The sequence below is a fragment of the Paenibacillus sp. RC21 genome, assembly GCF_044907935.1.
In the GTDB taxonomy this organism is placed as follows: Bacteria; Bacillota; Bacilli; order Paenibacillales; family Paenibacillaceae; genus Paenibacillus; species Paenibacillus terrae_A.
Genome location: NZ_JBIYCS010000011.1, coordinates 57672 through 105600, shown reverse-complemented (window position 1 = coordinate 105600; position 47929 = coordinate 57672). Strand labels below are relative to the sequence as shown.

The 47929-nt window shown below is 47.6% G+C and carries 48 protein-coding genes (1 of these 48 running past the window's edge); 10 read left to right on the top strand and 38 right to left on the bottom strand.

The window, feature by feature from the left end:
- Positions 1-142 precede the first annotated feature (142 nt).
- From ABIA61_RS24535 to nrdR, 7 genes are all read right to left on the bottom strand, one after another.
- Positions 143-475, bottom strand: a complete 333-nt coding sequence (locus ABIA61_RS24535) for a hypothetical protein (RefSeq protein WP_283655378.1) — start codon at positions 473-475, stop codon at positions 143-145.
- A gap of 23 nt (positions 476-498) precedes the next feature.
- Positions 499-1065: a hypothetical protein gene (locus tag ABIA61_RS24530; protein ID WP_283655377.1), complete on the bottom strand. Its 567-nt coding sequence runs from the start codon at positions 1063-1065 to the stop codon at positions 499-501.
- An 852-nt stretch (positions 1066-1917) separates the two neighbouring features.
- Positions 1918-2259, bottom strand: coding sequence for a hypothetical protein (locus ABIA61_RS24525; protein ID WP_283657780.1), 342 nt, complete (start codon positions 2257-2259; stop codon positions 1918-1920).
- 124 nt (positions 2260-2383) lie between these two features.
- Positions 2384-2854, bottom strand: coding sequence for a hypothetical protein (locus ABIA61_RS24520; protein WP_283655375.1), 471 nt, complete (start codon positions 2852-2854; stop codon positions 2384-2386).
- Between the two features lie 489 nt (positions 2855-3343).
- Positions 3344-3655, bottom strand: coding sequence for a hypothetical protein (locus tag ABIA61_RS24515; RefSeq protein WP_404559636.1), 312 nt, complete (start codon positions 3653-3655; stop codon positions 3344-3346).
- Between the two features lie 161 nt (positions 3656-3816).
- On the bottom strand, positions 3817-3996 hold the full coding sequence (locus tag ABIA61_RS24510) for a hypothetical protein (RefSeq protein WP_404581377.1): 180 nt from the start codon (positions 3994-3996) through the stop codon (positions 3817-3819).
- A gap of 328 nt (positions 3997-4324) precedes the next feature.
- On the bottom strand, positions 4325-4792 hold the full coding sequence (gene nrdR / locus ABIA61_RS24505) for a transcriptional regulator NrdR (protein ID WP_013309614.1): 468 nt from the start codon (positions 4790-4792) through the stop codon (positions 4325-4327).
- 105 nt (positions 4793-4897) lie between these two features.
- On the opposite strand from nrdR, the gene ABIA61_RS24500 reads away from it, so the two are divergent.
- The gene (locus ABIA61_RS24500) at positions 4898-5122 is read left to right on the top strand and encodes an alpha/beta-type small acid-soluble spore protein (protein WP_137062459.1); all 225 of its coding nucleotides are present in this window, start codon (positions 4898-4900) and stop codon (positions 5120-5122) included.
- A gap of 136 nt (positions 5123-5258) precedes the next feature.
- On the opposite strand, the gene ABIA61_RS24495 is transcribed toward ABIA61_RS24500, so the two are convergent.
- The 15 genes from ABIA61_RS24495 to citZ all read right to left on the bottom strand — a co-directional run bounded on the left by ABIA61_RS24495 (position 5259) and on the right by citZ (position 22117).
- The gene (locus tag ABIA61_RS24495) at positions 5259-5822 is read right to left on the bottom strand and encodes a lytic transglycosylase domain-containing protein (RefSeq protein ID WP_044647073.1); all 564 of its coding nucleotides are present in this window, start codon (positions 5820-5822) and stop codon (positions 5259-5261) included.
- Positions 5819-6415: a dephospho-CoA kinase gene (gene coaE / locus ABIA61_RS24490; RefSeq protein WP_283655372.1), complete on the bottom strand. Its 597-nt coding sequence runs from the start codon at positions 6413-6415 to the stop codon at positions 5819-5821. Before coaE ends, ABIA61_RS24495 begins: the two co-directional genes overlap by 4 nt.
- An 11-nt stretch (positions 6416-6426) precedes the next feature.
- A complete protein-coding gene (ytaF, locus tag ABIA61_RS24485; RefSeq protein ID WP_283655371.1) occupies positions 6427-7119 on the bottom strand; it encodes a sporulation membrane protein YtaF in 693 nt (230 codons plus the stop codon).
- Positions 7120-7231: 112 nt separating this feature from the next.
- Complete coding sequence (gene mutM / locus ABIA61_RS24480) at positions 7232-8062, bottom strand: DNA-formamidopyrimidine glycosylase (RefSeq protein WP_283655370.1); 831 nt, start codon at positions 8060-8062, stop codon at positions 7232-7234.
- Positions 8063-8133: 71 nt separating this feature from the next.
- Positions 8134-10788: a DNA polymerase I gene (polA, locus tag ABIA61_RS24475; protein ID WP_283655369.1), complete on the bottom strand. Its 2655-nt coding sequence runs from the start codon at positions 10786-10788 to the stop codon at positions 8134-8136.
- A 176-nt stretch (positions 10789-10964) separates the two neighbouring features.
- Positions 10965-11624 (bottom strand): phosphate signaling complex protein PhoU, encoded by a 660-nt coding sequence (phoU, locus tag ABIA61_RS24470; protein WP_283655368.1) that lies wholly within the window; start codon positions 11622-11624, stop codon positions 10965-10967.
- Between the two features lie 39 nt (positions 11625-11663).
- Positions 11664-12422 carry a phosphate ABC transporter ATP-binding protein PstB gene (gene pstB, locus ABIA61_RS24465; RefSeq protein ID WP_283655367.1) on the bottom strand — a complete coding sequence of 253 codons (759 nt, stop codon included), beginning with the start codon at positions 12420-12422 and terminating at the stop codon, positions 11664-11666.
- Between the two features lie 127 nt (positions 12423-12549).
- Positions 12550-13674, bottom strand: a complete 1125-nt coding sequence (locus ABIA61_RS24460) for a methyl-accepting chemotaxis protein (RefSeq protein ID WP_283655366.1) — start codon at positions 13672-13674, stop codon at positions 12550-12552.
- 160 nt (positions 13675-13834) lie between these two features.
- On the bottom strand, positions 13835-14566 hold the full coding sequence (locus tag ABIA61_RS24455) for a response regulator transcription factor (RefSeq protein WP_404581376.1): 732 nt from the start codon (positions 14564-14566) through the stop codon (positions 13835-13837).
- A gap of 128 nt (positions 14567-14694) precedes the next feature.
- A complete protein-coding gene (pnpS, locus tag ABIA61_RS24450) occupies positions 14695-16497 on the bottom strand; it encodes a two-component system histidine kinase PnpS (RefSeq protein WP_404581375.1) in 1803 nt (600 codons plus the stop codon).
- 144 nt (positions 16498-16641) lie between these two features.
- The gene (locus ABIA61_RS24445) at positions 16642-17511 is read right to left on the bottom strand and encodes an SDR family oxidoreductase (RefSeq protein ID WP_283655364.1); all 870 of its coding nucleotides are present in this window, start codon (positions 17509-17511) and stop codon (positions 16642-16644) included.
- A gap of 215 nt (positions 17512-17726) precedes the next feature.
- The gene (locus tag ABIA61_RS24440; protein ID WP_404520686.1) at positions 17727-18143 is read right to left on the bottom strand and encodes a hypothetical protein; all 417 of its coding nucleotides are present in this window, start codon (positions 18141-18143) and stop codon (positions 17727-17729) included.
- Positions 18144-18600: 457 nt separating this feature from the next.
- Positions 18601-19542, bottom strand: coding sequence for a malate dehydrogenase (gene mdh / locus ABIA61_RS24435; RefSeq protein WP_044648769.1), 942 nt, complete (start codon positions 19540-19542; stop codon positions 18601-18603).
- Between the two features lie 15 nt (positions 19543-19557).
- On the bottom strand, positions 19558-20853 hold the full coding sequence (gene icd / locus ABIA61_RS24430) for an NADP-dependent isocitrate dehydrogenase (protein WP_404581373.1): 1296 nt from the start codon (positions 20851-20853) through the stop codon (positions 19558-19560).
- A gap of 151 nt (positions 20854-21004) precedes the next feature.
- Entirely contained in the window at positions 21005-22117 is a 1113-nt protein-coding gene (gene citZ / locus ABIA61_RS24425) for a citrate synthase (RefSeq protein WP_404581372.1), read from the bottom strand.
- 345 nt (positions 22118-22462) lie between these two features.
- On the opposite strand from citZ, the gene ytvI reads away from it, so the two are divergent.
- Positions 22463-23581, top strand: a complete 1119-nt coding sequence (gene ytvI / locus ABIA61_RS24420) for a sporulation integral membrane protein YtvI (protein ID WP_404581371.1) — start codon at positions 22463-22465, stop codon at positions 23579-23581.
- Positions 23582-23613: 32 nt separating this feature from the next.
- Here ytvI and ABIA61_RS24415 read toward each other — a convergent pair whose 3' ends face one another.
- The 7 genes from ABIA61_RS24415 to ABIA61_RS24385 form a co-directional block, all read right to left on the bottom strand.
- Positions 23614-24012 carry an FxsA family protein gene (locus tag ABIA61_RS24415; protein WP_013309596.1) on the bottom strand — a complete coding sequence of 133 codons (399 nt, stop codon included), beginning with the start codon at positions 24010-24012 and terminating at the stop codon, positions 23614-23616.
- Positions 24009-24527: an acyl-CoA thioesterase gene (locus ABIA61_RS24410; RefSeq protein WP_283655359.1), complete on the bottom strand. Its 519-nt coding sequence runs from the start codon at positions 24525-24527 to the stop codon at positions 24009-24011. Before ABIA61_RS24410 ends, ABIA61_RS24415 begins: the two co-directional genes overlap by 4 nt.
- A 138-nt stretch (positions 24528-24665) precedes the next feature.
- Positions 24666-25874, bottom strand: a complete 1209-nt coding sequence (gene pelA / locus ABIA61_RS24405; RefSeq protein ID WP_404581370.1) for a pectate lyase — start codon at positions 25872-25874, stop codon at positions 24666-24668.
- A 205-nt stretch (positions 25875-26079) separates the two neighbouring features.
- Positions 26080-26913 (bottom strand): phosphate ABC transporter ATP-binding protein PstB, encoded by an 834-nt coding sequence (gene pstB, locus ABIA61_RS24400; protein WP_404581368.1) that lies wholly within the window; start codon positions 26911-26913, stop codon positions 26080-26082.
- A gap of 16 nt (positions 26914-26929) precedes the next feature.
- On the bottom strand, positions 26930-27826 hold the full coding sequence (pstA, locus tag ABIA61_RS24395) for a phosphate ABC transporter permease PstA (RefSeq protein WP_014280701.1): 897 nt from the start codon (positions 27824-27826) through the stop codon (positions 26930-26932).
- Positions 27826-28758 carry a phosphate ABC transporter permease subunit PstC gene (pstC, locus tag ABIA61_RS24390; protein ID WP_404520691.1) on the bottom strand — a complete coding sequence of 311 codons (933 nt, stop codon included), beginning with the start codon at positions 28756-28758 and terminating at the stop codon, positions 27826-27828. The genes pstA and pstC overlap by 1 nt, the downstream gene beginning before the upstream one ends.
- 111 nt (positions 28759-28869) lie before the next feature.
- Positions 28870-29793: a phosphate ABC transporter substrate-binding protein gene (locus ABIA61_RS24385; protein ID WP_404520692.1), complete on the bottom strand. Its 924-nt coding sequence runs from the start codon at positions 29791-29793 to the stop codon at positions 28870-28872.
- A gap of 207 nt (positions 29794-30000) precedes the next feature.
- Here ABIA61_RS24385 and ABIA61_RS24380 point away from each other — a divergent pair, with 207 nt between their 5' ends.
- Positions 30001-30891: a LysR family transcriptional regulator gene (locus tag ABIA61_RS24380; protein WP_404520693.1), complete on the top strand. Its 891-nt coding sequence runs from the start codon at positions 30001-30003 to the stop codon at positions 30889-30891.
- A 111-nt stretch (positions 30892-31002) separates the two neighbouring features.
- Here ABIA61_RS24380 and pyk read toward each other — a convergent pair whose 3' ends face one another.
- The 6 genes from pyk to ABIA61_RS24350 form a co-directional block, all read right to left on the bottom strand.
- A complete protein-coding gene (gene pyk, locus ABIA61_RS24375) occupies positions 31003-32433 on the bottom strand; it encodes a pyruvate kinase (protein ID WP_044648779.1) in 1431 nt (476 codons plus the stop codon).
- A 123-nt stretch (positions 32434-32556) separates the two neighbouring features.
- A complete protein-coding gene (locus ABIA61_RS24370; RefSeq protein ID WP_283655355.1) occupies positions 32557-33540 on the bottom strand; it encodes an acetyl-CoA carboxylase carboxyltransferase subunit alpha in 984 nt (327 codons plus the stop codon).
- Positions 33541-34434 (bottom strand): acetyl-CoA carboxylase, carboxyltransferase subunit beta, encoded by an 894-nt coding sequence (gene accD, locus ABIA61_RS24365; protein WP_044648781.1) that lies wholly within the window; start codon positions 34432-34434, stop codon positions 33541-33543.
- 181 nt (positions 34435-34615) lie between these two features.
- Positions 34616-34804 (bottom strand): hypothetical protein, encoded by a 189-nt coding sequence (locus ABIA61_RS24360; protein WP_013309585.1) that lies wholly within the window; start codon positions 34802-34804, stop codon positions 34616-34618.
- A 153-nt stretch (positions 34805-34957) separates the two neighbouring features.
- A complete protein-coding gene (locus ABIA61_RS24355; RefSeq protein ID WP_044648782.1) occupies positions 34958-35455 on the bottom strand; it encodes a phosphatidylglycerophosphatase A family protein in 498 nt (165 codons plus the stop codon).
- Positions 35456-35583: 128 nt separating this feature from the next.
- A complete protein-coding gene (locus ABIA61_RS24350) occupies positions 35584-39282 on the bottom strand; it encodes a DNA polymerase III subunit alpha (RefSeq protein WP_283655354.1) in 3699 nt (1232 codons plus the stop codon).
- A 139-nt stretch (positions 39283-39421) separates the two neighbouring features.
- On the opposite strand from ABIA61_RS24350, the gene ABIA61_RS24345 reads away from it, so the two are divergent.
- The gene (locus ABIA61_RS24345) at positions 39422-39751 is read left to right on the top strand and encodes a YtrH family sporulation protein (RefSeq protein ID WP_013309582.1); all 330 of its coding nucleotides are present in this window, start codon (positions 39422-39424) and stop codon (positions 39749-39751) included.
- Between the two features lie 12 nt (positions 39752-39763).
- On the top strand, positions 39764-40261 hold the full coding sequence (locus tag ABIA61_RS24340) for a sporulation membrane protein YtrI (protein ID WP_283655353.1): 498 nt from the start codon (positions 39764-39766) through the stop codon (positions 40259-40261).
- A gap of 41 nt (positions 40262-40302) precedes the next feature.
- Here ABIA61_RS24340 and ABIA61_RS24335 read toward each other — a convergent pair whose 3' ends face one another.
- From ABIA61_RS24335 to ABIA61_RS24325, 3 genes are all read right to left on the bottom strand, one after another.
- The gene (locus ABIA61_RS24335) at positions 40303-41637 is read right to left on the bottom strand and encodes a DRTGG domain-containing protein (RefSeq protein WP_283656232.1); all 1335 of its coding nucleotides are present in this window, start codon (positions 41635-41637) and stop codon (positions 40303-40305) included.
- 202 nt (positions 41638-41839) lie between these two features.
- On the bottom strand, positions 41840-42124 hold the full coding sequence (locus ABIA61_RS24330; RefSeq protein WP_014280689.1) for a hypothetical protein: 285 nt from the start codon (positions 42122-42124) through the stop codon (positions 41840-41842).
- 71 nt (positions 42125-42195) lie between these two features.
- Positions 42196-42540 (bottom strand): YlbF/YmcA family competence regulator, encoded by a 345-nt coding sequence (locus tag ABIA61_RS24325; protein WP_025685398.1) that lies wholly within the window; start codon positions 42538-42540, stop codon positions 42196-42198.
- Between the two features lie 163 nt (positions 42541-42703).
- Between ABIA61_RS24325 and ABIA61_RS24320 the strand changes: the two genes are divergently transcribed.
- The 5 genes in view from ABIA61_RS24320 to ABIA61_RS24300 are tightly spaced (at most 44 nt apart) and all read left to right on the top strand, a layout consistent with a single transcriptional unit that may run on beyond the window.
- Positions 42704-44074, top strand: a complete 1371-nt coding sequence (locus ABIA61_RS24320) for a YheC/YheD family endospore coat-associated protein (RefSeq protein WP_283655352.1) — start codon at positions 42704-42706, stop codon at positions 44072-44074.
- Positions 44075-44118: 44 nt separating this feature from the next.
- Positions 44119-45273: a YheC/YheD family endospore coat-associated protein gene (locus ABIA61_RS24315; protein ID WP_404581367.1), complete on the top strand. Its 1155-nt coding sequence runs from the start codon at positions 44119-44121 to the stop codon at positions 45271-45273.
- A 12-nt stretch (positions 45274-45285) separates the two neighbouring features.
- A complete protein-coding gene (locus ABIA61_RS24310) occupies positions 45286-46656 on the top strand; it encodes a YheC/YheD family endospore coat-associated protein (RefSeq protein ID WP_283655350.1) in 1371 nt (456 codons plus the stop codon).
- Positions 46653-47762 (top strand): YheC/YheD family endospore coat-associated protein, encoded by a 1110-nt coding sequence (locus ABIA61_RS24305; protein WP_283655349.1) that lies wholly within the window; start codon positions 46653-46655, stop codon positions 47760-47762. The genes ABIA61_RS24310 and ABIA61_RS24305 overlap by 4 nt, the downstream gene beginning before the upstream one ends.
- A 17-nt stretch (positions 47763-47779) precedes the next feature.
- Positions 47780-47929: the beginning of a GNAT family N-acetyltransferase gene (locus ABIA61_RS24300; RefSeq protein ID WP_283655348.1), read on the top strand. The gene runs 366 nt beyond the window's last position; the window shows 150 of its 516 coding nt (coding positions 1-150); it begins with the start codon at positions 47780-47782; its stop codon lies off the right edge, out of view.

The window sequence follows — 47929 nt, the reverse complement described above, 5'->3', positions numbered from 1 at the left end:
AGTTGAATCTCGTATTTTTTGTTCATGTGATCCCCTCCCAATTTTTTCTTATAGGGAGAGTTTAAAAATTAAATCAGAATTGGTCAAGGTACTAGATATTCCAATTATACAATTTAACTTTTAAATCCTTTAGTACACAAATCTATTTACTGTCTTCTTCCTTGATGTAAGTAGCGTCATATTGAATGATTGCTTTAGTTTCATCAGTAGCCTTTGAAACGTCGTAGACTACTTCATCTTGATTGAATTTATCTTCATCATGGAGAGATTGCGGTTTTTTTATAAATAATCCATCTTTAGTATAGATTTTATCAGGATGATTAAGTCCTTCTAATACACTATCAGGGACTATTGCTTTTGTAACGCCCTTCATTTCTTCAGAAGTATCATCACTAGCAAAAACATTATTACTAATAACTACAGCAAACGTAACAGTAAGGGCAGCCAACCCCAAAAATTTTAATTTAGCCTTCACTTCTTTCCTCACCCTCCATTAAATTAATTTGTATAACCATTTCCAGAAATTTTAATTTGATATCCATCTCCATCTGTTCCGGTGTGATTGCCAATTAGCAAATACACTGGATTGCTTGCTGTACCTTGAGGAACATCAGAAAACGTTATAGTTTTACCATTAACATTTCCATAGACCTTAATTACTGACGACTTTTTCTTATAGTCTTTCGTTAGGAATTGGTAATTAACTTCAGCTGGTATGCTACTAATTCCTGAGTCCTGTACAACCGTAAGGGATATGTTTCCATATCTATGAACTGGCAAAGGACTTGAAGAGAATATTTGATCACTTAGCTTTTTGAAACTATAACTGATATTTTGTCCATTTGTGTCCATTGGTGTAATTACAGAATTAGAATTATCTGTAATTGTTTGTGGTATGGATGGTAAATAAGCATCGTTGCCTGTTGTGCCTAAGTTAATAACTTGTACTTCAGATGAAGCAGCAGAGGATGTGTTGTCAATCGAGGGACTGTCAGCAGAGGCTACGGAAGCTAAAGATAACACCAAAGAAGTTGACATTAAAAGAGTAGCAATTTGTCTTTTCATTAATAAATACCTCCAATAGTATTATTTATAGAAACTTTTTTTGTGCTAGTTGTTGACAGACAAAAAAAGTAACTAACGAAGATTTCAAGCATATGAATATAAGATGTAGGGTAAAAATGGGTTTTAATTAATTATATGTAACTAAAATCTCTCTTTTTAATTAAATATGGTTTTGATTTCATATTATTAGATAAAATTTCCTAACCAATATATTCAAATTATATGTATGAATACTACAAAAGTCAAATTGATCAACTCTTTTTTCAATACATTTGTAATCATAGTTTTAAAGTAATATTTTGATGTTATCAGTAATGAGGATAGGAGGTTGGCGCTGTGTCAACCATATGAGAGTATCGCCAACTTTGGAGACACTGTAGAGGACAACTCGTATCGACACCCCGTATCGAAGCTCAATCGTAAAAATTGATCTTATATTCATAAAACACTTATTTCATATGGCTTTTTGCCGTGATCGAACCGAAATTAGTATCAAATAAAGTTTGTATCGTGCCGTATCGAAAAAACAGCTAAAACATAGATAGAATAAGGACTTTTGGTAAATTTGATCAACATCATAATGCGTATCGTGAATATCGGAGAAGAATGTTCAAAAAAGCTTGATGGATCAAGGGATATTTAAGTTTTTATAAATTTAATTGTATGAAATACAAAATTGAATTTTCCTTTATTTATCTGCATTTTGTATCGTAGCTCAATCGAATCGTAGGACTAAGGGAAGGAGCGGAGTGGAAGACATATTTTCATGTTTTTTCACTCTATCAAGTTGGTTCTGTATATAAAAAAGACTCATCCGTTGGACAAGTCTAGAATGTCATAATACTACTTTATCTACTTAGAATAACTATTGTAGATCTCTTTCCAGTTTATAACGTTATTGATCAACTGGTCTTTAGTAATATCGCCTTCACTGTAATCAAAGAACCAATTACCTGCTATGTCTCTACAGAAAGTATCTTCATGTCCAAATCCCTCTAGATCACCGTGAAGTTTGCACATTTCAACTGTATTGTCCCTTGGCATACCTACAGAATCTAAAATAATAGCTTCAATTTCTGAAATGTATGATTCGTATACATTCCATGTTATTTCTAAAGCATCTTCAACTTTTTTCTGCTTCTGTTCCATATCTGTGATCATGTCGATTAAACTGGACATTGTTGCTTTGTTCATCATTATCACCTCTATTTATAGTAGGAATATTATACCACCCAAATCCCCTTTTACGCATGTTCTCGATGCAGTCTATTTTCTAAAATTAAGATTCACGATAGCATCCAAAATGAAACAAGCCTCATCACCTCTCAACGAAATACCTATTGGTCATATACCAAGCTTTCCCTTCCACAGTATCAACCGTACCCTTCTTGCTATCCAAGAACACAATTTCACCACATTCCTTGCAGCCCCACTTACTACGCTTGTATGCTGATTCCTCTATGTACGAAGCTTCACATTTACACTCTACCTGAATCAGTGTCTTATGCTGACTGTATGCGTCTGCTAACTGCACACTGGCCTTACTTGCTGCTGTAGGTTGTATTGCTGCTACATGTTCCCTCTGCTCAGAGTATTCATTATGTACCTTAAAATCTGCTACAAGCTCAGGATTCAATCCAAAGTGTTCCTTGCCTACTGTCGTCACATACTTACTGCCTACACGATATGACTCTATCCAGTCCTGTATTTGCTTATTGGATAGATTGACTGTTCCTTTGATGCCGCTGTTCATAGTGTAGGTCATTGTGTGATGCTGATTTAGGTTCATATATAATGCTGCTCCTTTAGTCTATCTTATAACATTTATTATACTATAAATAGAAAACAAAAAAGACGTGGTTGCCCACGCCCTTACAATTAATCAATTTTACGAATGTGTCAAAGAAACAATTAAGAAGAGATGCTCACCGTCTCAAAAAACTGAAAACGCAATTTCTCCTCTTGGTTTTCAGGAGGCATTTCCTTGAACCAATCTTCTAATGTATCTTTTTCATTAAAAATACTTGATCTCCAAAATTTCATTCCTAATTTCGGAAAGGAATACATCCAGCCTAATTCTGGATGTTGTCGCTGTAAATACAGGCTCCTGCGAGCTTTTCTTCAAAAAACCTGCCGCTAATTGTGGTTTGGTTCAGCGTGATTGATTTTCAACTAACCTGCCCGTTAGCTTAATGAAGCGCCGCCAGTCTAATATTTTATTTTCTCAGTCTACAACTTTATTTCCCGAGTCTAACACTTTATTTTTCAGTCTATTACTTTATTTTCTTTGGAAAACAACATCATTACTTCGGGCAAAATTTTGTCCAATGTTGATTTCATTTTCCCCAATAGTTTCTGCCACATCTTTTAGATGGACATTTTGTCCATCTAAACTTCTCTTTCCTGCACTTCCGTCTCTTACTCCCCAATATTCCTTCAAAAAAGCAGCTTGACGACCTTTTTTAACAGGATCGGTTTCTGATTCTCCTCTGCGTTCGCTGTTTTCTGCAATAAGACGATACTCCGCTTCCCACTCGTCAATATCAAGGCACAATCCAATTTGGACAAAAAAAGTCCATATTGAGAACACGACAGGTAATAAACGTTTAGACGTTGGGACATTTGGATACAAAAAATCCAGTCACCGTCAATATGGGGCAACTGGATGGTAAAATTGATGTTTTATATTGTGAAGATGATAGATAGAGGAAAGGACTAATCAATTGTAAAATGTGACAGTGACTTGATGATTTAGTTTATTATAAAATTATAAAAATCCATTCCTTGAGTATGTATCCATCTAATCGAATTATACATTCCATCAATGAAAAAATTTGTACTTTCTACGGGATGTTTTACAACTAAAACAATTGTCAATATAACCAATGCATAATAAATGCCCTTTTTACCCATGTCCTCAAGTTTACCCATAATAGTTGTTCTCCTTTTGCAGTGTTAACTTATTTTATCATATAGCTGGAATTTCTTTCAAATACCCAAAAAGCACCTTCAAGTTATTCACTCCTGAAGGTGCTTTAATATTCATTATTAATAATGTTGTTTATAACGCTTAGTTACGAATTTTGATGGTAGTATAACTGTAGTACGTGGACTCCCAGCTGAGCTAAGGCCCCATTATATGTAATTAAAAACGTTTCAAGCGACTCCTATATCATATAAAATTTTCATCCCTGTGTCAATACTTTAATAAAAAAATTATAATTACCCTTCCACCATCAACCAAGATACAGTCAGCGATCTAGTCGCTGGCTGTATCTTTGGATAAAAGTGTTTTCAGTTCCTTCATAAACATGTTGATATCTTTGAACTGCCGATATACGGACGCAAAGCGCACGTAGGCAACCTCATCAACAGGATAGAGCTGTTCCATGACCAGTTCGCCGATCTGCTGGCTGTCCACCTCAGTAGCGGCTGTGTTGCGGATAGCGTTTTCCACCTGGGATACGATCATATCCAGTTGCTCGACAGATACAGGACGCTTCTCGCAGGCCCGAATGAGACCGCGCAGCATTTTATCACGGCTGAATTCTTCACGGCTGCCATCCTTTTTAATGACCATCAGTGGAGTCTCCTCCACCATTTCAAAGGTGGTAAAACGCCTGGCACATTGCTCGCATTCGCGGCGGCGGCGGATGGACTTGTTGTCATTCGCAGGCCGAGAGTCCAGTACCTTTGTTCCATTGTAGGCACAGTAAGGACATTTCATAAATTCACCACTTCCTTTTTCCAATAAATTCCCTATACTTTTTCGTAATAATTTTGTCAAAACGGTTCATAATATGTTTACCACGTCGCGAGGAGGTGAACAACAATGGCACAAGGAAACAATGGCAACTCCAACAACCTGGTAGTCAGCAAAGCCTCCGGCGCTCTGGAGCAAATGAAATATGAAATCGCTCAAGAGCTGGGTATCAGCATTCCTCAAGATGGATACCAAGGTAACATGACTTCCTATGAGAACGGTTCGATCGGGGGCTACATCACAAAACGCCTCGTAACGATCGCCGAACAACAATTGGCAGGTCAATACCAATAATCGCGGTAATAACGCAGAAGAAACAAGAAAAAGTGTATGGACGGGCTGCTAAAAACAGCCTGTCCTGCGCTTTTTTCATTTTAATGCCACCAGGCTCATTCTGTCATGACATATTTACACGCAGCCTCGTCATCCGTTAAAACTGATTATAAATTTTTGTGTATTGCCTGTAGTAGTAAATAACCCGCTGTACATAATGTCGTGTCTCGCCAAAAGGGATTTGCTTGATGGATTGTTCTTTCCCATCCCATACCCCCTTATCCAGCCACTCCTGCACTTTACCGGGGCCTGCGTTGTAAGCCGCAACGATAGCTACCGGATTATCCTTAAATTTCACCGACAGGTTATGCACATACCAGGTTCCCAGCTCAATGTTGGTGCCCGGCTCGTGCTTGACGCTATCCAGCGGAACCTTTTGGATCTGAGCGCTGTCCATAATCCAATTCGCCGTATCGGGCATGATCTGCATGAGTCCCAGTGCACCCTTGTGTGACTGCTTGCTGGTCTTAAAGTTCGTCTCAACACGGATAATGGACGCCACCAAAAACGGGTCCACTTCATACGTCTGCGAGTATTGCCGGATCTCATCCTTATATTGAATCGGATAGAACCACGACATCCAGTTTGAATTAAAAAACAGAATCAAGACAAACCCAACAAACAAAGTCAGCAGGACTCTTTTTTTGCGCAAAATATTCATGCCAGTCCCTTTCGCTGCCAGAATTGATCAATTTGCTGTTTTGTTTCAGCCTGTGTTCCACTATTATCGATGACGATATCGGCCAGGCTTCTTTTTTGTTCAATATCCATTTGCGCGGATAACCGAAGTCCGGCTTGTTCCTCGGTCAATCCATCTCTGAGCATCAAACGCCGGAGCTGCACATCGCGTGGTACGTATACCACCATAATTTCATCGTACAAGCTCTCCAGCCCGGACTCATACAGTAACGGGATATCCGCTAAAACAAGCTTGTTCGGATGTTCCTGCTCGTAAGATTCCATACGCATACGCATTTCCTCACGAATCGCAGGATGTGTAATATCGTTAAGCGCCTGCCTCTGGACAGGGTCTCCAAATACAATCTCGCTCAGCTTTTTGCGGTGCAGAGTCCCATCACTGTTCATCACAGCTTGTCCAAAATGCTGTATGACCGCCGTCAGCACCGGGTGCCCCGGAAGCATCACTTCCCGGGCAATAGCATCTGCGTCGATCAGCAACGCACCCTTGACGACCAATAGAGCCGACACGGTGCTTTTACCGGTAGCAATACCTCCGGTTAATCCGATATTCATGCTCTTTCACCTCATAACAGCTTCAATATGCCCATCATAATCAATAATAATGCCGGTAACACACCCAGCGCCTTCATAAATCGGAATGCCGACAGACAGAAACCTGCTTTCATACCTGCAATCAAAAATGTCCCGCTGAATAATGCAATAGCCAGCGCGGTAGCGAGTGGCTGGAAGCCCAGCATAGCTGCTCCCAATCCTGCACCGAACGCATCTACCGATAAGGCGATACCTAACCAAATCGCCTCCGTAGCGGATATACTGCCTGAACGGTCCATATCTGCAGCAGACGGACTTCGGAGAATCCGAATAACGAGACCCCATTTGCGGAATTCCAAAGAAAATAAGGTCCGTTCCTCTTGTACTTCTAAAGATTTCTCACCCTCCAGAACATTTCTGCTCACAGGATCAGGATCATCAATCAGATCTTCCTTGCGATGCAGGGACTGATACAAAGAGTGGCAGCCAATCCCGATCAGAATAACAGCGCCAAAAACCGTCGTATATACAGGAGACAGAACCTGGGACAATAATGCGCCTAGCTGCATGGATATGCCAATGACCAAACCTGAGCATACTGAAATGATGACAATGGACAGCAGTGGAATTTTCATTTTGCGTAGCCCATATGTAACACCGACTCCGAAACTGTCAAGACTTAGCGCAAATGCCAGCAGCAGCAGGGCTCCCCAATGATTAGCCACTCCAATTCCCTCCCATTGCGAAGGAAGGGCCCTACAGCAGCCAGAACCCTTCGCAGTATTGGTACTTGGAATCAATATATGAGAGGAATGGGCTTTGGGTGACTGTACCTGTTTAACGAAGAGGTTGGCAAACCGGGCAATGATGGGTACCACGTCCGGCTACGACGGATTTTTCGATCAATGTACCACAGTTAACACAAGGCTTAACGCTACGTCCATAGATTTGCAATTGATGCTGGAAGTCGCCCGATTGGCCTTGTCCGTTGACGAATGATTTGATGGACGAGCCTCCGACCAAAATCGACGCGCTCAATGTGGAGATAATAGCTTCATGCAGCACACGAAATTGGTTGCCATCCAAGCTTTTGGCTGGCTGTGCCGGATGTATCCCCGCCTTAAACAATGATTCATCCACATAAATATTCCCGATGCCCACGACATATGACTGGTTTAACAGCGCAGCCTTGATCGAAGTCGAACGGGTCCCCACAGCGGCACGAAGTGCCTCCGGTGTAAAGGACTCGTCCATCGGCTCCAAACCGAGCTTGTTCAGCGGCTTTTCCAGCAAATCCTGTCCTTCCGCAAATAAATGCATCGTGCCGAATTGGCGAACATCCTGATAACGTAATTCCGTACCATCCGTAAAATGAAAGATAACGTGAGTATGCTTTTCCACAGGATCATTTTGCGAATAGAGGCCATACCGTCCTTCCATTCTGAGATGGGAAACGAGCACCAGCCCGTCCAGCAGAATCCGCAAAAACTTCCCGCGTCTCTCCACTCCTGTAATGCGATGATCAGCCAATTCCATAGCAAAAGCGTGTATATCATCAGGTCGCTGAATAATGCGCGGCAGATTCACGGTCACATGATCTATATGTTTATCGACGATAAGCTCGTTTAACGTTCGTTTAATCGTTTCTACTTCCGGTAATTCCGGCATGATGTCTTCACCTCACCCTATATTATAACGGAAGCAGCGTTAAATTGGGACTATCTACTCGTTGAAATAACTTATTTCGCTTCGTACCAATTACTTCCATAGCTAACTTCCGCTTTGAGCGGTACAGACAGCTTCAGCGCCGCTTCCATCGTAGCCGGGACAAGCTCTTTCATCGTTTCCAATTCCTCCGGCGGAACTTCGAAAACAAGCTCATCATGTACTTGAAGCAGCATACGGCTGCGAAGATTACGGTCGCGAAGAGCCGCGTCCACCTGTACCATCGCCAGCTTGATAATATCGGCTGCGGTACCCTGGATCGGCGTGTTCATGGCGGTACGCTCCGCGAATGAGCGCAGGTTGAAGTTGCTGGCGTTAATCTCCGGCAAATAACGTCTGCGTTCCAGCAGCGTTTTTACGTATCCGTCCCGCTTTGCATCCTTCACAATATCATCCATGTAACGACGAACGCCCTGGAACACGTCAAAATATTGGTCAATAAAGCGAGCCGCTTCCTTGCGTGTAATATTCAGGTTTTGCGACAAACCGTAATCACTGATCCCGTAGACAATCCCGAAGTTAACCGCCTTGGCAGAACGCCGCATGTTAGAATCTACGTCTTCCGCAGGGATGCCGAACACATCAGACGCCGTCTTTGTATGGATATCCATGTCGTGGACAAAGGCTTCTTTCAATCGCTCATCATCCGAAATGTCAGCCAGCACCCTTAGCTCGATCTGTGAATAGTCCGCTGCGAGAATAGACCAACCCGGCTCGGACGGCACAAATACCTTACGGATTTTACGTCCCTCTTCCAGACGAATAGGGATATTTTGCAAATTCGGGAATTGACTGCTCAATCGTCCGGTTGCTGCAACCGTCTGCCGGAAATACGTATGCAGCTTGCCCGTTTTATCCGAAATTTCCTTAAGTAATCCTTCCACATACGTGGATTGGAGTTTCGCAATGGTACGGTACTGCAAAATGTTTTGCACAATATCATGATATGGGGCGAGCTTTTCCAGTACCTCGGCATCGGTGGAATACCCGGTTTTCGTCTTTTTAATAACAGGAAGGCCCAGCTTATCGAACAAAATTTCACCTAGCTGCTTGGGCGAATTCAGATTGAACTCCACACCGGCAATGCTGTAAATCTCGCGTACCAGCGTTTCAATCTGGGCTTCAAATTCTTTACCCAAAGCGCGCAGTTCTTCCACATTCACCAAAATGCCCTGCTTCTCCATATCCGCCAAAATGCGGGACAACGGCATCTCCAGCTCATGGAAGAGCTTGTGCATTTCCGTTTTTTCCAGCTCGGCCTGCTGTACAGGCACCAGCGCTTCAATCACCGCCGCCTTGCGCGCCACATGATCGGACAGCACATCCACATCAGGCACTTTATATTTAGCGCCTTTGCCGAATACTTCATCGTCCGGACGAATCGAAGACAAGCCATATTTGGCTGCCAATCCGCTTAGTGACTGGTTCGCATCCGTTGGGTCCAGCAAATATCCGACCAACTGCACATCGAACTCTGCCCCGGCAAATTCGATCCCGTGCCAATGCAGAGCTAAATCTGTACGGTGCAGATCATACCCCCGTTTTTTGCACCCAGCATCGGCGAGCCATTCGCGGACAGGCTTGGCTGCATCAGTTTGCAGTACATCCAAGGTCATAAAAAACTGTCGTCCCGCTACGCCAAATACCAGCCCCACAATTTCAGCATGATGCGGATTATCGCCATGGGTCTCCACATGCAGCAGATCCACAGTATCCAGTACATTTACCAGCTCGCTAATCCGCTGTTCGTCCAGTACGGTCACGTCAGCAGAGGCTTCCTCTACGCCCATTCCTGCACTGCCAACCTCGCCCGAAAAGGATAACCGCTCCAGCAAGGACTTGAACTCCAGCTTCGCCAGAGCAGGTCCCGCCGTTTCTGCTTGCAGCCCGTCGAATACAACATCTTCCAGCTGCTTGTCCAGCGTTACATCCCGATAGATGGTCGCCAAATCCTTGCTCATCCGTGCATCATTTGCATGCGTTTCGACGCGCTCTTTCATTTTTCCTTTCAGCTCATCCGTATGTGCCAGCACCTCTTCGACCGATCCATACTGATGCAGCAGCTTGAGCGCTGTCTTTTCCCCCACACCCGGAATCCCGGGAATGTTGTCCGACGTATCGCCCATCAGACCTTTGAGATCGATGATTTGCAACGGCTTCAAGCCATAACGCTCCTGAATCTGCTCAGGTCCGTACGTCTCCACCTCGGTAACCCCTTTGCGGGTTAAGCCGACAGTGACGTTGTCCGAAGCCAACTGAAGCATATCCTTATCTCCGGTAACCACCAGCACGTTAAAACCAGCTTCGTCCGCGGTTTTAGACAGGGTTCCAATGATATCGTCCGCCTCATAGCCATCCAGCTCAAACTGGGCAATGCCGAAGGCAGTCAACAGCTCTTTCAGCAGCGGGAATTGTTGGGACAGCTCAGGCGGCGTTTTCTCGCGTCCACCCTTGTAATCCTCGTATCCTTTATGGCGGAACGTTATTTTTCCGGCATCAAAGGCAACCAGTATATGTGTCGGCTTGTGCTCCTCCAAAAGCCGCAGCAACATCGTTGTAAATCCGTACACCGCGTTCGTCTGCTGTCCGCTCGAATTTGTTAACGGAGGCATAGCGAAAAACGCCCGGTAAATGATACTGTTGCCATCTATAAGCATGAGTTTATCCATTTAGCACCTCGCAAGTTCATCAATGCATCGAAAGGTTCTTTCGCTTTACGCATTCCTTTTCCTATCTTAACATAAAGGCTCCTTTTTCAGAAAAAAACGGCTGCTTCCTAGCCAGATTCGCCTTTTGCACAAAGACAAGTCTGGGTCAGAAACAACCGCTATATACCTAAAAAGCCCTACTGGTTCAAATCTGGTCGCTCCCCTGTCACGAGATATACAGTGCTTTCACCGATATTCGTCGCATGGTCACCAATCCGTTCAATATATCGTCCGACGAGCAGTTGCAGCATGCCTTGTGGAGCTTCCTCAGGCTTTTCTACCATAAACACATACAGATTGCTGATCATATGGCTATACATGGAATCTACACGATCATCCTCTTTGGCCATTTTATAAGCCAAATCTGTATTTTCATCCAGATAGGATGTAATTGCGTCGTCAATCATTTCTTTGACGATCGCAGCCATCTGCGGAATATCCACCAGCGGCTTGATGACCTGCTGCCCTTCCAGACGCAGCGTGACCTTGGCAATATCGAGTGCCAAATCCCCCATCCTTTCCAGATCACTGGAAATTTTAAAAGCAACAATGATCCGGCGTAAATCCTTGGCTACCGGCTGCTGGGTAATAATGAGCTTCGAGCCCATATCGAGAATGTTCTCTTCCAGTGCATTGAGAGATGCATCATTTTTGACCACCTGCTGGGCCAATTCTGTATTTTTGGTCTGCAAACATTCAATGGCCTGATCGAGTGCCTTCGATACATGTGCACCCATTTCGCGCAGTACGGCTCTCAGCTCATCTAATCCTTCATCAAAACCTTTTCTGCGTATCATTTCGAAGTCACCCCTCCTGGCATTACTATCTGGTTGGCTTTAGCCGAATCGGCCGGAAATATAATCTTCCGTACGGGAATCCTGCGGCGTAGAAAACATCGTCTCTGTATCCGCCGCCTCTACCACGACACCGTTCAAGAAAAACGCAGTACGGCCGGACACACGAGCCGCCTGATGCATGTTATGCGTCACCATGACGATCGTATATCTGTCACGCAGTTCTTGAACCAGTTCTTCAATCTTCATCGTGGAGATCGGGTCCAGCGCTGACGTTGCCTCATCCATAAGCAAAATATCTGGCTGCACAGCAAGCGCCCTAGCAATACACAGCCGCTGCTGCTGTCCGCCGGACAAGCTCAGGGCTGAACGCTTGAGAAAGTCCTTAACCTCTTCCCAGAGTGCCGCCTGCCGCAAGCTTTGCTCAACAAGTTCGTCCAGCTTGTCCTTTTGCCGGATTCCATGCAGACGCGGACCGTATGCCACGTTATCATAAATAGATTTAGGAAACGGATTAGGCTGTTGAAAAACCATCCCCACCTGCTTGCGCAGAGCTTCTACTTCCATCGTATCGCCATATATATCCTGACCTGCGATACTCACCGTACCTTCAATACGCGTTCCCGGTATCATATCATTCATCCGATTCAGCGTACGCAGCAAAGTAGATTTACCGCAGCCGGACGGTCCGATGAAGGCTGTTACCGTTTTTTCAGGAATATCCAGGTTTATATGTTTCAGCGCGTGAAAATTCTCATAATATAAGTTCAGCTTATCAATCCGAATAACGGAATCATTCATTGATTTATGATCTCCTTCGTGTTGCAGTTATGGTCCTCAAGCATTGCACCTGATTTGCACAATATGAAGATTATATAAGCTGTGTGTAAATTCAGTGTGGTGTATTTGTTAACGGTATGTAAAATGATCAGGGATTCAGCATAAGCTCCAGCTCCTGTGCAATCCCGGCTGCATTCAAAGCCGCTTCCTCTGCGGAACGAGACACATCGTTGTTTTTGGTCTCAATTTCAGCAACGGCCTGCAACAGTTGGGTAAACGTTTGGGTTCCAGCGGATATATACCGTGAGCCGGTATTAATCTGCTGCATGCTCGTATCCGTCAGATCGGCAGTATCACGCAGCATTTGTTCAATATCCGTAAGCAAGCTTGTAATCTGTGCGGAAAAGGCTTTCGTTTGGAGTGACATATTCCGCACCTCCTGAGATACGATCTGGAAGCCACGCCCATGTTCTCCAGCATGTGCTGCTTCTATCGATGCGTTGATCGCCAGCAGTCCACTTTGATCCGCGAGTCCGCGGATGGAGGAAGCCATGCCTGCAATGTCATTCAGCAATTGAGTTAGCGCTGTAATCTGCTCATGCTGACGCTTCATTTGCTCTGTGACTGCCCGATAGGAGAGCAGAACATCTTCCAGTTCCATTTTGCCACGGCGGGATAATTCACTCATCGAACGAGTTAGACGCACACTGTCACCAGCCTCTTTAGCGGCATCCAGCACAGTTGTCTGAATCCGATGGACACCATCATAGCTATGCCGAACCACGTTACCCCGATGCTCGTCCGCCTCTCTCTGCATTCGCTGAACGACGGACAAAATATCACGAATGGTCAGTACGCCAAGCAACCGCGTACCTTCCTTAATCAGCAGGCAATCGTAAAATCGTTGATCTTCGCGCAGCATCGCCTGCTCTACAATGTCCGATGCCAGGCTTTCCAGATCCACAATTAATGTATCGGGGTCGGCAAATATGGCCGCAGGCTTGTCATAAAACAGAGCCGCAGCAAACCTGCCCGTAAAATGGCGGTTATACGCATCTCTCATAATAATGCCCAACGGAAGGCCATTTTTATCAATGACAATGACGCAAGGAATGTCTTCCTGCGTTTTCATAAGTGCTAATAGCTCTTTACAAGACATATCCGTACCAATGATCGGAACCTCCCGGCAAGGCACGTAGGTAGTAATTGGCTTGTTAGATTCACGTTCAATCACGGCAGTGGAACTCGGCTGGGTCTTTGGTTCCGTTATCATCGTTCTGAAGTCCCCTTTTTTTGACTACTTGAAGTGACGGGAACATCATATCGGTCATTTGTTGATTGTAACGTTTGTTTATGTTAACGAAATGTAAATCACGAAATGGACACAAAAATCGTCGCATACAAAATCGAACATAAAGAAAAACGCTCCTCATTTATAGCAAATGAGAATCGCTTCTTTTTTTATTAACAACCAGTTTGTATCCGACTCCGCGAATCGAATCAATATGAACCGAATCGGGATCCAGCTCCAGCTTCTTGCGCAATGAGCTAACATGCACATCCACCGTCCGTTGACCGCCAATGTAGTCGAAGCCCCAAACCGCGTTCATCAGATCGTCGCGAGTCAATACCACGCCCGGCTTACGGGACAAGTAGAGGAGCACCTCAAATTCCTTGGGCCTTAAGCTGATGGATTGTCCTCCGAGAATCACTTCATATTTTTCAGGATAAATCTCCAGCTCGCCTAATTGAATTTTGGAGCCGTCTTTCTGATCGGACAGCACGCCTTCATCCCCCCCGGAAGTACGACGCAGTACCGCCGTTACGCGGGCCAGCAGCTCGGAAACACCGAAAGGCTTCGTAATATAATCATCTGCTCCTGATTTCAATCCTTGGACAACCTCGGCTTCGCCGTTTTTGGCCGTTAAAATAATGATGGGTGTTGTCAGTCCCTGATGGCGTAGTCTGCTCAAAATATCCAGTCCGTTCATACCGGGCAGCATCAAATCCAGCAGGATCAAATCGTAGGACTCTCTGGAGGCTTTTTCAAACCCTGCACTGCCGTGATCCTCCGTATCTACTTCAAAACCCTCTTGTATCAAATTGTAGGATAGCAATCTGGCAAGCGTTGGTTCATCCTCAATAACCAGCAAGCGTTGTCCCATAAATAAATTCATCTCCTGTTTACCTTTTAAAGGCGCATTGGTCAAAATTCCAAAATCTTTTCCATACTCATGCGACACCCGTATATTTTATCACGGCATTGTTAACAGAATGTAAAAACCGATCTAGTTCATTCTTCCTGTTGCAACAACGGCAATTCGATTGTAAATGTGGTGCCCAAACCAAGCTCACTTTCTACGGAAAGCACCCCATGATGCAGGTCCACCAAATGCTTGACGATGGACAATCCCAGGCCTGTTCCACCCGAGTTGCGCGAACGACCTTTGTCTACCCGGTAAAAGCGCTCAAAGATGCGCGGCAGGTCCTTCTTTGGAATCCCGATGCCCGTATCGCTAACCGTAAATACGACCTTCTCCGTATCATTCTCCCGCTGTACAGTTACAACCTTGATTTTCACCTTGCCACCGTCGAGTGTGTAGTTAATGCCATTAGACAGAAGGTTTACAAAAATCTGCTGGAGCTTATCTTCATCCGCCTCCATAAACAGTTCATCCGGGACGTCCATATGCAGTGTAATTCTTTTTTTCGCAGCTACATTATTCAATTTTTCCAGCAATGATTCTATAAACGAGGATACATGAACCGGAGAGCAATCCAGCGGAGAACGCTTGGATTCAATTTTGGACAGCTCCAGAATGTCGCCGATCAGCCGATTTAGCCGTTCGCTTTCATCATAAATAATTTGCAAAAAGGAACGGGATGTTTCCTCATCCTTAACTCCGCCGCCGAGCAACGTTTCAGCAAAGCCCTTGACTGCGGCAATCGGCGTTTTTAGCTCATGGGAAACATTCGCCACAAATTCACTCCGCATATTTTCCAGCCGCCGAATAGCTGTAATATCCTGCAAAAGGAACAGCATGCCGCGATATCTGCCTTCATCCTCATACATCGGCACACCATCGAGCAAAATCAGCCGTTCCTCGGGATTATACAGATGAACCTCACCGTGCAGTCTTTCGCGGCTTTGTATACTACCCTCAATCAGCTTCGTCAGCTCGTAGTGCTTTTTCAGCTCATGATACGGCTTGTCCGTCACCCGTTTGCTAGTGACACCGAGCATCCGCTCAGACTCACGGTTCACAAGCGCAATCCGCTCCCCGGCATCAATCATGAGAATCCCTCCGGTCATATTGCTCATGACGCTCTGAAGCAAATCCTCATTATCACGTATCGTCTTCATTTGGTTTTGCAGGCTGTCCGCCATACGGTTAATGGCTTCCCCCAACTGCCCTACCTCATCCCGGCGCTGTATGCCAACTCTTGCGTCATAATCCAGCCCGGAAATACGATTGGCTACGCTTGTAATATGCTCAATAGGCGAGGTTAGGCCACGCGCGATACGGTAACTGACCAATCCAGCGGCAAGGAACAACAAGACCAGACCAATGCCAATTGCCGTCCAGCCGCGCTGCACACCTTCCTCTACTGCTTTCAGATTCATGGACAAACGGATATATCCGTCGAACCCCTTGTCGGATACGACAGGCTCTGCCACGTACAGCATATTTCGCTGCAAAGTTTCACTGTAGCGTATCGTTCGTCCGATTCCTTCGGACGCGGCTTCTTGGATTTCTTCACGTGATGCATGGTTCTCCATCTTGCGCGGATCACTTAGTGAATCACCAACCACCGTTCCATCCTTGCGAATGAAGGTCACCCGTGAGTCCGTCAGACGTGCAATTTCCTTTGCCTTTTCCGAATAGTAGGAGACGTAATCGGTACTGGAAAGAGCATCTGCGTTGACAAAAGGAAATGTAGCCCGAAGCAGGTCGATCTCACGCCCCATATTTTCCTCAAGCACCTTCATGTTCGAGTTTTTAAAAATTTGTCCCATGGTGATTCCGGCAGCCAGGACAGATACGCCGATCAGAATCAGCATAATCAAGGTAAGCCTGAAACGAAACGACTTCATAAATATGCCCATCCTTTAGTTGAGTAGAAATTTTTATGATCATAACAGCTTTGTAAGTTAAGTCCCATTCTACAGGCTACCTGCTTTTTGTTCCACTGTTAAACAGGAAAAAAGGTCAGGGCACACGCTGCCCCAACCTCTCTCTTATCCGTTGACGACTTCGCCGCCGTTGATATGGATGACCTGTCCGCTGACATAAGATGAATCATCCGAGGCAAGGTACACATAGGCTGGTGCCAATTCCTCCGGCTGACCGGGACGCTTCATCGGCTGCGCGCCTCCGAACTCACTGACGGTCTTGGCATCAAAGGTCGAAGGGATTAGCGGTGTCCAGACCGGCCCCGGCGCGACAGCGTTTACCCGAATGCCTTGATCGACCAAATTGAGCGAAAGAGAACGGGTGAATGAAGTAATCGCCCCTTTGGTGGATGAATAATCAATGAGTGTCTTGTTCCCGGCATAGGCCGTAATCGACGTGGTGTTAACAATTGCGCTGCCTTTCTTCAAATGCGGCAATGCCGCTTGCGTCAGGAAGAACATGCCGAAAATGTTCGTGCGGAATGTACGCTCCAGCTGCTCTTTCGTGATATCCTCCAGCTTTTGCTGTGGATGCTGCTCTGCGGCATTGTTCACGACAATGTCCAGCTTGCCCAGCTCGTTAACCGTCTGCTGAACCGCTTTTTTGGCAAATTGGTCATCTCCGATATCGCCGGGGATCAGCACGCATTTGCGGTCCTCCTGCTCTACCTGACGCTTCGTCTCTTCTGCATCCTTATGCTCGTTCAGATAGACGATAGCTACGTCAGCACCTTCCTTGGCGTACGTAACAGCTACAGCGCGTCCAATTCCACTATCTCCACCGCTAATGAGTGCGACTTTGCCTGTTAGCTTGCCAGCCGCCTTATAGGTTGACTTCTCAAACTGAGGTGCAGGCGACATTTTGGACTCGATCCCCGGTTGCTGTTCTTGGTGCTGCGGAGGCAAGGTTTGTTGGGTCTGATTGCTTTTGGCCATCGTGCATTCTCCTTTCAAGATTAGATATCTTATAGGATGCAACATTTGTATCCACTCTACTCCTGATTTACCACACGAGCTTGTACGTTAAACGAAAAAGGAGTATGAAGTTCGTTGGACGCACAAAAAAACGGCTTGTGCTTATTCAGCACAAACCGCTTTTTTCAATTTAGCATTTGACATCATTCGATTACAGCCACTCGCAAAATACTTAATTAAATAATATGGCTGTATACCATTAAAAACGTGATGAGAATCAGAAATACCGCAAGCAATGTACTGAACATGCGCATTTTTCCAGCGTATTGCGTAATGGGCTGTTGGTTACGAATCGCTTCCAGCGATAAACGTAACGGCTTGCCCATAGCACCTGCGATGCCGGAGATACCCAGAAACAGCAGCAAAACGACGACGATCCATGCGACGGAATATGGACCCCAAGCAAAAATCATATAGATGCCGCTAACGAGCAAAATGATCATTGCAAATTGAGCCAAACGGTTCAATAGCTGAACAGCCGATATCGTCCCTTCCTGCACGGCGGGGGCCAGCTTGTCGATTTTGCCAACTACAAAGGGGAGCAATATATAAAAACCCAGCGCCAGCGATCCGATCATGTGAATAAAAAACATAGTTTACAACCTCCATTTCTTTGTTTACCTGACTGTCATCATTTCAGTGTTTTGGGACATGCTTTTCTATGTACACTATCAATGCATACGAAATCTATTATACCGGGGAAGCAGGACAAAGCAAAGGAGGACGGTGAGAAAAGTTTCAGCTTGAGTGGGTGCTGGAGAGGCTCCGCGAACGGAACGTTGCTACCATCACTGTTGTCTCCGGATTTTATTGAATATATTTGATATGGTATAAATCCGGAGACAAAGGCGAGCGCTTACGCTTGTCCGCAATCGTTCCGTCCGCTCCGCCAGTGCCAGCAAATCCAAGCTGAAATTTTCAACATTAAAGGAAAAGGAAGAAAACAAATAGATTACTTATATTCTATTTAAAGAGGTGTCCGTCGGCCATGACTATGGCTTTGGGACACCTCTTCAAATAAAAGTATACCGTTTTAGTAGAAAATCGAACCTATACGGTCACTATTTTAATTACATTACGAACCGATTCGGCGGATTGATCAAGCGCTACTTTTTCCTCGTCGGTCAATTCCAGCTCGAACACCTTTTCGATACCATTACCACCAAGAAGTGTCGGTACGCCGAGGAACAAGTCCTGATAGCCGTACTCTCCCTCCAGATAGGCAATGACCGGGATAATACGTTTTTTGTCTTTTACAATCGCTTCTGTCATCTGCGTAAGCGAGGCTGCCGGGGCATAGTATGCGCTACCGTTGCCCAGCAGGTTAACTATCTCCCCGCCACCGACACGCGTCCGCTGTACGATCGCTTCGATACGTTCCTTCGAAATCAGGGTTTCGATAGGGATACCACCAACGCTGGAATAGCGTACCAGCGGCACCATATCATCACCGTGACCACCCAATACGAAGCCACGCACGTCTTCGACGGATACGTTCAGTTCCTGTGCAATAAAGGTACAATACCGAGCTGTATCCAGCACACCAGATTGGCCGATGACCCGATTTTTCGGGAAACCAAGCGTCTGGTATGCGGTATAGGTCATGGCATCGACCGGATTACTCAGAATAATGACGATAGAATCTGGCGCGTACTTCTTCACGTTTTCACATACGGATTTTACAATCCCTGCGTTCGTATTTACCAAATCGTCACGGCTCATGCCTGGTTTTCGCGCAATCCCCGCTGTAATAATAACGATATCCGAGTTGGCTGCATCCTCATAATTGGAAGTGCCTGTGACCTGGCTGTCAAATCCCTGGACCGGACTGGCCTCTAAAATATCAAGCGCTTTGCCTTTGGTCGGATTCTCAAGTTGCGGAATATCGATCAGAACGATATCACCCAGCTCTTTTTGGGCCAGCAGCAATGCGGTAGTGGCACCGGTAAAACCGGCGCCAACAATGGATATTTTTTTGCGTTGAATGGTCACGTGGCATTCCCCTCTCTACAGGTTACTAATAATGGTATCTGCGAACTCGGAGCATTTCACTTGTGTAGCGCCTTCCATCAGACGGGCAAAGTCATAAGTTACGATTTTCTTATTAATGGACGTTTCCAGTCCTTTGTAAATCAGGTTTGCCGCTTCGTGCCAGCCCAAATGCTCAAGCAGCATCACGCCGGACAAAATAACGGAACCAGGGTTTACGACATCTTTATCAGCATATTTTGGCGCTGTGCCGTGTGTAGCTTCAAAGATAGCATGCCCAGTTACATAGTTAATGTTCGCACCTGGTGCGATACCAATTCCACCGACTTGAGCAGCCAGCGCATCGGACAGATAGTCTCCGTTCAGGTTCAGTGTAGCAATAACATCAAATTCGGAAGGACGAGTCAGCACTTGTTGCAGTGCAATGTCAGCGATCGCATCCTTGATGATAATTTTTCCTGCATCTTCAGCTGCTTTTTGAGCTGCATTTGCCGCATCTTCACCATCTTTTTCCTTGATAGCATCATATTGAGCCCAAGTGAATACTTTATCTGCAAATTCTTCCTCAGCCACTTCATAACCCCAGTTTTTGAAGGCACCTTCGGTAAATTTCATAATGTTGCCTTTGTGTACGAGCGTTACGCTCTTGCGTCCGTGGTCAACAGCATACTGAATGGCTGCACGTACCAGACGTTTTGAACCATCGGAGGAAACCGGCTTGATCCCGATACCTGACGTTTCTGGGAAACGAATTTTGTTCACACCCAGCTCTTGTTGGAGGAACTGAATGACTTTTTTCACGTCCTCGGAGCCTTCGGCATACTCAATACCAGCATAAATATCCTCGGTATTCTCACGGAAAATAACCATGTCTACCAATTCAGGACGCTTCACCGGAGACGGAACACCGTTAAAGTAACGAACAGGACGCAGACATACGTACAGATCCAGCTCTTGACGCAATGCCACGTTCAAAGAGCGAATGCCGCCGCCAATCGGTGTCGTAAGCGGCCCTTTGATGGCTACAATATACTCACGGATGGCTTCCAAAGTATCGTTAGGCAACCACTCGCCGTATGTATTGAAAGCTTTCTCACCAGCGAATACTTCATACCAGGCAATCTTTTTGGAACCGTTATATGCTTTATCTACAGCTGCGTCCAGTACGCGCTTGGATGCTTTCCAGATGTCGCGGCCTGTGCCGTCGCCTTCGATAAACGGAATAACCGGATGATTCGGAACCTGTAGTTGACCGTTCTCAATCGTAATTTTTTCGCCTTCAGTTGGGAGCTCAAACTTTTCAAATTTCGCCATAAGTTCCTTTTCCTCCTCAGATATGAATGGGTACAGGGCGAAAGACGTGATCTTCATCATAGACAAAAACACGCATCTCTCGCCGTCCCTTCTATTGTACCTTATTTTTTTAATTCAGGGTATACAGCCTCAATATTCGTACAACAAGTGATTAGCGTAATTCCGGAGACACATACTTTTGGTCAATCGGACCTGTGTATTCAGCGCGCGGACGGATCAGACGATTATTTTCGTACTGCTCCAAAATGTGCGCAGTCCACCCGGATACACGACTCACGGCAAAGATCGGTGTGAACAGGTCTCTTTTGATACCCAGTTGGGTATAAACAGAGGCGGAGTAAAAATCAACATTCGGCTTCAAGCCCTTTTGTCCTGTCACAATTTCCTCGATTCGAACCGAAATATCAAACAACGTCGTATCGCCGTTCATTTCGCCCAGTTCGCGGGACATTTTGTGCAAATGCTTGGCACGCGGATCACCGTTTTTATAGACACGATGTCCAAAGCCCATAATTTTTTCGCGGTTATCCAGTTTGGTCTGAATATACAAATCCACCTGATCCAAACCGCCGATTTCCTCCAGGGTTTTGGCAACAGCTTCGTTGGCTCCGCCATGCAGTGGTCCCTTCAAAGCTCCGATTGCCGACGTAATGCCGGAATAAATATCGGATAGTGTTGCTACAGTCACGCGTGCAGCAAAGGTCGATGCATTCAATTCATGATCGGCATGTAGCACAAGAGCCTGATTGAACGCTTTGATAGCCGTCTCTTCCGGGTCTTTGCCAGTAAGCTGATACAGAAAGTTTTCGGCGATAGAAACACCTTTCTTGGGCGCAATCGGCTCCAGCCCTTCGCGCACACGCGCTATGGCCGCCACAATTGTGGGCAATTGCGCCTGAAGCTTGACAGTTTTGATCACATTGGCCTCTCTCGACATATCATCCGCCTGTGGGTCATACAAGGCAAGAGACGATACGGCTGATCTCAGGGCAGCCATCGTGCTCAAATCTTTCGGGTACAGCTTTAATTGAGTAATAATTTCATCCGGAATGGCAGCATATTCGCTTAGTTGGTCGCGAAGCTCCTGCAATTGGGCTTGATCAGGCAATTTTCCGAACCACAACAAATAAGCTACCTCTTCAAAAGCGGCGTTAACAGCCAAATCATCAATGTTATAACCCCGGTACGTGAGAACGCCATCTACGATAGAGCTTATGGAGGAAGTGGTCGCTACGATCCCTTCCAGACCTTTAGTCGCTGTCATCGTTACATCTCTCCTTTGTAAAAACATTGTGAACGGACTTGCAATGTAAACATTTTCAAAAGTAAGTTTTGCCTTTTAAATAAATAAGTAATGTTAACGCCATATGTCAATATTTAAACCTTCTTTCACTATACTGGATTTTGTCGTTTATGTGAACATTCAGGGCTATTCCGACACATTCAAATGTTTTATCGGTTCTATAAAGAAATTTTTGAAACCCCTTACATAATTTTTTAATTCATTTGCACTTTTTTACACAGGTCTTGTCTCACCTCCTTCTCGCATATGTATAGTAAAGCACTTATTTCATGGAATACAACTGTAAAAGAAAGGAGCCGTGAGAGCTTGAGCCGGTTGATCCTGAATCGCATATTTCGCGCTCTGTGGGTTGTAGTCGTAATTATAGCTCTATTGCTGGGCATATACGTGCTGTTCCCTCTCGTCTATCCCTTTCTGTTCGCCTGGCTTGTGGCCTATGCCATGAATCCGCTCGTTCACTTTCTGCGCAGCCAGGCCCGCTTGCCACGTTGGATGGCTGTCACGGTCTCGTTATTTGTATATTTAGGCGGAATCGCCGTTGTACTCTCTGCGGCCATAACGCGGATGGTTCGAGAGATCATCAGGCTCACCATGACCTTTGACGGACATATTGAACATTTTAAAAGCCTGTTTATCGACTGGACTCAGAGCGATCTGATCCAAAATGTAATTAATGAAATTAACCAATTTATCCGCAATAACCCCGATTACTACCATACAATTAACAGCAATATTGATAAAACGACCCAGACGGTCAGCTCGGCTGTCACCACACTGGTTGCCCAATTTTTTAATGGTATTCTGAATTTGCTGACCTCTCTGCCTAACATGGGCGCGGTGCTGATGGTTATTGTATTAGCGGCATTTTTTATCAGTAAGGACTGGGACCAACATAGCCAAATGCTCTCGAATACGGTTCCTGATACGATTCGCAAGCCTATGTCGGGGATATGGCACGATCTGCGCAAGGCGTTGTTTGGTTATTTGCGCGCACAGTTTATTATAATCTCCATTACCGCGGTGACCGTCATTATTGGACTGTTCATTTTGCGTGTAGAATCCGCCTTCACCATCGGTTTGATGATCGGGCTGGTTGATTTGCTTCCTTATTTAGGGGTTGGCATTGTGATGATTCCGTGGATTTTATATGCATATATGTCGGGTAATTTGGCATTAGGGGTAGGATTGTCGATCCTCTATATCATCCTGTTGGTTGGACGGCAAATTGTAGAACCTAAGGTGCTGGCCAGCAGCGTGGGTCTGAACCCGCTTCCCACCCTCATTGGGATGTTCATCGGGCTCAAGCTGTTTGGTGTGTTGGGACTGATTATCGGACCTGTGTCCCTCATTGTAGTGGACGCGCTCAATCGCGCCAATGTCATTCAGGACTTGCGCAACTATATTCTTGCCGGAAGAGTCCGTTGAGATCATGTGAGTAGGAAAAACGGCAGCTTACGTCAAAACCGCCGAAACGTAATGCTGCCATTTTTCATTTTTTTCTCGAGCCATTTCAATAAAAAGCGTCGGTACAACGCACGGGTCAAAGGAAAAACCAGCGTAAAACCGATAATATCCGTTAAAAATCCAGGGATAAGCAGCAAGCTCCCGCCGAAAAAGACACATAATCCATCCAGCATTTTGCGGCCGGGCATTTGTCCCCGATTCATTTCATTTTTCGCATCGGCAATGACCTTGCGGCCTTCAAATTGCATCATAGCGGCTCCAATCAGGGTCGTCAGAATGATAAGCAGAATGGTTTTACCCGCTCCAATCCAGTGACTTACCCATATAAACCCGTACAGCTCTGCCAGAGGAATAAGCAGCAACAACAGCCACAGACGTTTGCGCATCATCATGCTTTCTCTCCCTCCCCGCCTGTCATAGCAGACCGTAGCGCGGTGTACAGATCAGGTAGCACCTGATCCAGCCGGACGGGCTTCCATTCGGTACTCACCCATACGTGGCGTGTCACCCCGGTTACGAGCAGCTCTCCAGGCAGTGGGTCTGCCTGTGTCCATACCTTTCCAATCTGGCTTTTATGGTCCTCAGCCGTTACACGCCGGACCTCATAAGTGTAATTCAGACGCAGTCTGGAGAAGTCCGTGATCGCGGTATAAATGGTAATCAAATCATCATATCGGGCAGGACTCACATATTTCGCATTGATTTCGATAACGGGCAACAGAACACCTCGTTCCTCCATGCTCCGATAGTTAAAGCCTGCCTGCCGGATCATTTCCGTACGCCCGATCTCAAACCAGTTCAGATAATTGGCATGATATACGACCCCCATTTGGTCGCTTTCCTGATAACGGACACGCAGCGGTGCTCCATACCAGTGTAATTCCGTTTGTTTCTCCTCTTGTGTCATACAAGCTCTCCTATCTGTGTGCATCTTTATCTCTATATTTGCCCTCTCTCCATTAAACCATATTTACCGCCCCGGAACAAAAAGAGGGCCGAACCGTGATGGTTCCGCCCTCCCAAGCATTTTATAATGATGGCTTTATCATTTTGGCAACGGCTTGGACAATTTGTAATATCCGCTTTCCGAGGCCGCATTCAACAGACTTTTCGCTTGACTTCCTGCCCAAGCATAACCGAGTCGTCTCTCCTCACTGATTTTCATGATGTCAGTATACTTTTTGCCATCCCGGTCTGAAAAGAAGTACTTATTGTCTTCCACATTGTAGAAACGATACCACATTACGCTCGATGCGTCCTTTTGGAAAAACTCCGGACCTTGACGATTGTATTTGATACCGTCGATCCGATTAGTGTCAAACCATTTCAAGGCGCTCTGAGCAGTTTTTTTCACCTCAGCCGTTTGCGGTTGGGACATCAAGAAAGCCGTGATGCCTACCGATTCCGTAGTTGTTTTGGAAGCAAGCTCAAATGCCCGGGCTTCAACAGATGCATAAGTAACGGGATCATGCTGTGCACCCCAGATCGTAGGTGTACCATTATTTACAATTTGAGACTTAATTGTGTACTGGATTCCTTTGTTTAGCGCTTGCTGAAGTCTGGAGCGATATGTATTGTCCAGAATATCGCTATCAAACGGCTGCTTCTTGTTCGCAATATCATCCGCCAACACCATAACTCTAACCATTGCATCATCGTTGTAAGTTACGGCATCAGAATAATTACCACGTTTAGGGTATACTTGCGGCCAGCCACCGGAGGAATATTGAGAGGTTAGAACGAAGTCAACTGCTTTTTGTACACTGTCCTTAATGTCTTTATTTTTTGTTTTTTTGTATACATCCGCCAAAAAGCGAATTTCAGTTGTCGTAGCCTCATTATCAAATGTTCCCAGCTCTACGCCATCCTTGCTCTTCCAGGTGGAGCGTGCAGCTTTACCGTCCCACTTGGATTTATAATTCTTTTCCATAGCTTTGAAGAATCCGCCATGCGGCAATTGCCACGATACGATATTCAAGGCCAGTTTGGTATCCTTAGATACATCGCCAGTAGAAAATTTACTAAAATCACGGTACTTATCCAGCAAACTGTCCGCACTCACGCTAGCCAATGGAACAACAGCATTTTTGTAAATGGCCGTATCACCATACACTGCTTGGGTAACATTCACCTCCGCATCAGCTGAATCCTGCTCCGCTGCCGCCCACGAAGGGTTAATAAGCCCAGTTGTTACTGTAATCGCCATTCCTGAAAGGGCGATCCACTTGACAGAATCTTTAACATTAAACCTCATTCCAAACCTCTCCTTTAATATGATTATGGGTACCTCAAAACTATTAAACACATGTATTATATGAAAATATACCCAAATAATCAATATATTTTATTATATACAAATGAAAGAGTTTACTAAACTAATAAAAAACCCTCTTACTAATACTGGATTAGTAAGAGGGTTTATCCTATCTCATATATAGTAAGTCGACAAACAGCGTCGCTTACCCAAACCGGCCCATAATGTACTCCTGGGTCAGCTCATTTTCAGGATTAGTGAAAATATCATTCGTTTTGCCATGTTCAACCAGACTCCCGATATAAAAATAAGCAGTGTAATCGGAAATCCGTGCGGCCTGCTGCATATTGTGCGTTACGATGACGATTCGCAGATCTTTTTTCAACTCGGTAATCAGCTCTTCGACCTTACCTGTAGAAACAGGGTCCAGCGCAGAAGCCGGCTCGTCAAGCAACAAAATTTTCGGTTGAACGGATAGTGCACGCGCAATACAAAGACGCTGCTGCTGTCCACCAGACAATGCCAGGGCGGAATCATGAAGGCGGTCCTTGACCTCATCCCATAACGCCGCTTTACGCAGACTGCTTTCGACGATTTCATCAAGCTGTTTCTTTTTACGAACACCCCGGTATTTGGGACCGAAGGCGATGTTATTGTAAATGGATTTGTAAAACGGATTAGGCCGCTGCCACACCATTCCAATCTGCTGACGCAGCTTGATCACGTCTGTGCCCGGCGCGGTCAAATCCTGCCCATCCATCCAGATGTGCCCTGTCGTAGAAGAAGATGCAATCTCGTCATTCATCCGGTTGAGGGAGCGTAAAAAGGTCGATTTACCACAGCCGGAAGGCCCGATCAGGGCGGTCACTGTCTGCTCGGGAAAGGCCAGATTTACTTTTTTTACAGCCTCAAAGCTGCCGTAATAGATGCTTAAATCCTCGGTACTGAATGGTTGTGGAGCTTGCCCCGCAAGTTGTTCCGAGCGCGTAGATTGTATGGGTGCTGCAGGTGTTGCCGTTCGCGTAATGACTTGTTCCATGTTTCCCATCCCCTTTCTAATCCATCCGTTTGGCAGCTGTCAGGCGGCGGTAGACGACTCTTCCGAACCATCTTGCGATCAGGTTGAAGGCAAGTACGAGCAGCACCAATACCGCGGAAGCACCTGCGGCAATATCCTTGGAATCAGGAGCGATGCCTTCACTGTTAACCTTCCAGATATGCACAGCCAGTGTCTCGGCAGGACGCATCGGATTAATGGGCGATCTGGCATGCAATGGATTCCAATCAGTGAAATCAAGCGGCGGCGTACTCATCCCGGCTGTAAACAGCAACGCTGCTGCTTCCCCGAAAATGCGGCCTGCAGCCAAAATCGTCCCTGTAATCAAGCTCGGCAGCGCAGCAGGCAGCAAAATGGAGGTAATGATTTTCCACTTGGACAACCCGAGCGCAAGCCCGGCTTCCTTTTGCTCCTTGGGCACAGCCCGGAAAGCCTGTTCTGTCGTCCGAACCATCAGCGGCAGGTTGAATACTGCCAAGGCTAGGGCTCCTGATAACAGGGAAAAACCAAAATTAAATGTATTTACGATAAGTAAAAGTCCGAACAAACCGATGACGATGGACGGAAACGAAGACAATACTTCGACGACAAGTCGTATGAAGTCCGTAATTTTCCCCGGCTTCGCATATTGCGCCATGTATATACCCGCACCCCAACCAATCGGAATGGTGATAATCAAGGTTAAAATAAGTAAAAATACAGAGTTGAACAATTGAGGGCCGATGCCTCCACCTGCGCGTAACGTCTGAGGAGCACTGGTCAAAAAGTCAAAGGAAATGTGACTGACTCCGCGTGCCAAAATGAATCCAAGCAGTCCCACCAGAAGTGCGACAATGAACAATGCGAAGAAACAGATTACAAATGTAGCGATTTTGTCGGTCGTTTTAGCTTTCATCAAATCCGGTTTCTCCTTTCAAGCAGCCTTACCAGCAGCACGAAGATGAATGTCATGAGCAGGAGAACAAGCGCCATGCTCCAGAGAGCATTGTTATGAACCGAGCCCATAGCTGTATTGCCCATGCTAAGTGTAATAACACTGGTCAAGGTCGAAGCGGATTCCAGCAAGGATTGCGGTATATGCGGAGCATTCCCGATAACCATCTGTACAGCCAGCGCTTCCCCGAAGGCACGAGCCATACCAAGAATAATTCCTGTTAACAGAGCAGGCATCAGTGTCGGAATAATAACACGTGCAATTGTCTGCCAGCGGGTAGCGCCCAGGGCGTAAGAGGACTCACGCAGGCCACCTGGCAAGGATGACAATGCATCCGCCATAATACTCGTAATCGTCGGCAAAATCATCACTGACAACACGAGACAGCCAGCGAGAATCCCGATGCCTTGTCCCCCGAAAACGTCCCGCAGCAACGGAACAATTACGGTCAAGCCGACAAAGCCGTATACTACGGACGGAATACCGGATAACAATTCAATCGCAGGTTGAAGGATACGTTTACCGGATTTCGGTACAATTTCTGTCATAAATAAAGCCGCACACAAGCTGAGCGGGCTGGCGATCAAGGCCGCCAGAACGGTTACAGCAAAAGAGCCTGTAATAAACGGAAGTGCGCCGAAGGACTTGGGCTCACCATCCGGGCTCCATTTGGTTCCGAAGAAAAACTCTTGCAGACTGACTCCATTCACCGCAAATGTAGCTACACCTTTGGAGGCGACAAAATATACAATGGAGACAATGACTGCAACCAAAAAAACGACACAAACCGACGTATAAATGCGGCCGGTCCATTCTTCCCAGTAATGCCTTTCTTTCATACCTCGGGATCGTTTATTCTGTTCCATGTATGCCTTCCCTTCAATTGGTTCCATACTGTGACTCCTTTAACGGAAGAATAGAGGCTGGACGCTAGTCCGCCTCTTCTCCGTGAATATAACTTTGCATTTAGCTGCATTTCATCCGAACAGGAGGTGTATATCTCCTTATTTCGTAATGTTACCCTCAGCATCGCGTTTAACTTGCATGCCTGATACCGGGATGTATCCCAGGTCTACGACATCGGATTTTTGGATTTCATCAGACAGAATGTAATCCAAGAATGCTTTTACATGCTCTTTTGGCTCACCTTTGGTGTACATATGCTCGTAAGCCCATACCGGATATTTACCTTGCTCTACATTTTCCACGTTAGCTTCAACACCATCGTATTTCAATGCTGTTACTGTGTTGTCGATGTAGGACAGGGCTAGGTAACCAATAGCACCCGGTGTTTCAGCAATCAGCTTTTTCACAGTACCGGAGGAATCTTCCTGAATGGAGCCCGGCAGATCTTCCGTTTTTTGTCCCAAAGCGTATTTTTCAAATGTGGCACGAGTACCGGAGCTGCTTGGGCGGTTTACGATAACGATTTTTTGATCTGCGCCGCCAACTTGTTTCCAGTTGGTGATTTTACCTGTGAAAATTTGTACCAATTGATCTTTCTTCAAATCTGTTACGCCTACTTTTGGATTCGCTACTGCTGACATGGCTACAACAGCTACTTGGTGATCGACCAGCTCATCTGCGCCGCTCTCCAGTTTTTCTTTTGCAAACACATCGGAGTTACCGATATCCGCTTGTCCGCCGGAAACTTGAGTCAAGCCAGTACCGCTACCGCCGCCCTGCACTTGAACTGCAATTCCTTTATATTTATCTACAGCCATAAATTTTTGTCCCGCTTGCTCTACCAGTGGTTGAAGTGCAGTGGAGCCGACAGCCAGAATGTTACCTGTCAGTTCAGTAGCTGCTTTATTGTCTGTTCCTTTAGCAGCGTCTCCTTGTGGTGCAGCATTGTTACCCGATCCGCAAGCTGCAAGTGCAAATACCATGGTGAGAGTCATCAGAATGAACGGCCATTTTTTTAACATTTTTTATTGTCCTCCCCTTATTTAAGTGACGGTTTTTTATTTATGACCATCAACACTTTTACATTGTAGGCTTGGAATGTTAGACGAACGACTTGGTTTTGTAAAAGAAATATAAAATATTGATAGATAAATTGTTTTTCAGTATATAATTAATCTATAGTCTATTTTTTATACATGAATGCCATTTAAGGAGAGCTGTTCAAGTCCATGAATATTTTAAAATTGCGTATTTTAATGATGATCGACAAATTCCACAAGGCGACGGATGTGGCCGAGGCATTGCAAATTAAACAGCCTACCGTCAGCTTTCATATGAAAAGTCTGGAAAAGGAACTGGGAGTCTCCCTGTTCATCTCCCAACAAGGAAGGATTATGCTGACCGAAGCTGGCAAAAAACTGCTGCCTTACGCAAAGCAGATGGTTGCTCTGGAGCAAGAAGCAAGACAAACAGTGAATGAACTGGCAGAGCAGTCGCAGGGACAATTACTTCTCGGCGCCGAGTCCATCTCGGGCACGTATGTACTCCCCTCTATGATTGCTACATTTGCTCAACAATATCCCGAATGCCAAATTCAGCTAGACATTCAATCCCCGGATAAAATCAGACAGCTGCTAAAACAGGGAGAGATTGATTTTGCTTTTCTGGATGACAGAGGACATCCTCCCGAGCTTACGGTGGTAGAGCCTGTCGCTTCGGATCGGATTGGAGTTATCAGGTCTGCGTCTGTGCAGCATTCTTCCAAGCCAAAGGACATTTTGGGGACTGAAATGCTGGACAAGCACACATGGGTGAGATATAGCGGGACATCTGTTGTAGATCCGTATTCCTCGCTGATCAAGCCCCATCTGGAAATGAACTCATGGGAAGCGGTAAAGCAAGTGGTAAGCGTCGGGGAAACACTTGCCTTCTTCCCTGCCTGTGGTGTTCTTCGCAACGATGGTAATGACGTTCCGTTGGTAGAGTGGCTTCCTTGGTCCGATGCCGAGGAGAAGAATGAGCGTTATCACATAAATATACTGTATCAACGCGATACTAATCTCAGCATGATCCAGCAGGCATTTCTGGATTTTACACGGAAAGAAGGTTTGGGGGGCTAGAAACTGGAGAGTATAAAAAAGAGCATCCAAGTCATAAACGACTTGAATGCTCTCCCTGCCATACCTAAAAGATACAGCCTGTCTGTTATTCCGCATAAGCTAAAGTTAAAGTTACGCTTGTGCAGGAACACAGCTAATTTTAATCAGGTTCGTAGAACCAGAAGCACCGAGCGGTATACCTGCGGTAATAACAACCAAATCGCCCTCTTTAACGAGACCGGATTTGCGACCGCCTTCCAGTGCGTTTTCGATCAGTTTGTCCGTCGTGTCCACGACAGGTTTGCCTTGTACCGCATGTACTCCCCAGATCAGAGCCAGGCGGCGAACTGTTCTTTCCTGCGTTGTCACAGCAATAATTGGAGCTTGTGGACGATATTTGGAAATCATACGCGCCGTTGTTCCGCTTTGTGTGGACGTCAGGATGGCTTTGGCATGCAGGTCAAGCGCAGAAATAGAAACGGATTGGCTGATCGCTTCCGTAATACTAACTTCCTGAGCCGTTCTTTGTTTTTTGAACAAATCACGGTAGTTCAGAGCGGATTCTGCTTTCTCTGCAATACGGGACATCGTCAATACAGATTCTACCGGATATTTACCCGCAGCTGTTTCGCCGGACAGCATAATGGCATCTGTTCCGTCAAAAATGGCATTCGCTACGTCACTCGCTTCCGCACGAGTCGGACGCGGGTTACGTTGCATGGAATCCAGCATTTGTGTTGCGGTAATAACAGGCTTGCCCGCTACATTACACTTGGTAATCATCAATTTTTGCGCCAATGGCACTTCTTCAGCAGGAATTTCAACACCGAGGTCACCACGGGCAACCATCAGGCCATCCGAAGCTTCCAAAATTTCGTCCAAATTGTCGACGCCTTGCTGATTTTCGATTTTGGAAATAATTTGAATGTGACTTGCATTATGCTTCGCCAGCAATTCACGAATTTCCAGTACATCACTCGCTTTACGAACAAAAGAAGCTGCGATGAAATCAACGTCCTGCTCAATACCGAAAGTGATGTCGTTAGCATCCTTTTCTGTAATGCCTGGCAAGGAAATGTTCACGCCGGGAACATTAACGCCTTTCTTGCTCTTGATCGTTCCGCCATTGACAATGCGGCATTTGATTTCACTGCCTGATACTTCAATAACGGTGAGTCCGATCAGACCATCGTCGATCAGAATGGTGGAGCCGGGCTCCACGTCCGAGGGAAGATCCTGGTACGTAACGGAAATACGATCTTTCGTACCGAGAATTTCTTCCGTTGTCAGCGTAATATACTCGTCCTGAACAAGCTCAATAGGTTCAACTTCGAGCTTTCCTGTCCGGATTTCCGGCCCCTTCGTATCGAGCAAAATAGCAACGTTTTTGTTAAGCTCCTTACAAGCTTGGCGGATATTTTTGATCCGGTTGCCATGCTCCTCGAAATCACCGTGAGAGAAATTCAGGCGGGCTACGTTCATACCAGCCAAAATCAGTTTCTTCACATTTTCCAATGACTCACTGGAAGGACCGATGGTACATACAATCTTAGTTTTGCGCATTTGGGTTTTTCCTCCGTTTTCAAAGGTGCTACTTTATATCTTTTTCCAACAATTAAATCTACTACACTTTTTCCTATTTGTATAGGAAGTTCGTCATATTTATTGTTACCCGTTTCCAGCGTATTACAACATAGAACCTGGTTCCGAAGTTTTTAAAAAGGTATATTGGCCTATTTTTCGGAACTTTTGATACCGATCTTCCCTCAATTCGTCGCAGTTCATATTCAAAAGGTCGGCCAAATGGCGTTCCAGCGACTCCTTGATAGCGGCAGCGGTTACTTCATAGTTACGATGCGCGCCCCCCTTCGGCTCCGGCACGATATCCTCGATGACCTCCATGCGCAGGAGGTCATTCGCCGTAATCTTCATAGCCTCAGCAGCCTGATCCGCCTTGGAAGCATCCTTCCACAGAATCGAGGCCGCTCCGTTAGGAGAAATGGCCGAGTAAATGGCATGCTCCAGCATCAGCACACGGTTGCCGACGGCAAACGCAAGCGCGCCGCCGCTTCCACCCTCGCCGATGACCACACAAATAACAGGCACCGAAAGCTTTGCCATCTCCCGCAAATTGCGGGCAATCGCTTCCGATTGACCTCTCTCCTCTGCTGTATTACCCGGATAAGCGCCCTTCGTATCAATAAATGTAATGATTGGGCGTTTGAATTTGTCAGCCTGCTGCATAAGACGCAAGCCTTTACGGAATCCCTCCGGGTGCGCGCTCCCGAAAAACCGTGCAATGTTATCCTTCGTATCCTTGCCACGTTGCTGCCCAATAACGGTTACCGGAATACCATTCAGCTTGGCAATTCCACCCACGACCGCCAGATCGTCGCCATACAGGCGGTCGCCGTGCAGTTCAATGAAATCCGTAAACACCTGCCCGATCAAATCAAGCGATGTCGGTCGCTGATGATGACGAGCCACGTGCATTTTTTGCGGTGCTGTAATGTTCGTATATATTTCTTCCTCCATCTGGAGATAACGTTCCTCCAGACGGTTAATTTCATCGGTAAAATCAATTTGCTTATCCTGTCCGAATTGCTTGAGTTCTTCGATCTTCTGTCGCATCTCGACCAGGGGCTTTTCATAAGGCAATTCGCCAGCCATCTATTCCACCTCTTTCGCGCTGTGCAAATCGAGCAGTTGGCCAAGTGTATCGCGCAGTTCCTTGCGATGTACAACCATATCCAATTGTCCGTGCTGCAAATTAAATTCGGAGGTTTGAAAATCGTCCGGTAGCTTCTGTCTGATCGTCTGTTCGATCACGATACGTCCGGCAAAACCGAATACTGCCCCCGGCTCCGCGATGTTAATATCTCCAAGCGTAGCAAAGCTGGCGGATACTCCACCTGTAGTCGGATCGGTGATAACGGAAATATAGAGCAATCCCTGCTCGTCCATACGAGCGAGAGCCGCACTTGTTTTGGCCATCTGCATCAGGCTCAAAATACTTTCCTGCATACGCGCCCCACCAGATGTGGAGAAAATAATAAGCGGAAGACGCTTGTCTATCGCCTGCTCAATGGCGCGGGTAATTTTCTCCCCGACGACTGATCCCATGCTGCCAGTGAAAAAGTCAAAACTCATCACTGCAACAACAGCCGGAAGCCCATGAATGAGCCCATCGCCCGTAATGACAGCCTCTCGCAAACCGGATTTCAGCGTCTGCTGTTCCAGCTTGCTTGCATAACCTGGAAAACCCAGCGGATCAACCGAAATCATATCGGCATCATATTCTGTAAATGTATTTTCATCGAGCACCATGCGAATACGATCCATAGCATTAAGACGCATATGGTATCCGCACACCGGGCACACTTTCAGATTTTTTTCTAACTCTTTACTGTATTGAATGCTTCCGCATTTGCCACATTTGGTCATAAGACCTTCGGGGATTTCCCGTTTGGGACGATCCGGCATGTCCGCTTGATCGCCGCTCAGCGCCCGTTCCGAAGGGATGGTCGCGTATTTACGCTTCTTTTGGAATAAATCTTTAAACACAACTACACCTCTCCAGCCGTTTATTTGTCAGCCGTAACCGATACAAGGTCCTCTGCCGTCTATGCGGCATCTCTTAGCATTATGTTTATACACACGTCAACGCCTGTTTTGCGAAACATTACCGCCGATCGTGCATCCTTTGTTCCATTCATGCTGCTGTATCACTTCCGCCGTTCCGGACTCAAGGGCGCAAAATCGAATTAAGCACTTCCTGTATTTCTTCGACTTCACCCGAAGGCACAAGTATCTCAAACTGCTGCTTGGATGCGCTGATGGCCCGGGCCTGCACCATAAAACCTTCTTCCGACAGTTTGAGCTTAATCATGTCAGCCAGTCTGGCCGTCGGTGCAATATAGATCACCGTCCACATGCCTTGTTTCTACCCCCTAAGCCTCAAGTTTTGAGCCCATATAATAGACTCATGATAACATACCTTACTTTTTTCCCGCAACAAAAGCCCTCCTGCTCGGTTAAGATCGGTCAGAGGGCCCAGAAAATCATTGACTCTGTTCGTGCAGGTGAATCAAGTGTCCAATGACACGGGGTATTGCTTGGCATGGGGGCTGCGATGAGCAATGCGCGAAGAAGCGGCAGCTGCCAGTCCGGCGACCAGATCGTCCAGAAATACATGAATACCGCTGCCTTTACGGTTTAGCTGTTCAATGATTCCCGTCTTTTCTTTATCCAGATAACCAAAACTGGTCAAGCCAATCATACCATACACGCTCGTAATCCCGAGGGCCAGTGTCTCGTCCACTCCGTACAGGGGTTCATCTGCCTCCATAATGGCTTGCAGCGGCTGGGGAAGAAGTTTTTTTTCGGCCAGCTCATCAAGCGCAATACCCGTGAACAGCGTATACTGCACTTCCCGCTTCTGCAAAACTGCCTTTACGCTGTCCACACATTCTTCAATGGTCAAATGAGGGTAATATTTTAGCTGAAGCTGAAAAACAATGTCCGCTATGGACTCGATACTAATCCCTCTGCGAATTAACAGGGTTTCTGCGTATTCATAGGACATGATTTCCCTCCCGCCTCCACCATACAGTTCTGTCTTCCAGCTTGCGGAACCTTATGATGTTGGATAAGTGCTGATGTTCCTGTTCCGCCAGTGTTCCAAGTGTATGCGGGAGGGGAGGAAAATGTTCATTATTTAACTTTCACCGTGCCCGCACCCAGCATTGACTCCATCCGGTCGAAAAGCTGAGGCGATGGCTTGATGCTGTAAGCATCACTCAGCGCCAGCAAACGCTGGCTGCTCTCATAAAAGAGTACGGTAGGCAACGCACCGGGATGCTCCTGTAGCAGCGCCTTGAGGCTGACCAGCAAGCTGGCGTCCTCCTCGGCCTGGCGGGTGATTTTGACAAACACCCGCTGACGGGCTGTCGGCTCCGAACCACGCGGAGCCGGGGCTTGTTCGCCGGGAGCCGCTTCCGTGACGTGCGGCGAAGTGTCTGTGGCCGGGCGGGCCGCCGAAACGGGCGGGACCGCTGGCGCCGTAGTCGTCTGCGCAGACGACTCGGCTGCCGACGGCCTCGACGGCACGCGTGGCGCTCCCCCACCGGGGCCACCAGCGGCAGAGCCAGCCGCTGACGTGGGCTTTCCGGCCGCGGCGGACGAACGCGCTCCAGCACGTCGGCGCTGGAGAAGCCGCGCCAGTGAATCCTCCGCCAGCGGGACGGCCTCGTCCGCAAGGAGCTTGAAATGCTCATCCTGGTGCTGCATTTTGGCACGGAACGCAAGCAGCGCTCCCTTTTCAATCCACTGGTGGCTTCGCTTCCACACTTCGGGAAACAACACGACCTCGCAGCGCTCAATCTGATCCTCCAGCTCAATAAAGGCCATTGCCTTCCCCTGTTTGGTCGTAATCGTCTTGAGCGACACAACCATACCTGCGGTCACGACAACCGCTTCATCCGCCACATCGCCCAATTCCATCAGACGCTCTGCATCGCTGCTTTCCAGCAACGGCTCAAAATCATCCAGCGGATGCCCGGACAGATACAGTCCCAACAGCTCACGTTCCAGCTCTAGCTGCTGACCCGCACTGAATTTCGGTACATCGGGATATTCGATATCCCAATTGGGCATCTCCACAAAACCGAACATATCTATTTGCAAATCGTCACGTTCCTTGCGCCATTTGACCGCCGCATCCACCGTTTCATCCAGCATGGCAATCAACTGCGCACGATGACCTGGCAACGAGTCAAACGCCCCTGCCTGGATGAGCGATTCAATCACCCGCTTATTGCACACACGCAAATCCACGCGACGACAAAAATCGAGCAGGCTGTCAAAAGGACGCTCCTTGCGAACGGCGAGAATACTTTCCATCGCCTGCGTGCCGACATTTTTAATCGCGGCCAGTCCAAAGCGGATATTCCCCTGCTGCAACGGGGTAAACAGCACCCCGCTTTCATTTACATCGGGTGGCAGAACCGCCATATCCATACGACGGCATTCGACGACATATTCCGCCACTTTCCGGTGGCTACCCATCACCGCTGTCAGCATAGAGGCCATAAACTGCACCGGATAATGGGCTTTAAGATACGCCGTCTGGAACGCCAGCACACCATAGGCAGCCGCATGTGCACGCGGAAATCCATAGTCCGCAAAACGGACAATCATATCGTAGACCCTTCCAGCTTCCTCTTCCGTGTAACCCTGCTTGACACTGCCCTCCACAAAATGGCCACGCTCAAGGTCCAGCACTTCGCGTTTTTTCTTGGATACGGCGCGACGCAACAGATCGGCTTCTCCCAGGGAAAAGCCAGCCATGCGCGAAGCAATCTGCATGATTTGTTCCTGATACACGATAATGCCGTACGTATCCTTCAAGATTGGCTCCAGATCAGGATGCGGATAATGAACCTCAATCTCCCCGTGCTTGGCCTGAATAAAGTTAGGAATGAAGCCCATTGGACCCGGACGATACAAGGCCAATACAGAAATAATATCCTCGAACACACTTGGCTTTAGATCCTTGAGCACCCGGCGTACCCCCGCCGACTCCAGCTGGAACACACCGCCTGTGTCGCCTTTACCCAGCATGTCATAGGTATGTGGGTCATTGTCAGGAATGCGGCTAAAATCAGGCGTTTCTCCATGTTCTTCGGTAATCCAACGCATGCAGCGTTCAATAATAGAAAGGGTGCGCAGCCCAAGAAAATCCATTTTCAGCAAACCGATCCGCTCCAGATTTTCCATCGAGTATTGCGTCAGGGGAACCCCTTCACTCCCCTCTTGAAGCGGAACTGCATCAGTCAGCGGAGTCCGCGAAATGACGACACCCGCCGCATGGGTCGAAGCATGACGTGGCATGCCCTCTACTTTAATCGCCATATCCAGCAGCTCACGCGTCTTGGGCTTGGTTTCATACAGTGTCTTCAGCTCAGGGGTGATCTCAAGCGCATGACGGATATTAATCCCGAGCTGCGCCGGAATCAGCTTGGCCGCCTTGTCCACTTCGCCATACGGTACATTCAACGCACGCCCAACGTCACGCACTGCGGCTCTTGCCGCCAGCGTTCCGAAGGTAATAATTTGCGCTACATGCTCGTTACCGTACTTCTGCACCACATAGTCGATAACCTCATCCCGTCGTTCATCGCTGAAATCAATATCTATATCCGGCATGCTAATCCGTTCAGGATTCAGAAACCGTTCAAACAGCAGGTTATATTTCATGGGATCCACATTCGTGATATGAAGTACATAAGCGACCAGACTGCCTGCCGAGGAACCCCGTCCAGGGCCGGTAGCAATATTATGCTTATGAGCGAAAGCGATAAAATCCCACACGATCAGAAAATAATCGCTGAATCCCATGCTGTCAATCGTGTTCAGCTCATAACTGAGCCGCTGCTCCAGCCTTTCCCGTTGCTCCGGTTGTTCCCACGCCAGATCACTCCCATAACGACGCTCCAGCCCTTGCACACACAAACTGCGCAGATAGGACGAAGGAGTCATGCCTTCCGGCAGCGGACGATATTCTGGCAAAATAGATTGCCCAAATTCCAGCTCCAGTTCACACTTTTCAGCAATACGTACCGTATTATCGATCGCTTCCGCCACATGCGGGAACAAGCGAGCCATGTCCTCCTGGCTTTTCAGGTACAACTGACGTGTCGGTATGCGCAAGCGTTCCTCGTCGTCGACCGTCTTGCCTGTTCCAATGCAGATCAGAACGTCTTGTACATCTGCATCCGGCTCGGTCAGATAATGCACGTCATTCGTAGCTACCAGCGGAATATCCAGCTCCTTCGCCAACGCGATCAGAAGAGGATTTACGCGCTTTTGCTCTGACAGACCGTGATCCTGAAGCTCCAGATAAAAATCATCGCCAAAAATGTTGCGGTAGCGTTCCGCTGCCCGTCGTGCTTCGGCTTCCCGGCCATGCAGCAAATGCTGCGGCACTTCACCGCCCAAACATGCGCTTAAGCATATGATGCCTTCATGGTGGGCAGCCAGCGCTTCCATGTCGATACGTGGCTTGTAGTGAAAGCCCTCCAAATGGCCGATAGAGCACAGCTTCATCAGATTTTGATAGCCTGTTTTATTTTTGGCGAGCAAAATTAAATGATATATGGGCTGATCCTTCCGGCTGCCACGCTCCTTGCGCGAGCCAGCCGTCATATAGGCCTCACACCCGATAATCGGCTTAATGCCGTTCTCTACACACGCTCTGTAAAAAGGAATGGCACCATACATCACCCCGTGATCCGTAAGGGCCAGTGCCTTCATTCCGTAAGCTGATGCCTGTTTGACCAACTCCGCGGTACGAGCCGCGCCGTCCAGCAGGCTGTACTCGCTGTGAACATGCAAATGCACAAATGAACTCATGCGCTTCTCTTCCTTTCACCGCTTGTTTTTCTTCAAACTATTTTATCATATCCGCGTTAGTAGCGCCCATACAATAAAAGTACAGACCCGGGCGGACAAGCGCGGTCCTGATTCGTATACCTTATAGGAGGAAAAGAGCATGAGCACTTTTATATCCAAAGCGATTCTCGACTTCTTCATTGCCTTCGGCATCGTGCTCGGGGGAGCCATGCTCGGAGGAATGGGAGCTGTGGTATCGCTTCAGCCGCCTACCCAGACGATGCTGGAGGTTGCCGGAAGAATTAAAATATGGGCGCTTGCCGCTGCTGTGGGGGGAACAATGGACCCGATCCGCGTCATTGAGAGCAATATGCTGGATGGTAATTTGTCGCCTGCCATTAAGCAGATATTGTATTTGATTTTCGCCTTTTTAGGCGCTCATATGGGTGCAGAGCTGGTCAAGTGGGTGTGCGGCAACGGACGGCCGTGAGGTGAAACGACTATGAGAGTGCCTCCCTTTGAGCGCCTGCGCCCGTTTATGCATTTATCCTCCGTCTTCGTGCTGGGCATGATTACCGGAGCAATAGTCTACAATGCCATCTGGCACGCCAGCTTCAATGAGCTGTGGACGAACAATCAAGACCTCCAATTCCAGCTCCAGCAAGCGCAGGAGGACAATAGAACCCTGCGGAAATACAGCAAGCGTCAGACTGTTGTCAAGGAAATCAAATTGATTGCTGAAGAAACTTCTGCCGAAAAGATTGACTCTATTAATCTAAAGGAGCTTCTTCGCCGCGTCAGCCGGGATTTGGAGGTACTGCGTGGCCGGGACATGTTCGAGATTGATTCCGACAGCAAGCTGGTACGCATGTTGCTTCACCAAAAAAAATACACCGTTCGTGACAAGGAGTATACGATCCAGGTCAAAACGATGCTTGTAATGGAAGGTGTGCTGCAAATTTGGCTGGAGGCAAAAGAAAGACTTCCGGAAAGCCATTGAACTGCTCTACTCCGACTCCACTTACTACACACGAATGGACACTAACCGTGTTCAATGGAGTGGAGCGTCATCACCGCTTTGCATACCAATTGATTTTCCCGTGAAATTGCAATTTCCAGCTTGCAGGTGCGGCGGCTCGTTTCCAGCAACAACGGACGAAGAACTATGGCATCCTCAATCTGTACGGGTCTGATAAAATAGGTCGTTAAATTGTCCAGCACATAATCCTTCCCGCTCATATCTCTGGCAACCCGGTAGCCCGCTTGTGTCATCACATTGACCAGCACGCCTTCCGAGATGGTACCCAGATTGGTCGCCATCTGAGGAATAACGAAGCCCCGAAAAAATAATAATCCGTCCTCATCACGCTCCTCTGCAAATCCGTTCCAAATGAGCTGGTCGAACGTCTCGCCAAGCTGTGGCTGCTTTTGGGCGTTGCGCAAGGCATCCAGTACCTCCCGCCGTGTGACGGACCCCAGCAGCTTGCGGTTGCGGTCCACGACCGGTAAATAATCCACACCTTCCCACGCCATCATCTGCGCAGCCGAAGCGAGCGAGGTCTGGTAGGTCACTGTTACCGGATTGCGGATCAGGCATTTGTCCATCGTATGCTCGGGTTGCAGTCCCTCCACATCCTTGCGGCTGACGATACCGATCAGGCGGTTCCATTCATCCACCACCGCAAAATGGTGATTTCCAGTCGTCACCGAAAGCTCTTCAAATTCGGTAAGGGTACTGTTGATTTTCAAGGTCTGCGTCTTCGGTTTACCTGCCGCGATGTCTTCAATCAGCATAATCTTCTTTTTGATCAAGCGGTCGAAAATCGCTCTATTAATCATAGAGGCCACTGTAAAGGTATCGTGACGCGAAGAAATGATCGGCAAACTGATCTGGTCCGCCAGTTGCTTAACCTCCCGGCTCGTACCAAAGCCGCCTGTAATCAGTACTCCTGCTCCCTGCTCTAGCGCAAGGGAATGTGCATCCTCGCGGTTACCGACGATCAGCAAGCTGCCTGCATCAATGTATCGGGCCATAGCCTCTTCGCGCATCGCTCCAATGACATACTTGTGCAAGGGCTTTTCCAACCCCTCGCTTCCCCCCAGCACATGTCCCTCCACGATATTCACGACATCGGCAAAGGTCAGTTGCTCGGACAACCCGCGTGGGCGCTTTTCCACCCGCACCGTCCCGATGCGTTCCTTGGTAATGACAATTCCCAGGTTCTCCGCTTCCTTCACGGCCCGATAGGCCGTTCCTTCGCTGACGCTCATTTCTTTAGCTAACCTGCGCACAGAAATTTTGGAGCCTATTTTCAACTGCTCGATATGACGCAATAGCTGCTCATGCTTCGTAACTGCTTCATCTAGCCCGTCCAACTCTGTTACACCCCCAACGTTCAATCTGTATCATTCTGTATCTATTATAGCACAAAATCCCGTCTTTTTAGACCCTCGTTAATCACGACATATCAGAGCCGGAAATAGCAAAAAGCGATCTCCTTTTTACAGGGACCGCTTTTTTAACTATCACGGATCGGCAGCATCAGAGCATGCTCATGACAAGCCGGGAGGAAACTTTTTATAGCGTGCTGCCTTTATCAGCTTCTTTATCCCATTTCATCTGCCACTGCTTCATTTTGGCCCGCCGCACACGCTCCAGCGTTTTCCGTTTTTCCTCATCCACGCCAAGCAAAAAGTGCAGATTCGCTCCGATGACAAGCAACGCAAACAATACCCATACGATACCGAAGCCGTTGACCCAGTTCAATCCGCCCGTAAGCGAGATGCGCGGCAGCGCGGTAAGCACCATAGCCAGCGCAATCAGTGTGTACAAGCCGTGTTTCCATTTTTTAAAAGTACCCAAGTTATCCCTTCCTCTCCCTGTGACTCTATGTATCTAGTCTATGAGAGGGCAGGAAGGAATATGAGACAAACTTACAGAGACGAACCGTACAAATGCTGAAGGCTGTCTGCGATAATTTTGTTGACATCCTCAATGATCACACTCAGGCGGCGTTCGGCATCGAACAGACGGCGGATATTCAGGTTCAGGCTAAGCACCTCGAACAGCTTTTCCATTTTTTCCATCTCTTCCTGTGCCGGCATATCACCGCTCATCATCCGCTGTTGTACTTCCATTTGGCGCTCACGGAAATCGTCGAGCATTTTCTTGGCTTCCGGGTCGGTTTCAATCAGCTTCATCGCTGACGTAATTTCCTCCACCTCTTTGCTTTCCTTCAACGCTTTTGCCAAATCATGGGCTTTGTCATAGATATTCATATTCGTTATTTCCTCCAATTCAAATAATCGTGCAAACATTTCACATTGTCCGTCAATCACCAAGGGATATATGTCCTCATATGATGAATCAGTGCTATTACAGCCCCTTCACGTTTCCCGTTACTTTTAAGACATCAAGTTGCTGCCCGGAAGGAGATCCACGATGTCCATCAAAAAAACAAGGATTCAAATCATCGGATCGGGCATCTTGCAGGATGACGTACTCATGGTCGGCGAGTCCTTGCTTCGCAAATGGAAAATATCCGCAGGCCACCCCGTACAGCTCGCCTTCGGTTCGTTCCGCCAGCAGGTTACCGTCATTTCGGTACCCCGTTACAGCGGCCTACGTGTGGGAAGCGTGCTGGCCCGAAAAATGGGACTTCATGCCAATTGTGAGCTGCGAGTAACCTACAGCCGAGGACGCCGGACACTTCGAGTGGGCCCACTTATTAGCGTGCTGGTCAGTCGGGACTATCCCGAACAGCCCGACAAGCCTTTCGGGTCGATCACCCTGTTCTGCCGTGAACTGATCGGGGAATGCCGCAGACAAGGAGCATATGTGTATTTTTTCACCCCGGAGCATATCGGAAGTCAGCCCGGACGCGTTCAGGGATGGGTCTATGACGGAGGCTGGAAAAAGACGGTCATGCCCGCCGGGGATGTCGTCAATAACCGGCTTACCTCTCGTAAACTCGAGAACAGAACTAGCGTACAGCATTTTATGAAAGAAGTAAAATCGCAGTACGGCACGGCCATTTTCAATGAAAAGTTTCTGGATAAAAATGAAGTGTTCGATGCGCTTAAATCCAATTCATCCCTGCGCAAGTATTTACCCGAGTCCCATTTGCTGCAAACCTTTGCGGTCTTCAAAAAAATGTGCAACCAGTACCCCACTGTTTTTCTCAAGCCTGTGCGAGGAAGTCTGGGCAAAGGTATTATGCGCATTACGAAGCAAGCCGATGGCACCTTTTCCGTGCTGTCCACTACCGCCGGCGCACCACGAAAGCAAACGTATGCCACGATCGAGAAGCTGTACAAAGGTATGGCAGGAAAAATGAAAACGACGCGCTTCCAGCTCCAGCAGGGTCTTACCCTGATTGATCACGGCAAGCGTCCGGTTGACTTTCGTGCGCTTGTGCAGAAAAACGCCTCTGGTGCATGGACCGTGACCTCCATCGTCGCCCGGATTGCCGGGGGCAGCCATTTTGTGTCCAATCTGGCGCGAGGTGGCACGCTGAGCACAGTCAAGGAGGCCTTGGCCAAAACCACGCTGCCTGCCTTAACCAAGTCGAACGGCCAGACCCATCTTAAGACAGCCGCGCTCGAAATTGCAAACGGAGTTGAGAAAGCGATCCCTGCCCATTTTGCGGAATTTGGCATTGATCTGGCGATTGACAGCACGGGGCATATTTGGCTGCTGGAGGTCAACTCCAAGCCGTCGAAAAATGACAATACGCCGTTAAATGATCAGAAAACTCGACCGTCCGTGAAAAAAATGATTGAATATTGCTGTTTTTCAGCCGGATTCAAATGAATCCGTCTCTTACGGAATTCGGCTGCCAAAGGAGGCTGTTATCGGTGTCTCTTGTCGTACCAGACACACTGGGTGTGCTCGTCAGCCGGAATCAGGCGGCGATTCCCCCGATTACCGAAGCGGAGTTTTGCCGCAGGCTAAGTCTGTTGGGCAGGCGCTCCGGCCTTAACGTAATGGCGTTTACCGCGGAAGGAATTTCGCCCGAAGATCACTCCATACGAGGTTATGCCTATCGCGACGGAGTATGGACATCCAGCCGCTTTCCCCTGCCGGATATTGTGTATAACCGCTGTTTCCATGCCCACGGGAGCCGGAACGCCGGGCACGCGCTGCAGCACATGGCAGAGCAGGGATCACGCAAGCTCATCTACTGGTCGCGTAACTTGCCCGGCAAATGGCAAGTGTACCGTGCGCTGCACACGATAGATGAAGTGCGTCCCTTTGTGCCGCCTACAGCGCCTTACCGGGACACGGCTCAGCTTGTGGAATGGCTGCACCGCCATTCGGCGCTATTTATGAAGCCCCAGGCCGGAACGCACGGCAAGGGCACGCTGTATCTCCGGCTATCGGATGGAGACGCCGGACTGCTCGTGCAGGGCAGAGACTCCCGAAACCGTCTGTTCCGGCGCTTGTTTTCCGAGTTGGATGCCGGATTGTCATGGGTCAACGGGATTGCAGGCAGACGCTCCTATATCGTGCAGCCTTATTTGAAATTAACGAGCCAAAGCGGTCATCCCTTTGATGTCCGCGCGCTCATGCAAAAGGATGGAAAGGGCTGCTGGCGTCTGACGGGCTTTGCCGTGAGAGAAGGCAGGAAAGGAACCCTGACTTCCAATCTGCACGGAGGGGGCGCAGCCCATCCGGCAGAACCTTACCTTCGTGAACAATATGGCGCGGACAGCATGCGTCTCATCATTTGGCAGATGATGGCGCTGTCCCTGACCATTACCAGGGCGCTGGAGGAACGATATGGCCGCCTTGGCGAGCTGGGGATTGATTATGGTATTGACCGGAGTGGGAACATCTGGCTATTGGAGGTTAATTCCCGGCCGGGTCGGGCCTCCTTTTTCCAGACCCGTCAGCCAAAGTGCGCTTTCCGGTCAGTCAACCGCCCACTCGAATATGCTCGATATTTAATGACCCATTCCAAAGTGACAGGGTCAAAGGGCGCAGACACCTCCCTTGAACATATGGTATAGGAGGATAAACAGATGAGTTTAACGCATTGCAATGTGCATTTCTCACAGCAGCCCGACAAGGTGGCGTATATATCCACTGCCTTGTTGAAAAGCCTTAAATTATCCGGAACCAAGTCCATTCGTCTGCGGCTCGGTAAGGATCAGATTCCCACCACGATAAAACCGATTCAGAAGGCGGGACGCCATCTGTACCTGACCTCAGGCTTGCGTAATGCCATCCGTGTTCCTAAAAGCGGGTCCATCTATTTGCGGAATCTGGACGGAGATATACAGCTCGGACCGTTAATTGGAGTGCTGTCTGACGGTACCGCCTCTGCCACCCGCCCTTTTGGCTCACGCACGGGCTTTATTAAGCAACTGCTGAAGGAAGGCAGCAAGAATTCTTATATTTTTGCCTTCACTCCTCGGGATATCAACTGGCAAAACGATACGATTAACGGCTATTTTCTGTCATCAAGCGGGGTATTTTCACGCAAAATCGTACCTTTACCGGACGTGATTTACAATCGGCTGCCGAGCCGCCGCTCTGATTTTTCCCCGGCGATCAATCAGCTGCGCGAACGCTTTTCCCGCAAACGGATTCCCTTTTTCAACTGGAGCTTCTTCAACAAATCGGATATCTATCATCTGCTGGAAGATAATTCTGAGGTTAACCGCTATGTCCCCGAATCGTATATGAATCCCAGCTCTGAACGTATCCGAGGCATGCTGGAGCGTCATCAATTTGCTTATTACAAACCAAGCGGAGGTAGTCTCGGTAAAGGAATTTACCGTCTCTCCCATGTTCCCAAGCAAGGTTATTATGTAAGGTACCGCAAGAAAAACAGCAATGTATTGCTGCGCTTCAACTCTTTTAACTCTATGCTACGTATGCTCCACTCCAATCAGGGCCAGACGTTAAAGGGCTACGTCATTCAGCAGGGTATCCAGCTAATTGAGATTGACAATTGCCCGATTGATTTCCGATTTCATATGCACAAGAACGGCAACAACCAGTGGGTCGTCGTCGGAATTGGAGCCAAAAAAGCCGGACGCGGCAGTGTCACGACCCATATTAAAAACGGCGGCTCCCTCATGACACCCGAGCAGGCGCTGAACCGGGTATTCGGAGACCGGGCGGGCGAGGTGCTTCAGCGTGCCAAGAACGTAGCGGTTACACTCGCAGAAGCCATCGAGTACCATCACCAGCATCTGCTGGGTGAAATCGGCTTCGATCTGGGCATTGACCAACAGGAAAAGGTATGGATGTTCGAAGCCAATTCCAAGCCCGGGCGATCAATTTTTCAGCATCCATCGTTGCGTGCGGAGGGTAAAGCATCCGTGGAGCATATTTTGGACCACTGTCTTTACCTCAGTAAATTCCGCAGAAAAGAGGAACTATGAATACCCGGGCGGAGTACAAACCAGTCGTTGCCGTATTGACCGTGCACGACGAAGAACAATTTTTCAAGGGAAATCGGCGCAATTTCAGGGATATTCTTGAAATGGGGACGCGGATGGGCTATCAGGTGTACATTGTTACCGTCAGGGACCTGAAGCTGACATCGGAGACAGTCAGGGGCTATATTTTCAACAAAACCTCACAGACGTGGGAGGAACAAAATTTTCCACTACCGCAAATCATTTATAATCGCATCCCGAACCGCAACTATGAGCTTAAAACTTCTGTTCGCACAAAGCTGAATGAAATTTCTCATGCCTCTGGCATTGAACTGTACAATCCGGGCTTTTTCAACAAATGGGAGCTGTTCAAATGGCTCCGTGCTTCGGAATCCACTCGTCAGTTCGTACCAGCGACCAAACGCTTAAGCAACCTGTCTTCCTTGGGCAAAATGCTGTCAGTGTATCCATACCTGTATCTCAAGCCAGAGAACGGCAAGGCCGGAAAAGGGATTATGATTCTCAAATACCGACCGGACCATCTCATGGCTTACAGGCTGACGATTCAGCATGACAAAAAAAGCGTAACCTACCGATCTGTATCGCTGTCCCGACTGTGGGGGCGTATTCGCCGGGAAGCTGGCGCTTCGCCTTATATCATTCAGCAGGGCATCGAGCTGGCAACCTATCAGAAAAAGCCCTTCGACCTGCGTATCCTGGTGCAAAAAAACACCCACGGCTCTTGGAGCACCACGGGAGTCGGTGCCAGACTGGCGGGTAAGGGGAGCATTACAACGCATGTTCCGCGCGGCGGAAGTGTGGAAGACCCGTTCAAACTGCTATCTGCGCTGTTTGGACCTGAGAACAGTAAGGATATGTTGAACAAGATTAAAAGTACCGCCATACAGATTGCACGCCAAATTGAACGAGGCTCCGGTCTTTCCCACGGCGAAATGTCCATGGATTTGGGCGTAGATACGTTCGGAATCCTCTGGTTTTTTGAAGCCAACTCCAAACCGATGAAATTTGACGAGCCAGAAATTCGTCAAAAATCGCTGAGACGCATATTCCAGTACAGCTCCTATTTGGCCGGACGAATGAAATTATGAGTCAAGGAAGTGGAATCATGCCGCAAATTAGCGATGTTCAACATTTGCCTTCCCGGAGCTGGCTGCTGAGACGACGGCAGCTGCTATTTCTGGCCCGTAGCTCGGGTGGCATGCGCATTACCCGCAATGCCTTGCGGCAGCTGGCCGTTTTAACGCCGGAGCAATTA

Excerpts from the sequence above, each read along its gene's own strand:
- pnpS (WP_404581375.1), bottom strand. The coding sequence starts at position 16,497 with ATGAAGTCGTTTCGTTTCAGGCTTACCTTGATTATGCTGATTCTGATC.
- nrdR (WP_013309614.1), bottom strand. The coding sequence starts at position 4,792 with ATGAAATGTCCTTACTGTGCCTACAATGGAACAAAGGTACTGGACTCT.
- ABIA61_RS24525 (WP_283657780.1), bottom strand. The coding sequence starts at position 2,259 with ATGAACAAAGCAACAATGTCCAGTTTAATCGACATGATCACAGATATG.
- icd (WP_404581373.1), bottom strand. The coding sequence starts at position 20,853 with ATGGCGAAATTTGAAAAGTTTGAGCTCCCAACTGAAGGCGAAAAAATT.
- pstC (WP_404520691.1), bottom strand. The coding sequence starts at position 28,758 with ATGGAACCAATTGAAGGGAAGGCATACATGGAACAGAATAAACGATCC.
- ABIA61_RS24360 (WP_013309585.1), bottom strand. The coding sequence starts at position 34,804 with ATGTGGACGGTGATCTATATTGCACCGACGGCCAGACTGGCTGACATG.
- pstB (WP_283655367.1), bottom strand. The coding sequence starts at position 12,422 with ATGAATGATTCCGTTATTCGGATTGATAAGCTGAACTTATATTATGAG.
- phoU (WP_283655368.1), bottom strand. The coding sequence starts at position 11,624 with ATGATACGCAGAAAAGGTTTTGATGAAGGATTAGATGAGCTGAGAGCC.
- ABIA61_RS24455 (WP_404581376.1), bottom strand. The coding sequence starts at position 14,566 with ATGGGACAACGCTTGCTGGTTATTGAGGATGAACCAACGCTTGCCAGA.
- ABIA61_RS24520 (WP_283655375.1), bottom strand. The coding sequence starts at position 2,854 with ATGAACCTAAATCAGCATCACACAATGACCTACACTATGAACAGCGGC.
- ABIA61_RS24440 (WP_404520686.1), bottom strand. The coding sequence starts at position 18,143 with ATGTTTTTTATTCACATGATCGGATCGCTGGCGCTGGGTTTTTATATA.
- ABIA61_RS24530 (WP_283655377.1), bottom strand. The coding sequence starts at position 1,065 with ATGAAAAGACAAATTGCTACTCTTTTAATGTCAACTTCTTTGGTGTTA.
- ABIA61_RS24345 (WP_013309582.1), top strand. The coding sequence starts at position 39,422 with ATGAGCACTTTTATATCCAAAGCGATTCTCGACTTCTTCATTGCCTTC.
- ABIA61_RS24355 (WP_044648782.1), bottom strand. The coding sequence starts at position 35,455 with ATGTCCTATGAATACGCAGAAACCCTGTTAATTCGCAGAGGGATTAGT.
- pstB (WP_404581368.1), bottom strand. The coding sequence starts at position 26,913 with ATGGAACAAGTCATTACGCGAACGGCAACACCTGCAGCACCCATACAA.
- ABIA61_RS24340 (WP_283655353.1), top strand. The coding sequence starts at position 39,764 with ATGAGAGTGCCTCCCTTTGAGCGCCTGCGCCCGTTTATGCATTTATCC.
- ABIA61_RS24495 (WP_044647073.1), bottom strand. The coding sequence starts at position 5,822 with ATGAATATTTTGCGCAAAAAAAGAGTCCTGCTGACTTTGTTTGTTGGG.
- mutM (WP_283655370.1), bottom strand. The coding sequence starts at position 8,062 with ATGCCGGAATTACCGGAAGTAGAAACGATTAAACGAACGTTAAACGAG.
- ABIA61_RS24350 (WP_283655354.1), bottom strand. The coding sequence starts at position 39,282 with ATGAGTTCATTTGTGCATTTGCATGTTCACAGCGAGTACAGCCTGCTG.
- ABIA61_RS24445 (WP_283655364.1), bottom strand. The coding sequence starts at position 17,511 with ATGGCCAAAAGCAATCAGACCCAACAAACCTTGCCTCCGCAGCACCAA.
- ABIA61_RS24370 (WP_283655355.1), bottom strand. The coding sequence starts at position 33,540 with ATGGCTGGCGAATTGCCTTATGAAAAGCCCCTGGTCGAGATGCGACAG.
- ABIA61_RS24500 (WP_137062459.1), top strand. The coding sequence starts at position 4,898 with ATGGCACAAGGAAACAATGGCAACTCCAACAACCTGGTAGTCAGCAAA.
- ABIA61_RS24510 (WP_404581377.1), bottom strand. The coding sequence starts at position 3,996 with ATGGGTAAACTTGAGGACATGGGTAAAAAGGGCATTTATTATGCATTG.
- pyk (WP_044648779.1), bottom strand. The coding sequence starts at position 32,433 with ATGCGCAAAACTAAGATTGTATGTACCATCGGTCCTTCCAGTGAGTCA.
- ABIA61_RS24415 (WP_013309596.1), bottom strand. The coding sequence starts at position 24,012 with ATGATGATGCGCAAACGTCTGTGGCTGTTGTTGCTGCTTATTCCTCTG.
- ABIA61_RS24385 (WP_404520692.1), bottom strand. The coding sequence starts at position 29,793 with ATGTTAAAAAAATGGCCGTTCATTCTGATGACTCTCACCATGGTATTT.
- ABIA61_RS24410 (WP_283655359.1), bottom strand. The coding sequence starts at position 24,527 with ATGACACAAGAGGAGAAACAAACGGAATTACACTGGTATGGAGCACCG.
- ABIA61_RS24460 (WP_283655366.1), bottom strand. The coding sequence starts at position 13,674 with ATGATAACGGAACCAAAGACCCAGCCGAGTTCCACTGCCGTGATTGAA.
- pstA (WP_014280701.1), bottom strand. The coding sequence starts at position 27,826 with ATGAAAGCTAAAACGACCGACAAAATCGCTACATTTGTAATCTGTTTC.
- ABIA61_RS24305 (WP_283655349.1), top strand. The coding sequence starts at position 46,653 with ATGAATACCCGGGCGGAGTACAAACCAGTCGTTGCCGTATTGACCGTG.
- citZ (WP_404581372.1), bottom strand. The coding sequence starts at position 22,117 with ATGACAGCGACTAAAGGTCTGGAAGGGATCGTAGCGACCACTTCCTCC.
- ABIA61_RS24325 (WP_025685398.1), bottom strand. The coding sequence starts at position 42,540 with ATGAATATCTATGACAAAGCCCATGATTTGGCAAAAGCGTTGAAGGAA.
- ABIA61_RS24380 (WP_404520693.1), top strand. The coding sequence starts at position 30,001 with ATGAATATTTTAAAATTGCGTATTTTAATGATGATCGACAAATTCCAC.
- pelA (WP_404581370.1), bottom strand. The coding sequence starts at position 25,874 with ATGAGGTTTAATGTTAAAGATTCTGTCAAGTGGATCGCCCTTTCAGGA.
- ABIA61_RS24320 (WP_283655352.1), top strand. The coding sequence starts at position 42,704 with ATGTCCATCAAAAAAACAAGGATTCAAATCATCGGATCGGGCATCTTG.
- polA (WP_283655369.1), bottom strand. The coding sequence starts at position 10,788 with ATGGATAAACTCATGCTTATAGATGGCAACAGTATCATTTACCGGGCG.
- coaE (WP_283655372.1), bottom strand. The coding sequence starts at position 6,415 with ATGAATATCGGATTAACCGGAGGTATTGCTACCGGTAAAAGCACCGTG.
- ABIA61_RS24310 (WP_283655350.1), top strand. The coding sequence starts at position 45,286 with ATGAGTTTAACGCATTGCAATGTGCATTTCTCACAGCAGCCCGACAAG.